The sequence below is a fragment of the Catenuloplanes niger genome (genome assembly GCF_031458255.1).
Lineage (GTDB): Bacteria > Actinomycetota > Actinomycetes > Mycobacteriales > Micromonosporaceae > Catenuloplanes > Catenuloplanes niger.
Genome location: NZ_JAVDYC010000001.1, coordinates 6942781 through 7000451, shown reverse-complemented (window position 1 = coordinate 7000451; position 57671 = coordinate 6942781). Strand labels below are relative to the sequence as shown.

Genomic DNA, 57671 nt, shown 5'->3' with positions numbered 1-57671 from the left:
AACGCCTCGGTGACCGGTGGCAGGATCCGGCCGTCGCCCAGCGGTTCCGACACCGATGCCGGGACCGGTGCGTCACGCAGCAGTTCCGTGAGCAGCTCGTTGGCCAGCTCGTACCGCTCGGTCAGGACGCCGAGCTCGACCCGGGCCGCCTCGTCGGAGAGACCGTCGAGCCTGCCGCCGAAGCCCTCCAGTGTTTCCCACAACCGATCGAGGACCGGACGGGCTGCCTCGGCCGACTGCCGCCGGGGTGGACTGCTCCGGGGGGCGTCCCGCACCGCGTCGAGGATCTCCTTCGCCCGGTCCCGCCACTGTCCCCAACGGGTCAGCGCACCGGCGATCGCCGCCGGCGCGCTGTCGGCGATCGCCGGGGGCACCGCGTCGACATCCGCGAGCGACACCGCCGGCGTGGCCGCCATGCCGACGTAGTAGTTGCCGTACCCACCGCCGGGCGGGTACGCGGACGTGGCGACCGGCGCCGGTGCCGCGGGGAATCGGTACTGGCCGGAATTCGCGTCCATCTCGACCGCGGCGGGCGCACCGCTCGCGGTGGTGAGGGCGGGGAGCCGCGACGTCGAGACCGGCATCACCAGCGTCGAGGTGATGCTGGGATCCGCCCTCAACAGGTCGTCGATCGTGGCGAAGGCGCCCTTCTGACCGTCCAGGGCGACGACGTATCCCTCGTCGTTGCGCACGTTGAACATGTGCGCGGTGGCCTCGCCCCGGGACCCGACCCTGCTCCGGTAGACGATTCCCCGGTACCCGGCTCCCTGCCGCTGGGCCTCGGCCAGGACGCCCGCCGATCCGGTGATCACCCGCTGGTCGTCGGTGGCCCGGAACGCGTACGCGGGGGTGCCGCCGAGCCGGTGCTGTGCGCTCGCCAGCATCTGCCGGTCCGTGTCCGCGGCGACCTGACCCGGCCCGGCCCGGCCACCCCACCAGCCGTCCAGTGCGATGGAGCAGTCGACGCAGTTGTCGGAGCCCCATTCGGGGTTGACCTCGAGAACCGCGGGATAGAAGCGGGAGAGCAGCAGGCTCCGGTCGTCGGCGGACCCGGTGTTGCCCTGCGCGACCACCGGCACCTGACCCCACGGCGTCGAGGTCCATACGGCGAGCCGCCGCAGGAGCTCCTGCTTGATCGCCCGGTTGCTCCGCTCGAACTCGTCCCGTAGCTGTCTCGCCGCCTCCTGGCTCTGGTACGCCGGGTGCACCCGTGCTTGTTCGTACCAGGTGTCGAGGTTCCAGGCCTTCTGCCGCATCGACTCCTGCGGCGGCGGAGGAGGCGGCATCGCCGCGTAGGCCGCCGGGTTGTAGCCCGCCCGGTCCTGCTCCGGGGGCACAGCGGTCGCCGGGTCGGTCATCGGCGGAAGCACGGCGTCCTGGTCGCTCACCTCCACCAGCGGCTCGACGCTGGCGACGCCGTCCGTGGTGGCGATGAACCGCAGCTCGGCGACCTCGGCCGGCATCTTCGGCCGGCCGTCGGGGCTCTGCCAGTCGATGAAGGCGAACCGCCGGCCGAGACTCACCACGTTGAACATGTGGGACACGGCCTCACCCGCGCCGCGCACCACGACGATGCCCCGGCGCACCTGCTGCGCCTCCGCACCGGTGGCGTCGTACGTCATGGCCCGGGCGATCTGCTCCAGGCTCTTCGCGAACTCCAGCCGCCGGCCCGGGAACCAGCTCTCCAGCCGGTCGACTCGCAGCGGGCCCGGTGTGCCGCCGACCTCGATCGGCAGCTTGCGGACGTCACCGCCGGACGCGAGCGTCTGGTCCAGCGCGATCGCGACCAGCACACAGTTCTGCTCGTACGACAGGTCGGTGCGGTGTCTGGTGTAAGTCTGCGGCAGCCACGGCAACAGCTGCCGGGTCTCGCGCGCGGAGAGGCCGAGCGAGACCTCCACCGCGAGCTTCGCCGGGTTGTCCTGGGCCTGGCCAGCCTGAGCCGGGCTGGCCGGGCGGGAGACGTCCGGCGTTGTCAGCGTGGTGTCGGTGGTGGAGATCGTGTCGGTCGAGTCGGTCGACAGGACCGAGTCGAGCGTGTCCGTGCGGCCCAGGTCACCCGGGACGGGCCCGGCCGGTGCCGGCGTGGCCCGGACCGGGCGGCCCTGCGGGTCGACCCAGAGCATGGCGGGGCTGGAGTCGGGGAGTGCGCGCAGCAGGGAGACCGCGTCCTGGGGCGGCATCAGGCGGACCGCGGCGCCGCCGTCCAGTTCCGGGTCGATCCAGGCGAGGCCCTCGGGGCGGGACACCAGCCAGCCGAGCGTGGCGCGGCCGGAGCCGGTCGCGGTGATCTTGATCAGGGCGCCGGAGCCCGGTGTGCCGAGCAGTGACTGGACCACCTGGTCCGGGTCGGTGGGGACGGCGAGGCCGCCCCAGGCCCGCAGCACGTCGTCGGCGTCGATCGGCTGCACGCTCCGGCGCAGCGTGGACGCGGTGAGCCCGTCCGGGATGCCGTAGAGCGCGATGCCGGCCGCGAGCGCGTAGGCGGCGCTGGACGGGCCGCGCTGCTCGTCGCCGCGCAGCTTCGAGGGCACCCGGAGCGCGTCCCGGATGACGGTGGCGTTCTCGGCCAGGTCCACGAGCCGGTCCCAGGACGGTGGCGTGCCGTCCAGCGCGGAGTGGAGCGTCTCCCGGGCGGCGGCCTGGGCGCGGGAGAGCACGCGTACCGCCGCCGGGTTGTCCGTGGTCTCCAGGCCCGAGGCGTCCACCGGGACGATCCGCGGCGACGGCTCCAGGCCGGGCTGGTAGCGCGCGTGCTTGCTGAACCCGAAGGCGTCCGCGAGCCCGAGCCACGTCTCCTGGTCGACGGTCTCGCCGGGCAGGGTGCCGAGCACGTACCGGTCCCGGACGGACGCGGGGATCTCGCCGAGCGCGCTGCGTACCCGCTCGATCGCACCGATCTTGAGACGGGTCCGCTCCTGGACGAAGACCATGGTCGAGCCGGGTACGCGGGCGGCCTGCAGGGCACCGGTGAGCGCCACCGGGTCGATCGGGTCGGTCATCGCCCCGTCGTGATAGAACACGCCGCCCGGTACCGCGATGAAACGGCCGTCCGCGCAGATCAGCTGGAAGTTCCCGGCGCTCGCCACGTCGCTCTCCTCACCCGGCGCCGCCACAACCCCGGAGCGCCGATGACGGATTGACGTCGCGCCCACCGCTACGGTTCACCATCAATTTACAAAAATTGTCTTTATCACTCGTTTTCTATCCTGTATGTCGGTATGACGGATAATCCGTACCCCTGCATCTCATCGACCGATTTATCGGTCCGAATCGGACGGTCCGGGCGGGCAACTCATGGCGTGCACCGCGATCGCCTCGAGATCGGTGACGCGCTCGGGCATCTCGCGTCGCAGCTGCCGGAGCCGGCGGATCCAGGCGGCGGGGCCGCCGGACCGGCGGAACGATGGATGGTGGTGGATCAACTCGGCCACCGTGCGGTCGTCGGCACGCCCCAGGTCGAGGGAGAGCACGTCGCGGATCGCGCGGTCGACGCCGGCCTCGGGGCGGCGACGCTCCTTCGGTACCGCGACAAGAAGGGTGTTCGCACAGGTCAACTCGGCGCCGGCCACGTCATCCTCCGATCCGGCACCGTCTCGTTGGCGATGCCGACCGATGGATGACGAGGCGCATTCCGGCACGGTTCACCGAGAATTAATAAAAATCGCCTTCGTCACATATCTTTGATGCTTTATGCAGACATGACGGATCTTCCGCATAACTGCATGACAAGGACGGATATGTTGCCCGAAGTGGACAGATCGCTCAGCGCGGCGACGACGTTCCGGCGGGTAGCGGCGCGACGACGACCGTGCGGCCGTCGGTCACCTGGACCGAGAAGAACGCGATCTGGTCGACCGGCACCGTGAGCCGGCCGTTCACGTCCTGGCTGCCGGCCTCGCCGGTGAAGTCGCGGATCACGACGGAGGCGTTGTCGCGGGTCACCGCGTACAGCCGGTAGCGCTCACCGGCCTGCAGACCGGTGACGGTCGCGCGCGCGGTCAGGCCCTCGACCGGCGTGTCCGTGACCGTGACCGAGAAGCTGACGCTGGCGCTGCTCGCCGCCGCGGTCGCGACCAGGTTGGCATCGCCGGCACCACCGTCGTCGCCGAGCAGCGCGAACGAGACTCCGGCGACCGCCAGGATCAGCGCGGCCGCGACGCCGAGCACCGCGAGCCGACCGCGACGGCCGGGCGCGCGCCCGGGCCGGTTGTCGGCCGGGCGGGCGGGCGCCTGCGGGCGAGCCGGCCGGGAACGCGGCACCGGCGCGGCGGCCACGGCGGGCGCGGCCGGCTCCGGCTCCGGGATGGACGTGTCGTCGTTGCCGACCGAGGTCAGGAACTCGTGGATGTCGTCGTCCGTGAACTGGCCGAGGCCGCTGGTGGACGGGCCCAGGTCGAGCGCCTCCGCGAGGCACCGGTCGCAGCCCGCCAGGTGCCGCTCGAAGTCGGCGCGCTCGTCCTCGGGCAGCGCCCCGAGCAGGTACAGCGCCAGGTTGGCCCGCTCGGCCATGGCCTCGTCGCGGTTGTCACCCATCTGCGCCAGCCCTCCCCTCAGAGCCTCCTGCCCCCGATCGGGGTGCCGGTCACCGGACCGGCCACTGAAGCGGCGCGTCATTCCGGTTCCACCGACCCCACGGCGGCCCGCATGGATCGCACTGCGTAATAAGCTCGTGACTTGACTGTACCTTCCGGGATACCCAACCTGGCCGCCGCTTCGGCGGTGGACGAGCCCCGGAAGTAGACCTCGATCAGCACCGCGCGGTGCTCCGGGCTGAGCCGGGCCAGCGCCTGCCGGACGATGTGCCCGGAGACCAGCCCGTCGACCGCGTCGCCCGGCTGCGGCAGCCGGGTGATGTCCGCCACCGCGACCTCCGGCGGGCGGGCCCGGCGGGCGCGGGCCGCGTCGATCGCGACGTTCCGCGCGACCGTGTAGAGCCAGGGCGCGACCCGCTCGATCTCCTTGGGCAGCGCGTCCAGGTTGCGCCAAGCGCGCAGCATGGTCTCCTGCAGCAGGTCCTCCGCGAGGTCCTGGTCGCCGAGCGTGAGCCGCATCAGGAAGCGGAGCACCGGCGCGGCGTGGGCCTCGTGAATCCGCCGCATGCGCTCCTCGGGCGGCCAGCCCGAGGCGTCGTCAGCGGTCGACACAGCGGCGTCGTCGCGCATCGCCGGCATCGAGGCCTCCAACGAATCTCTCACAGCGGGGCACCGGTGCACCGTCCGGCCATCATGGTCACCAGGTCGCTCCCTCCGGCTCGCGAACAAATCTACGGTAGTTTGCGCCGTTCGGTGAACCGAGCCGGGTTCGCTTTCGTCTTCACGCCGGAGTTGTGACGCTGACGAAGGGTACGGCGCCGTGCGAACCACCATGTTCCCCAATCTGAGTCGATGGCTCGGCGAGCTCGGTGACCGGATCCGGGCGAGAGGCGGGCTGCGCCGCGGCGTCGCCGGCATGATCGTGGCGGGCGTCGCGATCATCGTCGCGTCCGCGGCCACGATCGGCTTCGGCATCGCCAACGCCGCGAACGACGAGCTCACCGGCCGGAGCGTAACGGACGAGCAGTTCTCCGCGATCGCCAGCGCGGCCCGGTCCTGCCCGATGCTGACCCCGGCGCGGATGGCCGGCCAGCTGATGGCGGAGTCCGGCCTGAACGCGTCCGAGACCAACACCGCGTCCGGCGGCCGGGGCCTGGCCGGCCTGGACGACGAGGACTGGAAGAACTGGGCACCCTGGCCGGACGCGAAGCGCGACGACACGTCCGCGGCCGTGCTGGCGCTCGCCCACCAGATGTGCGACCTGTCCGGCCAGATCCGGGTCGCGGGCGTGCAGGGCGACGAGTGGCGTCTGTCACTGGCCGCGTTCCGCTCCGGGCTGCCGGAGGTGACCAAGGCCAAGGGCGTGCCCGGCGCGGCGGACGAGTACGTGGACCGGTCCACCGCCTACGCGGCCTACTACGCGACGCTGCCGCAGTTCGGTGGCACGGACGCCCGGCCCAACCCGAACGCGTCCGCGGCCGAGGTCAAGCCGCTGCCGGAGGAGTACGTCGCGCCGGTCAAGGCCGCGGGCAGCGTCTGCGGGGAGATCCCGCCGGCCACGGTCGCCGCCGTCCTGATGGCGTCCTCCGAGTTCAACTCGAACAAGCTCGGCACCACCGGTGAGCAGGGCGTCGCCCAGTTCCGCGGCGACGTGTGGGCACGCTACGGCCCGGAGGGCGCGTCCGCGTGGGACCCGGTCAAGTCGATCCCGGCCGTCGGTGCGGCGCTGTGCGGGCTGATCACCGAGCTGAACGGGCTGGAGGGTGACCCGTCCATGCTGGCGCTGGCCGCGTACCGCAACGGGCCGGAGACGGTGCGTCAGGCCGTGGGCGCGCCGGACGGCGAGACCCAGGCGTTCATCGAGACCGTGCTCGCCTACGCGGACTACTACGCGATGGACAGCCGGATCGCGGTCGCACCGAAGCCGTCGGCCACCCCGTCCGCCTCGAAGTCGCCGAAGCCCGGCACCACCGGCGGCACCTCGCCGCAACGCACCCCGGCGCCGGCCCCGTCCTCGGAGAAGCCCAAGCCGCCGGAGGGTACGCAGTTCGTGCAGGTCAAGGGCGGCCACTGCCTCGCACCCGGCGACCCGGCCACGATCCAGCCGTGCGACCCGATGGCGGCCAAGCAGCGCTGGCAGATCGGCGCCGACGGCACCATCCGGTCCAAGACCACCGGCCAGTGCCTGGACGTGGTCGACGGCAAGACCGACAACGTCACGCCGGTACGGACCTGGAAGTGCAACGGCTCGGACGCGCAGCGCTGGCGGATCGAGAACAGCACGGTCTACACCGCGCTCGCCGACAACATGTGCCTCGACGTCGACGTCGACGCCCCGGCACCCGGCGCCCGGGTGGTCATCTGGTTCTGCGTGAACCACGACAAGCAGTCCTGGACCCCGAAGAGCTGACCCACCGGTACGGCAACGGCCCCCGCCCTCTCGCGAGGACGGGGGCCGTTTCGTGCGGTCAGCGCAGGTCGTGCTCGGCCGGGTCGGCCGGGCCCTGTGCCCAGCGGCGGGCCCGCAGCAGCAGCAGACCGATCGCGGCCAGCATGATCAGCACCACGATCACGATGGCGATCACCGCGCCGACGCCGACGCCCGGCTCCGGCACCGGCGGCAGCGCGACCGTCTCGCCCTCGACCGCGGAGGTGACCGCGGCGGCCGGGTTGATCATTCCGTAGCCGTACCGGCTGCCCTCGCCCCGGTCCGTACCCACCTGGTCCGAGGTCTTCTCGATCCGGTTCTTCACCTGCGCGGCGGTCAGCTGCGGGTACGCGGCCCGGACCAGCGCGGCCTGCCCGGCCACGAACGCCACCGCGTACTGCGGCCCGCTGGCCGTGATCGGGCCGCTGCCGTTGATGCCGAGGCTGGCCACGTCCACGCCGGGTGCCACCACGTCCACGGAAGCGCCCTGCGCATCCACCGCGAACTGCCCGTTCTCGTCCACCGCACCCACCGAGAGCAGCGCGCCCCGGGCTCCGGCCGGCGCCTCCGGCGGCGTACCCGAGCCCGCGGCCACGACCACGATCACATCCTGGGTCAGCGCCTCCGTGATCGCGGCGGAGACCGCCGGGTCGGAGAGGTCCACGTGCGCGCCGACCGCGATCACCTTCGCGCCCGCGGAGAGCGCCACCTCGATCGCGGTCGCCTCGGTGGCCGGGTCGGACTGCGCCTTGTCGTCGACCACCCGGATCGGCAGGATCGTGGCGTCCGGTGCGATGCCGCTGGGCGTGTCCGCCTGCTCCGAGTTGCCGGCGATGATCGCGGCCATCGCGGTGCCGGAGCCGAGGCAGTCGGAGTCACCCTCGCCGCTGCCGGTGGCGATGTCCACGCCCGGCGCGACCCGCCCGCTGAGCTGCGGAAGGCTGGCGTCGACGCCGGAGTCGATGACGGCCACCACCACGCCGTTGCCGCGGGTCCGCTCCCAGGCCTTGTCCGGCCCCAGCGCCTGCTGCGCCCAGGTCGAGCTCGGCTCGGAGGCGGCTTCGGTGCCGCACGCGCCCGGGGCCGGTTTCGGTGCGGTCGGCGAGGGCGAGGCACTCGGCTTCGGACTGCTGGACGCGGACGGCCGGGGCGCCTGCGTCTGGGGAGCCGGCGGATTCGGCGCCGGTGCCTGCGACGGGGCCGGCGGGCGCGGGGAGGACGAGGTCCGCCGCGGCGTCGGTGTGGCCCGCTGCGGCGCGGGCGAACTGGGCGTGGCCTGCGCACGAGCCGGCGTGGGCGTGCCCTTGGACGGCAACAGCCCGTACTGCACACCGGTGCCGACCGCGTCCCACGGCAGCACCAGCGACCAGCCCTTGGTCAGCTTCGCCGGGTCGGTCAGGCCGGTGCCGTCCGGCTGCACCCGGCCCGCGTTCAGGTTGTAGATCTCGGCCGATCGCGACCCGCGGCCGAGGAACTTCACCGCGATCTCGGTCAGGTTCTCCGACGTTCCGGTCACCGTGTAGTACTTCACGTACCCTTGCGTCACCGGGGCTGCGGGCGCACCGGCCACCATGGTCAGCTGCACCACTCCACAGGCCAGAATCAGCCCGACGAGCAGCCGATACAGTCGTCGACGTGTGATCGGCACCGGCACTCTCCCTCTCTCCGCGCGGCGCGCCCGATTGAGCGCCGCCCGGATTACGGATCGCCGGTCGTCCCAGTTCAATGCGATCCGTACTTCTCATCGGCGGATGGCCGATCCGACAGCCGATCGCCCCCTCCGGTTCAGGATCCGGGCTCGCATATCATCCGCACTGGTGACATGCTGTCGTCCGAAACGGAGCGCGGACGTGACCTGCGGGCGGTGAGAGGGATGTACGCGGCGCGACCGGCGGTCGAGCGGTGCCGACAGGTCGCCGGCCTGCACGACGTACCGCTGATCAGAGCGGCCACCGGGAACGGGCTGGCCGCGCCCTTCGCGCCGGACACGCCGCTGACCGGGCGCCGCCTCGCCGACCTGGTCCGGCACGCCAGCGGGCCCACCGACGACGTACGCATGCTCACCGACGACGGCGCCGCCCACGACGCGCTGTTCCGCGAGGTCGCCGGGCTGCTCGGCCGCGATGTGCTGACCACGCCGGACGGCGCGCGGGTGGACCGGTGGCCGGGCGAGGACGAGGCGCCGGACGCGGTCGCGGTCGACCGTGCCACCGGCGAGCCGGTCGGCTGGACCGTCATCCAGCCACCGGACCTGGCGACCCCGCTGCCCGGCTGGTTCGACGTCGACGACGGCATCGTGCGGCACCGGGCCGGCGTGGTCGCGCTGGCACTGCCGGACGGTGTCGCGCTCGCCACCCGCGCCGACTTCGTGACCCGGCGGGCCGCCGCCCACCGGCTGCGCGACGGGCATCCCCGGCTGGCCACGGTCGCGGTCACCGTCCGGTCCGGCGGCTTCGTGATCGGCGACTACCGCGGCACCCAGCGGGTGCACGCCGGGCGGCGGCTCGCCTCCGTGCTCGGTGACCTGCCGCTCTACGGCTGCGACCTGCGGCTCTGGCTGACCTGGCCGGCCGAGGCCGCGGACCGCGACCATCTGCTGCGCAACGTGGCCGACCTGGCCGAGACGACCGGCGCGACCGTGTGGACGCCGCCGGCCGGTGGCGCGGTCGAGCTGTCCGGCGACCGGCACGACCTGCGGGCGATCGAGCCCACCGGCGAGCCCGGCGTCTGGCAGGCGCACCGGCCGGACCGGGCGACCGGCGAGGCCGCGTTCCGCTCCGGGCCGGACGGGCGGCTGGTGCCGGTCACCGCGCCGGTCACGGTCACGGTCCGCGCCACCCCGGCCGCTCCCGCCGTTCCGTCCGCTCCCGCGGCTCCGGCCGTTCCTGCTGTTTCTGTCGCTCCTGCTGGTCCGGCTGCTGGCGTCGGTCCGGCCACCGCGGCTGCTCCGGTCGCCGGTGCCGGTCCGGCCGCCGCCGGTGCGCGGGCCGCCGCTCCGGTCGTCGCCGGGGTCGCCGTTCCGCAGGTCGCGCCGCCGGCGATCCTCTTCGCGTCCGCGCCGCCGGAGACCCAGGAGGAGCCGGTCGGTACGCCGTCGGTGGGTGTGCCCTGGCTGCGCGGGCGGGCGCAGGTCACCACGGAGCCGTTCGAGGCGTTCGTGATCTCACCGGACGATCCGCACGACGTGGCCACGACCGGGCTGCGCACACCCGACCTGTTCGTGCTCGGCCACCTCGACCCGCACGCGATCCGCCCGGACCGGCGCGCCCGCTGGCTGCTGCGGGTGCGGGTGGACGCGGGCGGCGCGGTGCTCGCCAGCTCGATCGGCGCACCCGTGCCGAGCCGCTTCCAGCACCTGCTCGACCAGCAGGTCTACCTGCTGCCGGCCGGCCGGCTCGGCCGCGCCCGGCTGGTCACCGGATACGCGCTCACCGCCGGCGGGACCGCGGTCGGGACCGGCACACCCGGCGGTACGCCGCTGCGGATCGCCTCCGCCGGCGCGTTGCACGGCGTGCCCGGCCTGCCGGACGACGCGCCCCGCTGGCCCGGGCCACGCACCGCGTACGCGGTGGTCCCGTTGCACGCCCGCACGCTGCCAACCGGCTGGATGCGGCTGCTGCGCCGGGCGCCGGCCGTCACCGCCGGGCGGCTGCTGGTCGAGGTGCGGGTGCCGGAGGGGCGCGCGATCGACGTATCGGCCGCCGCGGAACTGCTCGGGCGGCTGCCGTCCGTCCAGTCCCGCGCGGTGCGGCTGCACCGGGCCGGGATCGACCTGGTGGTGCCGCCACGCCACTACGAGCGGATCACGGCGCTGCGCGTGTTCGAACCGGCCGGCTCACGGTGGCGACGCCGGCGCGACGCACCGCAGGGCACGCTCGCCGACGTGCTCGCCCACGCTCAGCGCAGCTGAATCGACCAGCGCCCGCCCGGCACCTCACCCATGATCACCGGTACGGCGTGCCCGTCCGTGGCAGCGGCCAGATACCGCGCCTCGGGCGGCGCGTCCGTGCTCAGCACCACGAACGTCGACTCCAGCACCCGGCCCGGCGCGGGCGGTGCCGGGAACCGGCTGAGCCTGCGGGCACCGGGCACCGGCACGCCGCCCATCGCGTCCCGGACCACGGCCACCCCCACGCCGGCCTCGTCCAGGCCGTCGATCAGCGCCGCCGCCTGGCGCCGCGCGCCGTCCACCGGGCCGACGATCGTCAGGACGTCGGGGGTACGCGCGAGATCCACGTGCAGCCGCCACGCCCCCCGGCGCCCGACCACCACCGGCACCGTGGCCGGCGGCGGCTCCTCACCGTCGGCCAGCCAGGCGTAGGCCGGCACCGCGCCGGACGCGACCCCGAACAACCGCACCACGACCGGGCCGAGCGGCGTGTCCAGCGTCTCCACCACCTCGGGGCTCTCGTCGCCGGGACCGGGCAGCACCGGCCGCGCCGCCGGGCCGGCCCACGCGGCCACGTCGCCGGAACCGGGCCGCGCCGGCGGCGCCACCGCAGCGGCAGACGCGGCCACATCACCGGGACCGGGGCCGGGCAGAACCGGCCGCGCGACCGGACCGGCCGACGAAGCGACCTCGATCGCCGGCTCCCCCGCCGGGCTCGGCACACCGGCGGCCCGTGCCGGCCCGGCCGGCACCGCCGGCACTGGTCCCGCCGGTGTTCCGACGGTCGCTGGCGCGGCCGTCGGCGTAATGCCAGTCGGGGCCGCTGCCGTCGGTGCGGTACCGGTCGGGGCCGCTGCCGTCGGCGTAGTACCAGTCGGCGCTGCTGCCGTCGACGCTGCTCCCGTCGACGCTGCTGCCGTCGACGCGCCGCCGGCAGGCGAGGCCCCGGCAGGCGCGGGGCCGGCTGCCCCTGGCGCCGCGACCTCGGCGGGCCGGGACAGCGGGCGGCTTCCCGCGCTGATCCCGATGATCAGGCCGCTGCCGCCGAGGCGAACCGGAGCGTCGCCGGGACCGGGAACGTCGACGTGCGGGACGCTCACCACCGGATGCGACAGGTCCGGCGCGCGACCGGACTCCCCCGATGGCAGCGAACCAGCCGCCGTGCGGTCGTCATGGCCGCGGTCATCCGGTCCCCGCACCGGCGTGTCCGAATCGGCCAGCACCTTGATCGGCGCCTCACGATCCGGATCGCCCAGTGACTTCACGGGCGCCTCACGATCCCGATCCGGATCACCCAACGACTTGACCGGCGCCTCACGATCCCGGCCGGAATCGGCGAGCGACCACGCGGGCACCTCACGATCCCGATCCGGATCGCCCAGCGACTTCACCGGCGCCTCAGGGCCCCGGTCCGGATCGCCCAGTGACTTCACCGGCGCCTCACGATCCCGGTCCGGGTCGTTCAACGACTTCACCGGCGCCTCACGATCCCGGTCCGGATCGCTCAGCGATTTGACCGGCGCCTCGCGATCCCGGTCGGAATCGGCGAGCGACCACACGGATGCCTCACGATCGCGGTCCGGATCACTCAGCGACCTCACCGGCGCCTCGCGATCCCGGCCGGAATCGGCGAGCGACCACACGGACGCCTCACGATCGCGGTCCGGATCGGTCAGCGACCTCACCGGCGCCTCGCGGTCCCGGGTGGGTGGCGGGACATCGGTTGCCCGGGCTGCGTGGCCGAGCGGCGACGTGTGCGCGGTGCGGTGACCGGCGGAGTCGTCCGGCCATCGGGCCGATACCGGCCGATCCGCAGCCCCGGCGGCCGACGGTGGCCGCTCACCGGCCGGAACACCGGGACGCTGGGCCGGAACCGAACCCCGGGGCGCGGCCTCGGACGCACGCCCGGGCGTTCCGAAAGCAGCATGCCCGGGCGCTCCCGGAACCGCGCGCCCGGGCGCTCCCGGGAACGGACGCTCGGGTGGCGCCGGTGCCGCCGCTGCGGGCAGGGCGCCGGAGGACCAGCTCGGTGGCTCCGTCCAGGTCTGTGGGCGGGGATCCGCGTCGGGGGGCGGCGCGTCGACCCACGTGCTGGGCTGCGCCTGCCATCGCGACCGCGGGACCGCCGGTGTACCGTCCGGCCGGCCGGACGTCGGGCCCGTGGCCGGGGGTGGGGGCGGGACGCGGTCGGCCGGGTCCGTCCAGGTCATCCGCGCCTCGGCGGGCGCGGCCGTGAACTCGGCCGGCACCGTGGGCGCGAACGTCGGCGAGGGGTCCGCGACCGGGGGCCGGACCGGCATCGACGCGGGTACGGTCGGGTCGTCGATGTCGTCGCCGGACGGAGCCGAGGCGCGGCCCCGGGAGCGCCGGGGCGTCCGGTTACGGGCGGTGGAGCCGCCGGCGCGGGACCGGGACCGGTTCCGTCCGCCACGGATGATCTCCAGCGCGAGCATGAGCAGCACCGCGGCGAGGAGCAGCGCGCTCAGTCGTACCCATGTGATGTCGCTCATTTCGCCTCCGGGCGGCACGGCCGGCTCGGGCGATCCACCGGGCCGTCGACCGGTTCGCCCTTCATGTAGTACTTTGCGATGTCGGCGCCGCGACCCCCGCCGCACGTTGCCGAGGACCGGTCGGCGTCGGCGGATTCTTCCCTCGGGGTCGCGGGCACAGTCTCCATGATGTCCGGCCCGGAACCGCGCCCGGGGCGGACGGCTCGTACCGCATGCCCAGGGTGACCTACCGTTGCCGGGAGCGCTCCCGGCGATGTGGTGCCGGGCGGACCGGGTGCGAACAGGAGGTTGTCGTGGCTCACCGCTCGGCGCACCGCTGGCCGACCGTGTTCCTGCTGTTCCTGGTGCTGTTCGCGGCCACGCCCGCGGTGGCGGCGCCGGAGTACCGGAAGTACCACGTGGTGACCATCACCGCGGACGGCGACCCGGAGACGCTCACCGAGATCGCCGCCGCGCTGCTCGGCGACCCGGCACGGACCCGGGAGCTGATCGCGCTCAACAGCGGGCGACCGCAGGCCGACGGCACCGCGATGAGCGACCCGGACCGGCTGCGCGCCGGATGGATCATCGTGCTGCCCTGGGACGCCGCCGGGACCGGTGTCGAGCGGGGTCTGCTGCCCGAGCCCGCGCCGAACCCGGGCGCGTCCGCGGAATCGTGCCCCGAGCGGGGGCCGGACCGGGCCGCGCCGGCCGGTCTGCCCTGGGCCCAGCTGCGCTTCGACCTGCCCGGCGCGTGGACGCGCGGCCGGGGCGCGGGCAGCACGGTCGCGGTCGTCGACACCGGCGTGGACGCCACCGCACCGGCCCTGGCCGGGCGCGTCCGGGCCGGCGCGAGCAGCGGGAACGGCGGCACGCCGGTCGTGGACTGCACCGGGCACGGCACCGCGATGGCCGGTGTGGTGGCCGCCCGCGCGGACCGCGCGAACGGCTTCAGCGGAATGGCGCCGGAGGCGATGATCCTGCCGGTACGTGTACCGGTCGCCGCGGACGGCCGCGCCGACCCGCGCGACGCGGCGGACGCGGTCCGGCTCGCGGCCGAGGCCGGGGCCGGCGTGATCGCACTGACCGTCCCGGTGGACACCGTCGCCGGCGACGTCGCCGCGGCCGTCGACGAGGCCGTGGCGGCCGGCGCGGCGGTGGTGGTGCCGGCCACGGACCGGCCCGGTCAGCGTTCTCGGCCGGGCCTGCTGCGCGTCGGTGGGGTGGGCGCGGACGGCACGCCGGCGGAGTCGCACCCGGCCGGTGCCGTGGACGTGGTCGCGCCCGGTGTGGGCGTGACCAGCATCGGCACGGCGGGCCGGCCCGCGTTGCAGGGTTCCGGATCGGACTACGCGGCCGCGTTCGCCGCCGGGCTGCTGGCGCTGGTCCGCGCCGCCGCGCCGGACCTGTCCGCCGCCGAGGCCGTCCAGCTCGTGCTGGACACCGCGGACGGCGCCGCCGCACCGGACCCGGTCACCGGCCGCGGCTTCGTCAACCCGGCCGCGGCCGTGCACGCCGCCGCCATCGCGCAACCGGCGCCACCGGCCGCCCCGGCGCCCCGCGGCTTTCCCGCGGTCGCCCAGGTCGCGCTGGCCGTCACCGGGCTGGCGCTCTTCGCGGTCGTCTGTCAGCTCCCCCTCCGGCTGTTCCGCCGCCGACACCGCTGAGACCGGCGGCGCACCGGACGGTCAGTGGACGCGGATCGTCCAGGCCGCGGACGCGCCCGCGCCGAGCAGGACCGGGATGATCCGGCCGGCGGTCGCGGCGGCGAGCGTGCGAACCGCGGGTGCGGTCGCGTCCGTGCCCGCGCAGAACACCACGCGCGGGGAGGGCAGCGGCGCGCCGGGGGCCGGGAGGTCCGGGACCCGGTCGAGGATCACCAGGCCGGGGACGGACTCCTCGCCCAGTGCGTCGCCGACCGCGAAGACGCCGACGCCGGTGGTCTGCAGCCGCCGGGCGAAGACCGCGGCCTGCCGCCGGACCGCGTCGGACGCGCCCGCCAGTGCCAGACAGTCCGGGGTACGGACCAGGTCCACGTGCAGCCACCAGTCGTTGCGGCGGCCGATCACCAGCGGTACGGCTCCCCGCATCGGCGTGTCGTCCTCGGCCAGCCAGCCGTAGGCTGGGTTGTCCCGGACCACGGACAGGCCGGCGAGGTGCACACCGACCGGTCCCTCGTCCGCGAGCACGGTCTCCCGCAGCACCGGGTCCGGGTCGTCCGGGTCGGGCAGCGGTGGCCGCGGGCCGGTGGGCCGGCGGCCACCGGACGCGCGCGCCGGCTTCGGCGCGGCCGCCGCCCGGGTGGAGGCCGCGGTGATCTGCTCCTCGAACGGGTCGCCGGGCAGCGGTACGTCGACCATCGTGCGCCCGCCCGGCCCGGCGGCCGGCGCGGCGGTGGAGGCGGCCGTGAGCACCGGGCTCCGCCACGGCTGGGTCGCGGGCTCCGGGACGCCGGCGGGTTCCGCCGGCACGCCCGCTGCTCCCCCGTCGCCGCGCGCGAACGGTGCGGCCGGCCGTTCGGCGACCGCCGCCGCGGGACGCGACGACGACGCCGCCCCGGCACCGGCGGACCAGGGCGGCACCGGGTCCGCGGAGCGCGGCGACGCCGGCGCGTCCGGACGGGACCCGGCGCCCCACCCGGGCGGCTGAGCCTCCGCGTCCGAACGAGAACCGGCGCCCCATGCGGGCTCCGGAGCCGGCGCGTCCGATCGGGAGCTGGCGCCCCACGCGGACGGCTGAGCCTCCGCGTCCGCCCGGGAGCTGGCGCCCCACGCGGGCGCCGGGTCCGCGGGGCGCGCCGGTGCGGCCGCGCCGGTGGCGGACCACGGTGACACCGGATCGGCCGGCCGGGACGGCGCGGCCGTGGCGGGCGTGTCCACACCGGACGCGGCCGGCCGCGCGGTGACCGGGTCGGCCGGGTCGGCCGGACGTGACGGTGCCGTGCGGCCGGTGGCGGCCGACAAGGGCGAGACCGGGTCCGCGGGACGCGACGGGGTCGCTGCACCGGAGGCGGCCGACAAGGGCGAGACCGAATCCGCGGCACGCGCCGGCGGCGTCGCACCGGAGGCGGCCGACCAGGGCGAGACCGAATCCGCGGCACGCGCCGGCGGCGTCGCACCGGAGGCGGCCGACCAGGGCGAGACCGGGTCCGCGGGACGCGACGGCGGCGTCGCGGCCGAGCCGGCCGGATCAGCGCCCGCCCGCCAGGAGGAGGCCGGCTGCGCCGCACCCGGCTGCGCCGACGCCCCCGCGCCGGAGGCGGCCGACCAGGGCGGAACCGGATCGGCGGGACGGGAAGGCGGTGCCGTGACCGAGGTGGCCGGCTCCGCCGTTCGCGACGGCGGCTGCACGGCCGGTGCGCCGGCGGCGGAGGCAGTCGGCGTGGGGACGGCGGAACCGGGCGGGGCCGGGTCCGCGGGACGCGACGGCGGCGCCGTGACCGAGGCGGCCGGAGCGGTGGCCGCCGGCCAGGACAGCGCCGGCTCCGCCGCTCGTGGCTGCCCCGGCGCCGCCGGTTCGGCGGCGGCCGGCCGGGACGAGCCCGGGTCGGCCGGGCGGGACGGCGGCGCCGCGGCGGTGGGTGACGTGCCGGCCGGGTGCGCGGAACGCGGCGGAGTGGAATCGGTGGCCGCCGCCGCTCCGGAACGGGCCGGCCCCGACGCCGCGGTGCCGGACGCGGCGGTACCGGACGCGGACCGGGCGGTGCCGGGCGACGACCGAGCGGGCGCGGACCCAGCGGTGCCGGGCGCGGGCCGGGTCGTCTCGACGGTCGGCAGTTCGTCCTCGCCGTCCGGGTCGGAGCCGTCGCGGGGCGGGAGCGGGAGGCGTACCCCCTGGTCGGGGTCGATCTGGTCGCCTGGGTCGGTGGTCCGCCTCGGGGCCGTCCGGGTGGACGTGCCCGGTGCGGGGCGGCCCGCGTCCGCGCCGGGCGGCCCCCAGACCTCGCGCTGATCCGCGGGCGGGCGGGTGTCGGCGGCGGAGGCGACCAGGCCCAGGCCGGCGTCGGACCGCTCCGCCGGTGCCTCCGGCGCGGCCGGTGCGGCCGTGGTGCCGGGCGGGCCGGGCGGCAGCGGTGGGTCGCCGGCGCCGGTGGCGGTCCGGGACCGGTTGCGGGCACCGGCCGTCGCGGCGGCCCGCGCACCGCTGTGCAGGATATTGATCATGGCAGCGACCAGCATCAGCATCAGGACGAAACCGATGAACCAGAGGATCGCGACGCTGGTGGCGGCCGTCGATTCCGGGGCGGCCCGCGGCGGCGGGCTCGCCGCCTGGGACGGGGCGGCGACCGGCGCGACGACGGGCAGTGGGCCGTCCTTGACGCCGTCACCGGCCGCGTCCTCCGGCAGCACCAGGATCCACCCGGGCTTGATCTCGCCGCCGCTGTCGAGCGCGCCGCCGTCCGGCTGGGTACGGCCGACGTTCAGCTCGACGATCTCCCGGAACCGGTTGCCGTCGCCGAGCGTCTTCAGCGCGATCGCGTACAGGTATTCGCGCTGGCCGTTCACCGGGGCGCCGACCACGTAGTACTTGCCGGTGGCCGCCGGCACGGCCTGCGCCGGGGTAGCCACCAGCGCGAACACCGCACCGATCAGCGCGGCGATCGCGAGTGCGAGCCGAGCCGTCATGTTGAACCTCCCGGGAATCCGCCACCGCCCGCCCGGGGCCCGCCCGGCCCCGTTTCGGTCCGTGACAGCCCGGCGGCGGAGCCGGTTCATGCCGGTCCCGCACGCGGGATCGGCTCCGGGGCCGTCGCACCGGGTGGTGTCACGGAACCGAGGGACGGTCCGGGCGGGGGTCTCGGGGCGGTGCCACCCGCGCCGGGTCGCCGTGGACGGCGGACGGCGCAGGCGGGTGGTCGGCCCAGTCAAGCAGGACCGTCCGGACGCCGTCACCGCCCTTGTTCGGGTGTCCCCGCGGCATCCGGTCTGAACCAGGTCCGGCACGGACTCGTAGAAGGGCCGAGCCGGTGACGAGCCGGTACCGCAACGACAGGAGTCGCAGCATGGTGTCCTTCAACCTGGAGCAGTTCGCCGCCCAGGCCCGCGCGATGCAGGATCATGTCGCGCAGATGCAGTCGCGCCTGGAGTCCGCGTCGGTGACCGAGGCCGCCGGTGACGGCCTGGTCAGCGTCTCGCTCGGCGCGCACGGCCGGGTGCTGGGCGTGTCGATCGACCCGAGCCTGCTGGACCCGTCGAAGCGGGACCTGCTGGAGAACCTGGTGGCCGAGGCGTTCACCAACGCGAGCTCGTCGATGCATCAGCTGGCCGAGGAGCACATGCGCCCGGTCTCCGACACGATCAGCCACCTGACCGGGCTGGGAAACGCGGGCCTGGACCGGCTGCGCAAGATGTGACCGGCACCGGTGTGCCCGGCCGTGGCCGGGCACACCGGTCAGTCCATACACGTCAGCACCAGCTGGGCGAACGTGGCCAGTTCGGCCGCGCGGTCCGGCTTCGCCGCGGACACCCGGCCCACCTGACGGACCCAGTTGACCCGGTCGGTCCGCTCGGCGAAGTACATCCGGTTGTTGCGGATCAGCTCCTGCGCCGCCGCCGGCACACCGGTCCCGGGCAGCGCCTCGAGCGTCAGCCGGAGCGCCTCCATCACCGCCGCGTTCGCGCCGTGCGTGACGTCGTCGTTCGCGCCGTTGGCCAGGCCGGCCAGCGTGGCGAGCGGCACCGTGCCGTCGATCACGGGTGTGATCAGCAGCTCGGACCGGCGGATCGGGTCGGTCTCCGTGAGGTAGTCGAACGCGGTGTCCGCCCGGTCCACCGCGGCCATCTCCAGGATCGCCCGGTGCGCCGAGAGCGCCTGGTCGCCGACCTGGTCGCCGCGGACGAGCGGGGCCGGCAGCTCCTTGACCGGGCCGTGGCCGGCCGCGATGTCGCGGGCCGGGCGACGGCCGAGGATCCGCTCGATCGCCTCGCGGGTCGCCGGGCCGGCCAGCGTGTCCCGGTGCGCGGTGAACAGCTCCCGCTTCAGCGCCCAGCCGCCCGCGCCGAGCCAGCGGTGCAGCTCGTCGGAGAGCACGTCGCCGTAGCCGCCGGTGACCGGCTCGTCGGCCGCGCGGGTCAGCGCGGTGCGCGCGTCGGCCGCGCTGACCGTCCGCGGCGTCTCGCCGGGCAGCTGGACGTCCCAGCTGCGGCTGAGGTTGTCCAGGCCGCCACCGGACGACGCGCTGCGCTGCATCACCGGGACCCGGAAGGTGGCGAACAGCGACCGGAACGGCGCCGGGCCGACCCGGTCGTCGAGCACCACGACCGGGCGTACGCCGAGCTCGAACCAGGCCTCGAGGACGTCGCCGAGGCGGCGCTCGACCACCGCGGGGTCGCCGGGCCCGACCACGATCAGCGGGACCTCGCGGCCCCCGGTGGTGAGTGCGCCGTGCTCGGACCGGATCCGGTGCAGGAACCGTTCGTCGACCGGGCCGCCGATGACGATGACGCCCCGGTCCGGCCGGACGCCGCGCGGCAGGCGCGGTTCCCGGCCGGCCGCGGCCGCGGGCCGCACCGGCGGCGCGGGCGTCTCCGCGGGCGCACCGGCCCGCTCGTACGGTGGCATCTCGGGCGAGTCGCCGTGGCCGGACGACCACGAGGTGTGCGACGCGGCGTCGGACCACCGGTCGGAACCGGCACCGTCCCGGCCGGGCTCGTGGCCGTAACCGTTCGCGCCGCTGCCGTCGGCGTCGTACCCGGAGCCGCTGCCGGTGTAGGTGGACCACTCCGAGCGGGTGTCCGAACCGTCGTCGGGACGGTCCGAACCGTCGGGGCGGCCGGGACCGTCCGAACGGTCGGAGCCGTCGGGGCGGTCGGAGTCGTCGGGGCGGTCGGAGTCGTCCGCCGGCGGGGTGGCCGGGGCCGCGCTCTTCAGGCGCCGGTAGCCGATCGCGCCCTCCGGCAGCCGCTCCCGGTCCAGGCTCCGCGCCATCCGCTCGAGCAGTTCCGCCACGACCGCCATCTCGGTCAGGTCCTCCGGCCCGTCCGGCAGCGTGACCAGCGGCGGCTCCGGGAGCGGCGTACCGTCGCGGCCGACGATCTCGTAGTCGGCACCGGGCAGCGGCGATCCGGCCGGGGCCGGTCCGAGGTGGACGGTCCAGCCGCTCTCCTCCGCGACCCAGCCGCCGCCGATGTCGAGCTGCCGGGTGCCGGGCCGCATCGGCAGGCCGTACGGCAGGACCGGCCGGCCGCGACCCGACGGGTTTCCGGTGGCCCGGACCTGGACGGACGAGGCGACCGCGGCGAACACCGGCACGCCGTGCAGGTCGACCGGGACGAGCGTCTCGCTCAGCGCGGGCGCCTCGCGGAACGCCCCGGCCGGCAGGCGCAGCATCGCCGCGCCGTCGATCGGCGTCGGCTTCCCGCCGGTCAGGTCCGCGACCAGCAGACGGTCAGCCTGGTTCTGCGCCTGCGCGGCCGTCCAGTTCCGGACGTTCGGCAGATCCACGACCAGGCTCTGCCGGATCGCGGGCGGCAGCTTGGTGATCAGGTTCGCGATCTCCCAGGGCCGGGTCAGCTCCGCCGTGACCACCAGCTGGTACGCGTCGCCGGTCGGCGGCCGCACGTCGTCCACCGGCACCGGCTGGCCGGCCGGGGCCAGGAACAGTTGCCGGCCCAGGCGGTGCAGGTCGTACCCCGGGGTCAGGCCCTTGGTCAGGCGCTCCAGCGTCGGTGCGGACGTCACCTCCGGCTCGGCCACCCGGCGGGCGACCTCGAACCGGGTGAAGACGGCGTCCCGGCTCGACTCGATCAGCCGGACGATCTCGCGCACGCTCTCCGGCATCTCGACCTGGTCCGGGTCCGGCACCGACACCAGCGGCCGGCGGGCGGGCGTCGTGCCGGCCGAGTCGGCCAGCGCCTGACCGGCGGCGGGCAGCGGTGACGTGCCGGCCGGGCCGAGGTGCAGGGTGCCGTCGTCCTCCTGGCCGACCCAGTCACCGAACGCGAACAGCCGGGTCCCCGGCTGCACGGGCAGCCCGTACGGCCGGACGTGGTTGGCGGTGTCGCGGGCCCAGGCGGTGCGCGGCGACCGGATCTCGAACGTGCTGGCGAAGACGCCGAACGTCGGCCGGCCCCGCTCGTCCCGGGGCACGGTGTACGGGCCGGCCGGCGGGCGCTTCGCGAGCTGCCCGGCCGAGACCACGACGACGCTCGCACCGCCGGTGTCGTCCGGGAAGAACCGGGCGGCATGCGACCGCAGCTCCTCGATCGTCCACGTCCCCTGCACGTGCACCTGGAGGCGGCCGCGGACGTCCGCGGGCAGGCCGGCGATCAGCTCGGCGACGGCGCCGGCGTCGAAGCCCTCCCGGCTCACGGTCAACCGGACCGTCCCCGCCGGCGGGGCCGGGAGCAGGTCGCCGTCCGGCACCGCGCCGGACGCCGGCCGCAGCAGGAAGTGGTCGCCGGTGCCGCGCAGCTGGAAGCCGTCGCGCAGACCCGCGGTGTACGCGGCCGGCGCACCGGTCAGGAACGCGCCGGCCGGCTCCTCGGTGAACGCGTACAGGCTGTCGTCCGCGCGGTCCGGCAGCGACGGGAAGTCGCTCACCGGCCGCCGGTACGCGACCGCACCCGCCTCGCCGCGGACCGTGTCGACCAGCGTCTGCACCTCGGCCGGCGGGGTCCGCCCGAACGGCAGCGACACCCGCACCCGCTCGCGGACCGGGTTGCCGTCCGCGTCGACCAGGACCTCCTGCTCGGGCCAGTTCGCCGCGATGCCGACGTTGACCGTGCCGTCGCGCTCCTCGACGGCCCAGCCGTCGCTCAGGGCGAACCGGCGGCCGTCCGGGAACGGCAGGCCGTGCGGGGTGACCTGGTTGGCCCGGTTCCTGCTCCAGTCCGACTTGCGCGGCCGGAACCCGACCGTGGTCGCGGTCGCACCGAACGTCACGGTCCCGTCCGCCGTCCGCGGCACCACGAACCGGCTGGCCGGCACCGTCTCGGTGAGCGCGCCCACCGGCACGCGCACCTCGGCGTCGCCCTCGATCGGCGCCCAGCTGTCCTCGCCGGACGGCTGCACCAGCACGTGGTCGGCGAGCGTGCGCACCTCGGCCGGCGTGTACCTGCGGCCCGTGGGCAGTTCCACCACCAGGCCGGTACGCACGGACGCGGGCAGGCCGGCGACCAGCTCCGCGACCGCGCCGAAGTCGGTGATCTCCGACTGCACGATCAGGTGGAACGCGGCGCCCGCCGGTGCGGCCGCGGCCGGCCGGCGCACCGCGACCCCGACCGGCGCGAGCACGAACTGGTTGCCGGCGCCGCGCAGCTGGAACGCGTCGCGCAGGCCGGTGGTGTACGCGGCCGGCGCGCCCAGCAGCAGCTCGCTGCGGGGCTGGCCGGGCCGGTCGGTGAACGCGTACACGCTGCGAGGCCGGCGGTCCGGCAGCGGCGGCAGGTCCCGCACCTGGCGGCGGTAGCCGACCGCGCCACCGCCCAGCTTGTCGATCATGGACTGCACCGCGGGCGGCGGGTTCTCCGTGCCGTGCGGCAGCGAGACCGGGACCCGGCGATCGAGCGGCGCGCCGTCCCGGCCGACCAGGATCACGTCCTGGACCACCGGGGCGGGGCCGTCCGGTGCGAAGTGGACGGTGCCGTCGTGCTCCTCGGCGACCCAGCCCTCCCCGACCGGGAACCGCCGCGACCTCGGCTGCGGCTCCAGGTCGTGCGGCGTGATCCGGTTGGCCCGGTCCCGGCTCCAGCCCGACTCGCTGGTGCGGAACTCGAACGTCACCGCGGTCGCGCCGAACGTCGGGTTGCCGTCCGCGTCCCGCGGGATCACGAACGGGCTGGCCGGCGGGCGGTCCTCCAGGTCGCCGGCCGCGACCCGGACGGTCACGTCACCCTCCAGCGGGATGGTCGCGTCCTGCACGAACCGCTGTCGCAGCACCCGGTTCGCGATCTCCTGGACGCGCGCGGCCGAGTAGGTGCCGGCCGGCAGATCCACCACGAGACCGCCGCCGGTCTGCCCGGCCAGGCCGTCGACCAGCTCGGCCACGACCGCGGGGTCGAACCCGTCCTCCGCGACCACCACGTTGCGCCGGCCGCCGGACGGCGGGGGCAGCAGCGCGTCCACGCCGGTGTTCCGCGCCGGGGTGAGGTAGAGGCGGGTGCCGGACGACCGCAGGTCCCAGCCGGACCGCAGCCCCGCGGTGAACTCGGCCGGCGCGCCGGTCAGGAACTCGCTCACCGGGGTGCCGGGGCGCTCCGTGAACGCGTACATCCGGCCGGGCCGGCGGTCCGGCAGCGACGGGAACTCACCTGCCGGGCGACGGTGGGCGACGGCACCGCCACCGGCCGTGACCCGGTCGACCAGGTCCTGGACCACGGCCGGGAGCTCCGTGTCGCGCGGCAGCGACGCCGCGACCCGCTCGTGGACCGGGACGCCCCGCGCGTCCACCAGCACCACGTCCGGCGACACCGGGGAGCCGTCGGCGGCGCGGCCGAAGTGGACCGTGCCCTCCGACTCCTCGGCCACCCAGCCGCCACCGGCGTCGAAACGCCGGCTGTGCGGCGCGACCGGCAGGCCGTACGGCGTGACCGGGTTCGCCGCGGCCCAGGTGTTGGAGCGGGCCCGGAACTCGTACAGCACGGCGGACGCGCCGAACACCGGGTTGCCGTCCGCGTCCAGCGGCGTGACGTACGGGCTCGCCGCGGGCCGCCCGGACAGCTGCCCGGCCGGCACGCGCAGCACCACGTCGCCGTGGATCGTGGCCGGCCGGCCGTCCGGGCCCGGCTGCGTCAGGCCGTTGTCGGCCAGCGTGCGGACCTCCGGCACCGAGTAGACGCGGTCGGCGGGCAGGTCCACGGTCATGCTCTGCCGGTCGTCCTCGGGCAGCTCCGCGATCCCGGCCGTGAGCACGGCGGTGGTCGCCGCGCCCGGGGCGAGCGTCAGGTGGTGCCGGCGCTGCGCGGGTGTGGGCAGGTGGCCGGCGGTCAGTTCCGGCTGCCCGGCCGGGGACAGGAACGACCGGTCCCCGACGGTACGCAGGCGGTGGACCGGCGCGACCGGGCGGCTCGGCCGGGTGCGGCCGGCCGGCCTCCCCGGGACGGCCGCCGGCGCCCCGGCCGCGGTGTTCCTCGCGGCCGGATAGGCGTCGATCTCCGGCGTGCTCTCCGACGTGGCCACCGGCGTGCCGGACGGCGTCTCCGCGGGCGGGTCCCCCGGCAGGAACGCGGGGGCCGAGCCCATGTCGGGGTCCAGGTCCGTCGTCACCCGGAAGTCCGACGCCGGGTCCGTCCCCGGAGCGGCCGTCCCCGGAGCGGCCGGCGGCGCTGCGTCCGGCGTGCGGGCGATCGGCACCACGGTGCCGTCGGCCGCCGCGGCCACCATGCGTTCCAGCACCTCGATCCGGGTGTCGAACGCCTCGTCGAAGGCCGCCCGGTCGTAGTCGCCGGTCTCGAGCCGCTTCGCCAGGTCCTCGTCCATCGCCGTGCGGAGCACGCCGGCGACCAGCAGCACCGCCTCGTTGTCCGGGTGCGCGGCCAGGATCGGGCGGGCGCTGTCGTCCCACCGCGCGCCGTACCGCGCGCGTTCCGCGGCGCGGCCGGTGTCGGCCGGCACCGGTACCGCGATGTCGTCCCGCAGCCGCAGCGTGAGCGCGCCGAGCAGGTCCGCGTCGACCGTCGCGGTCCGGTCCGGTCCGCGCATCCAAGCCCTGACCCGGCCGTCCAGGTCGACGAGCGTGGTGGTGAGCAGCGTGGCCTGTTCCTCGGCGCCGAGCGGCGCGAGCCGGCGCACCCGGCCGAGGTCCAGCAGCGGGGCCATCGCCTGGTCGAGCCGGGACCGCAGCCGGCCGGCTAGCGCGGTATCGGTGACCGTCTCGTCGATGAGCTGCGCGGCGCGGCGCCGGGTCAGTTCGACGGTGAGCCAGTTCTCGGCCGCCTGCCGCAGGTCGTACGCCCACCGGGTCCCGGCGGCCGTGGTGAACAGGCCGTCCGGGGTGTCGGCGGCGGTGCCGTGCGGCGGGAACGCGCGGGTGAACTCGTCCAGCACCATGGCGCGGAACGTGGTCCGCAGCGACTCCGCCGCCGGGGTCCCGTCCGTGCCGGCGCGGTCGGCAAGCACCGCGTCGAGGTGCTGGTCCAGCCGGTCCGGCAGGGTGGCCGCGAACCGCTCCCGGTCGGCCGCCGCCTGGTGCATCGCGGTCAGGTGGGCGTCGGCGTGGTGGACCTCGAACGTGAGCCGGTCGGTGCGGCCCGGGCGGTGGCCGACCGGATACATCCGGTCGAACTCCGCCAGCGCGGCGTCGCGGACCGCGTGCGCGGCGCCGCCGTCCCGGATCTCGGGCGGGGCCGCGTCCAGGACCCGGGTCGCGAGCGCGGCCCGTTCCTGCTCCCGGACGGTGACCTCGCGGAGCATCCGGGGCAGCGCGGCCACGTTCGCGTCGAAGATCGTGTCCCAGGCGGCGCGGTCGAACTCGCCGCCGGCCTTCAGCCGGGTGTTCAGGAACGACAGGACCGTGGCGCGGCGGGTGCCGGCGAACGTCCGCTCCGGTCCGCCCGGGGCGTAGCCGTCCAGGACCGGGCGGACCGCCTCGTTCCACGCGATGAGGTACTCGGTGCGCAGCCGCACCTGCTCGGCCGGCGACATGCCGGCCGGCGCCGGGGTAACCGATGTCGGGGTGCGCGGCGTCGTGGTGCCCGGCGCCGGGCCGGCGGGCGTCGCGTCGGTGGTGCCGGCGGTGGTCGACCCCGGCGTCCCCGCCGGCGTGCTGCCGGCCGACGCGGTGCCCGTCGGGGCGTCCGGCGTGGGATCCGCCGGGATGGTCGGCGCGGGGTTCGCGGCCGCCGCCGCCAGGCGCTCGTCCAGCGTGGCCAGCGTGCCGGCGAACATGCCCTCGAAGACGTCCCGGGACGCCGTGGACCGGCCGGTCAGCCGCTCGTCCAGGTCCGTCATGACCCGCTGCCGGAGCTCCTCCGCGGCCCGCCGGGCCGCGTCGAACTCCGGTCCGGCGTCGTACCGGTCCAGGATGGGGTTGACCGCCTCCTCCCACCGGTCGGCGTAGCCGTCGCGATCCGCGGCCCGCCCGGTGCCCGCCGGCACCGGGACCACGGCGTCGCGGCGCAGCCGCTCGGTGAGCGTCCGGACCAGGTCGGGATCGGCGATGCCACCCGGCGTGCCGTCGGCCAGCCAGCCGGTCACCCGCGCCGGCAGGCCCCCGGGGCCGCCGAGCAGCCGGATCTGCTCCGCCGCGCCGAGCGACGGCAGCTCACCGGCGCGCGTGAACACGGCCTCCGGCGACAGGTCCTCGGCCAGCCGCGTCCGCACGTGCGCGGCGAGCGTGGCGTCCGGGACGGTGTCGTCGACGATCTGCTCCGCGCGCAGCTGCGTGATGCGGATCGTGAACCAGTTGTCAGCCGTCACGCGCAGGGCGTCCGCCCACGCACGCGCGGCCGGCCGGTCGAACCGGCGGTCGAACTGCCCGCGCACGCTGCCGTCGGCCGGGAACACCCGGTCGAACTCGGTCTCCACCACCGTCCGGAACTCCGCGCGCAGTGGCTCCGCCGCCGCCCGCGTCTCGTCCGTCCAGGCACGACCGGCGAGCACCGCGTCGACGTGCCGGTCCACCCGGTCCGGCAGCGTCTCCGCGAACCGGGCCCGCTCGGTCGCCGCGGTGAAGCGCGCGCCGAGCACGTCCGCGCCGTGCAGCGCGTCGCCCAGCTCGTAGGAGATCCGCTCGGTGACGTCGAACCGGCCGCCCGGCGGGAACCGGTGGTCGAACTCGGCCAGCACGTCCTGGTGCACGGCCCGGGCGGTGTCGGTGCCCCGGAGGTCGGCCGGCGTGTGCGCGTCCAGCTTCGCCTGCAGGTCCCGCCGCGCGTTGCCGCGGGCGGCCGCGAACTCCAGCTGTTCCAGGGTACGGCTGCCGGACGGCCGGGCCGGCGGCTCGAGCGTGAGCGTGCCGACGTCGTGGTGGCCCGGCTGCGGTGCCCGGCCGTCGTCGTCCGGGGTCCGGGTGAACGGCTCGGCCCGCAGCGGTTCGAGCCTGGTGGGCGCGGGCGCCTCGACCTCGGTGGCCCGCGGCGGCGCGGTGGGCCGGGACGTCGAGGTGGTGGGCCGGGACGCCGGGTCGAGAACCGTGGTGTCCGGGCCGGCGGTGCGTGGCGCCGCCGGGGGCGTGCCGGTGCCCTGCGCCGCCCGGCTGACCGCGCCGTCGACGTTCTTCGTGAACGAGTCGACGCCGGCGCCGAACGCCGCGTCCCAGCTCGCCCGGTCGAAGTCGCCGTGGTCGCCGCGCAGCCGGGTGTCCAGGTCGACCTTGAGCCTGTTGCGCGTCGACTCGGCCAGTTCCGCCGCCGCGTTCCGGGCCGGGCCGGACGGCCCGTACCGGTCCAGGACCGGGGCCGTCGCCGCGGCCCACCGCGCGTCGAACTCGGTCAGCTCGGTCACCCGGAACATCGCGTTGCCGATGTCGTCGTAGACGGCCCGGTCGACGGCGCCGCCCACGTTGTCCTTGAAGGACCTGACGCCGCCGGCGACCGCACCGTCCCAGGCCGTCCGGTCGAATCCGGCGCCCTCGCCGCGCAGCCGCGCGTCCAGGTCGGCCTTCATCCGGGCGTGATAGGCGCCGGCCAGGTCCGCGGCCGCGTTCCGGGCCGCGCCGGACGTGCCGTACCGGTCCAGGACCGGTGCGACCTCGGCCTGCCAGCGCGCGTCGAACCGGACCAGTTCCTCGGCCCGGAACATGGCGGCGCCGACCTCACCGCTGATGACCTCGCGGTCGACGACGGTCTGCACGTCCCGGCGGAACGTCTCGGCCGCGCGGGTGAACGTCGCGTCCCAGACCTCCCGGTCGAACGTCGTGGTGTCGCGCAGCCGCGCGTCCAGGTCGGCCTTCAGGGTGCCGCGCGTGGAATCCGCGAACTTCGCCGCGGCCGTCCGCTCGGGCCCGGACGCGCCGTACCGGTCCAGGACCGGACCGGCCGTGGCGTCCCAGCGCGCGTCGAACCTGAACAGCTCCTCGACCCGGAACATCGCGTTGCCGACGTCGGTCTCGACGAGCCGCCGGCTGACGACGTCGCCGACCCGGGTGTCGAAGGACTTGATGCCGCCGGCGACCGTCCGGTCCCAGGCGCCCCGGTCGAACTCGCCCTCGTCACCGCGCAGCCGGGTGTCCAGGTCGACCTTCATCCGGCCGTGGTACGTGTCCGCGAGCTCCTGTGCGGCCGTGCGCGCGGTCCCGGTCGACCCGAAGCGGTCCAGGATCGGCGCGACCGCGACCTCCCACCGCACGTCGAACTCGACCAGTTCCTGGGCCCGGCGCATCTCCGCACCGATCCCGGTGGCGACGTCGCCGGCGTCGTCGGTGGTCCGGACCGGGACCGGTGCCTCCATCTGGCGCCGGTGCACGCCGAGGCCCGCGTTGAACGACGCCTCCCAGCCGGCCCGGTCGAAGCGCCCGCCGTCGGTCAGCCGGCCCCTCAGGTCGTCCAGCACGGCGTCGCGCACCCGGGCGGCCCGCGCCTTCAGCACCTCGGGGGCGTGCTCACCACCCGGGATCGGCGCGGCCTCGCGTTCCCAGCGCGCCTCCCAGACCGCCACCTCCGCGTCGACGCCCGGCTTGCGCGGGATCGGGACGGTCACGTCCTCGCGCAGGCTACGGGCCAGCGCGGCGGCCGCGTCCGGGCCGGCCGCGCCGCGGTTCGGCGCGCCGCGCAGCCAGCTGCCGACCGTGGTGTCGAGGTCGTCGAACAGCTCGGTCAGCACCCGGCCGTCCCGGTCCGGGCGGCCCAGCCTGGGCAATTCGCGCGCCTGGTCGAAGGTGAGCCGGGAGGACAGCGCGTCGTTCAGCCGGCTCTTGACGTGCGCGGCGACCGCGGGGTCGGGAACCGCTCCGTCGATCACCTCACCGGCCCGCCGGCCGGCCAGCTTCACCGTGTACCAGGAGTCGGCGAGATCGCGCAGCGAGGTCACCCAGCGGTCCGCGGCGTCGGCGTCGAAGCGCCCGCCGGACGTGCCGCGCGCGCCGCCGTCCGCGGGGAACTCGGCGTCGAACTCCTGACGCACCATGGCGTGGAAGTCGGACCGCCAGGACGCCGCGACGGCCTGGGTCCCGTCCGTCCAGACGCGGTCGGCCATCAGGCCGTCGAGTTGCGCGTCGACCCGGCCACGGAGCCCGGCCGAGAACGTCTCGCGGCGGGTCGCCGCGTCGAACATGCCGCGCAGTTCGGCGTCGCCGTGGGTGAGGTCCCAGACCGCGCGCTCGCCGGTACGGATGTCCGCGCCCTCCGGGAAGCGCGCGTCGAAGTCGTCCAGCACGGACCTGCGTACCGCCTGGGCCGCGGGTCCGTCGGACGGGTCCAGCCCGGTCAGCCGGGACTCCAGCGCGGCCCGCACGTCGGCGCGGGAGATCGTCTCCGGTGCGCCCCGGAACCGCATGCGCGCGTCGACCGCGCTGTCGTGCAGCCGGCCCGCGAAGTCCGCCACGGTACGGTCCGGCAGCGGCGCGCTGAGCCTCGCGTTCCGGCCGCCGTAGACCTGGTCGAAGTGGCTGAACCACTCCGCGCCGTACTCGTTCGCCAGCGTGCGGTTGGCGATCGGGCCGCCGCGGCCGAGCAGGTCGCTGAAGCGCCGGCCGGCCTGCGACAGCGAGTCGTTGAGCAGTTCCTCCATCCGTACCCGGGACGGCATCTCCCGGCGGATCGTGAGCACCTCGGCGCGCAGCCGGTCCGTCGCCGCCTCCACCGACCGCGCGGAGTAGCCGTCGCGGCTCAGGCCGGGCCGCAGGTCGTTGTGCAGCACGGAGATCCGGTCGTGGATCTCCGCGGCCATCCGGGAGATGCCCGCCGGGTCCACCCGCACGCCGGCCTGCCGGGAGGTGAGGACGAGGTCGTCGATCAGGCTCTCGACCAGGTCGTCCCGGTGCCGCTCGAGTTCGAGCTGGCGGCGCGGCGACGGGCCGGTGTACGCGTCACCGGCCACCTTGAGCCGCTCGGACACCAGCCGGCCGGCGTCGGCGCCGAGGTCGGTGCGGGCCGCGCGCAACCCGTCCGCCGTGCCGAGCCGTCCGCGGTGGTGCAGCATCGACTCGACCAGGCGGGTGTTGAGGTCGCCGGTCATCGACGACCGCAGGTTGCGGGCCATGTCCATCGCCCGGTCGCCGGGCAGCACGCTCTCGCCGGTCCGCTGGCTCCACCGGCTCGTCTCGACGTTGGTCTGCCGGCGGACCGTGAGGTTCAGGTTCTGCGACAGGTCCGGCGCGGCCTTGAGGTACTCGCTGAGGCGCTGCCGCAGCCCGGCGTCCGCGGCGTCCCACGCGGACCGGTTGGCCGGGCTGAACGCGTCGCCGCGGTGCGTGGCGACCAGGTCGTTGCCGGTGATCTGCACGTCCCGGGTGAACGCGCGCACGCCGAGCTCGATGTCGGTGTCGCTGAGGCCGCGCTGCTTGGCCAGGTGCACCTCGCGCACGACGGCGGTGCGGTGCCGGCCGATCTCGTTGCGGTGGAACGCGTCGTAGCGCAGCTCGGCGCGCAGCTCCGCCAGCGACCGGTTCCAGTTGGCCTGCGCGTTCTGCCAGGCCACCGAGTCGACCCCGGCGTCCTGCCGCAGCACCGGCCCGAACGACTCCTCGAACTTCGCGTGGTACTGCTCGGAGAACCGGTTACGCCACGCGGTCTGCTCCGCGGCCGGCAGGTCGTGCAGGAACCGGAACCGGGACTGTTCGGTGCCGAACAGCGCGTCGAGGCCGGACTGGTCCGTGCTCGTGCCGCGGGCGCCGGAGAGGTCCGCCGACCGGGGGCGGGCGTCGTTCAGCACGCTGTCGAACTCGCTGTCGGCGTCGCCCCGGTGGGCCTCGATCGCCTTCGCCGTCTCGATCCGGGACCGGAACGACACGGCCAGCGCGTCCGTACGGTCGCCGAACTCGAGGAGCCGCTCGGTCGTGTCCAGCCGCTGTCGCGGCATCGGGTAGGCGGTGCCCTTCGGCTTCCCGGGCTCGGGCGCGGTCACGGTCTCGGCCGGCGCGTCCCCGGCCGGCTTCCGCATGCCGGGGAAGTCGTCCGGGACCAGGTGCGGCGCGTCCCGGCCGAGCCGGGCCGTGCCGACCGGCACCATGTCGTCGAGCGTCTGCCGGAGGAACACCGCGTCGAGGTCGGCGGCGCGCACGCCGTCGGCGAGGCCGGTGACGGTGCGGTCCGGCAGCGGTCCGCGCAGTCCCGCGTGCTGCCCGCCGAACGCCTCGTCGAAGTGGGTGAACCAGGCCCGGCCGAACTCCTGGCTGAGCGCCCGGTTCGCGCGCGGCCCGTCCGGGCCGAGCAGGTCGCCGTACCAGTCGCCGGCCGTCCGCGTGGAGTCGGCCAGGCGCTCCTCGAACCGTACCCGCGCGGGCATCTCGTTCCTGATCGCCGCCGCCTCGGCGGTGAGCCGGTCCTTGACCGCCTGCACCGACTCCGGCGACCAGCCGTCGCGCTGCAGGCCGGGCCGGGACGCCTCGCCGAGGTCGGCCAGCCGGCCCCGGAACTCGGCGCCGAGCCGGGCGACGTCCGCCGGCCCGAGCCGCACGCCGGGCTGGCGGACCGTCGCGAGCAGGTCGTCCTGCAGCGAGCCGATCAGCGTGTCCCGGTGCTCCTCGACGTCCAGCTGGCGGCGCGGTGCCGTGCTGTTGTAGGCCTCGCCGAACTGCCGGAGCCGTTCGGTCACGATCCGGTCGACGGACACGTCGAGGTCCTGCCGGATCGCCCGGATGCCGTCGTCGGAGCCGAGCGCGTCGCGGCGCTTCAGGACCGACTCGACGATCCGGGTGTCCACCTGGTCCGCGATCGACGTCCGCATCTCGACGTGCTGCCTGGCCACCTGGGCAGGGGTCATCGCCGCGTCGCCGAGCTTGTCGTTCCAGCGGCCGAGCTGCCCGCTCATGCCGCGGTCGATCCGGCCGCGCACCTCGCCGGCCAGTTCGGGGGCCCGCTGCAGGTACTCCCGCAGCCGGCCGTGCAGGCCGGTGTCCGCGGCGTCCCACGCGCCGCGGTGCGCCGGGTCGAACGCGTCGCCACGGCCGAAGGAGTCCCGGCCGGTGAACCGGCCGGCGACCACGGAGTCGGCGGTCATCTGCACGTCGCGGGTGAACGCGCGCACGCCGAGCGCGATGTCGGCGTCACCGACGCCGTTCGCGCGGGCGTCCCGGACCGCCCGGTCGACCGCGTCCCGGTGCCGGCCGATCTCGTTGCGGTGGAACGCGTCCAGCCTGAGCTGCGTCTTCAGGTCGGCGGACACCCGGTTCCAGGTGTCCACCGCGCTCCGCCAGGTCACCGAGTCGACGGCCGCGCCGTCGCGCAGCACGGGCGCGAACGAGTCCTCGAACGCGGTGTTGTACTCCTCGGTGAACCGGCTCCGCCACGCGGACTGCTCCGACTGCGGCAGGTCGTGCAGGAACTTGAAGCGCTGCCCCTGGGCGGCCGGGGCGTCGCCCGCCGCCCGGCCCCGGGGCTCGCCGAACAGCTCCGGCGCGGTGGCCTTGAGCCGGTCGTGGACGGACGCCGGCGCGGCCGGCTCGGCCGGCGCGTCGTTCCTGCCGAAGATCGCCTCGGCCTGGGTACGGCCGGTGCCCAGCACCTCGTCGAAGACCTCGCCCGGCTTCGCCCGCAGCGCCTCGATGTTCTTCGCGGTGCCGATCCGCCCCTGGAACGCCTCGCTGAGCTGGACGACCTTGGTCTGGAACTCCGCGATCCGCTCCGCGGACGGCGCGGAGGCGTCCCGGTGCGGCAGTGGCTGGGCCTTGCCGGTGCCGGGAACCGTCAGGTCCGGCTCGGGGTGCGCCAGGCCGGGGAAGTCCTCCGGTGTCAGGTGCGCGGCGTCCCGGCCGAGCGGCGACGTGCCGACCGGCACCAGGTCGCCGGCCGACTCCTGGAGGAACCGCGGGTCGGTGCGGTCCGGCGCGCGGACCGTGTCGGCGAGGTCGGCGATGGTGCGTTCGGGCAGCGGCGCGCGCAGGCCGGCGGCCTGCATGCCGAGGACGTCGTCCGCGGCGGTGAAGAACTCCCGGCCGTACTCCTGGGACAGCGCGCGGTTCGCCCGCGGGCCGTCCGCGCCGAGCAGCTCGCCGTACCCGAAGTCGGCGGTCCGCTGCAGGTCCGTCAGCCGTTCCTCGAACCGGATCCGGGACGGCATCTCGTCCAGGATGGCCTGCGCCTCGGCGTCGACCCGCTCGGTGGCCGACCGGACCGCGTCGGGCGAGTACCGGCTCTGCTCCAGGCCGGGCCGCAGCGCCTGGTCGACGTCGGCCATCCGGCCGCGGATCTCGGCCGACAGCCGGGTGACGCCCGCGGTGTCGAGGCGGACGCCGGGCTGCCGCACCGTCTCGGCCAGGTCGTCCAGCAGCGAACCGACGCGCGCGTCCCGGTACTCCATGAAGTCCAGCTGGCGGCGGGCCGCCGGGCCGTTGTAGGCGTCGGCGTACGGCCGCATCCGCTCGGTCACGACCTGGCCGACCACGGAGTCCATGTCGTCGCCGACGGACCGCGTCCCGTTGGCCGAGCCGAACCCCTCGCGCTGCCGCAGCATCGACTCGACGACCCGCGTGCGCACGTCGTCGGCGATCGAGGCGCGCACGTCGCCGGCCTGCTTGGCCACCTGGCCGGCCGGCAGCGCGTCCGCGCCGAGCTTGGCGTTCCACGCGCCGAGCTGCCCGTCGACCCGCGTGTCGAGCAGGCTCCGCATGCGGCCGGCGACCTCGGGTGCCCGCTGCAGGTAGTCGCGCAGCCGGCTGCCGAGGGCCGCGTCCATGTCGTCCCAGGCGCCCCGGTTCCCGGGGGCGAACGCGCGGTCGCCGGAGTGCTGCCCGATCAGCGTGTCCGTGGACATCTGCACGTCGTGGGTGAACGCGCGCACGCCGAGCGCGATGTCGGCGTCGGTGACACCGTTCGCCCGGGCCTCGTCCACCGCCCGCTGCACCATCGGCCGGTGCCGGGCGATCTCCAGGTGCTGGAACACGTCCAGCTTCAGCTTCGCCTGCAGGTCCGCGGACCGCTGCTGCCAGGTCTCGACGGCCCGGTTCCAGGCCGGCGTGTCCACCGTCGCGCCGTCGCGCACCAGCGGCCCGAACGTGTCCTCGAACGCCTGGTTGTGCTCCTGCTCGTACCGGCCGCGCCAGGCCGGGCGCTCGGACTCCGGCAGGTCGTGCACGAACCTGAACCGCGAGTCGCCCTGCGCGTCCGCGGCCCGGGCCGTGGTGCGGCTGGACTCGAGCACGTTCTCGAAGTTCCGGCCCGGATCGCCGCGGAGTCCCTCGGCGTTGCGGGCGGTCGCGAGCTGCGGCTGGAGCTTCTGGCCGAGCGCCTGCACCTTGGCGTCGAACGCGGCCGCCTCCGCCGGCGTCATCGTCCTCGGGTCCGGCAGCGGGCGGGCCGTGCCGGTGCTCTGGCCGGGCAGCGCGCCCGGTTCGGCGTGCGCCAGCCCGGGGAAGTCCTGCGGGGCCACGTCCGGGCGCCCGGTCGGCGTCGGGTCACCCGGCACGAGGTGGCCGGCCGTGCCCGGCTTGACGGCGGTGCCCGGCGGGACGGTCACGGCGGCCTGCTCGCCCAGCGCGTCGAGGCGGGTGCCGAAGCCGTCGCCCTGCGCGCGCTCCTGCGCGAGCCACGCCTGGTTCTCGAAGTCGCGGCTGCCGATCGTCTCCCGGTGGGCGCTGACCCACTCGCTGCGGAACCGGTCGGCGAGCCCGTCGTAGGCGCCGGGCGAGAGCGACGGGTGGACCGGGTCGGTCCGGGTGCCCATGATCTTGACGAACTCGTCGGCCGCGGCCGCGGGCAGCGTGCTGAAGCGCGGCTCCGCCTTGATCCGGAGGCGCAGGTCACCGGCGAGCGCGTCGAGCTGCTTGCTCCAGGTCCGTCCCTGCGGCTGCGGGTCGATGTGCCGCCGGGCGAACGTCCCGGCGCCGGCCGAGTCCCACAGCTCGGCCCGCACCTGCCGCAGCGAGCCGTGCCACGCCTTCTCCACGCGGGCGAGCTGGGCCGGGTCGAGCTTCGGCATCTCGGCCTCGTGCGCCAGCGAGCGCTTGACCAGCTTGCTCTGCTGCGGGGACATCGCCGCGTCGAACGCCCGGTGGAACGAGTGGTCGGCGACCTGGGAGAGCGACAGGTCGTCGTGCAGCCGCCCGTGCGCCTCGACCAGCAGTTCCTTGACCGTCTTCGGCTTGCCGGCGTCGGCGCCCTTGCCGCTGCCCTTGCCGCTGCCCTTGCCGGCCGTGGCCGTCTCCGGGGTGGCCGCCGGCGGCGTCTCGTTGACCGTCCGGACGGTACGGAAGAACTCCACGCCGGCCTGGTCGAAGTACTCCCGGCCGAGCACCCGCTTGTCCGGGCCGCGCTCGCCGGCGTACTGCGCCGAGGTCTCCCGGAAGACCTTCGCGGCCGCGTCGCGGGCCGTCGGGTCGGGGATCCGCTGGAGTGCGCGCCAGGACGCCTCGTCGCCGGGCCAGTCCCGCGGCATCGGGGTGTCCGGCTCGGCCGGCCGCGGGTTCGCGGCGGCCTGGGTGAACCGCGACTTGAACTCGCCGGCGGCCTTGTTGAACACCGTGCCGGCCTCGGCCGGGCTCATCACGCCCTCGCCGCGACGGCCCCACACGTCCGCGCGGAGCGTCTGGACGTGCGCGTCCCAGTCGGAGCGGATCGACGCCATGTCCTCCGGCCGCAGCCGCGCGGCCAGCTCCGGGTTCGCGTCCGCCCACTCCCGGTACCCGCGCCCGAACGCGGTGTCCGCGTCGTTGCCGCGCAGCCGCAGTTCCTGCTCGAAGCGGGCACGGTTGCGCGCGTCGGCCCGGATGTCGTTCTTCGCGGCCTCCAGCCGGGCGGCGACCTCCTGCGCGTTGCGCGGCGCCTTCTGCGGCTTGGGCGCGTCCGCGCCGGGCGCGCGCAGCTTGAGGTCGCCGAAGTCGCCACCGAGCCGGTCGTGCCGGGCGAGGTACGCGCGCTCCGCGAACGCGGCCTCGGCGGCGTCCAGCCGCTGCTGCCACTGGTGGTGCCGGCCCTCGGTCGTCTCCGCCGGCCGGTTGATCCGCCTGGGGTCCCCACCCCAGATCTCGGCGAAGTCCTTGTCGAGCCGGGCCGTCGTCTCGGTGCGGATGGCGGTCGTCTCGGCGTTCGTGAGCTTCAGCTCGGCCGCGCTCGCGGCGAAGTGGTGCTGGTCCGCGGCCTGTGCCCGGCGGGCGACGCCGTTGATGGCGCCGGCCTTCTCCAGCGCGGCCGCGGCCCGGCCACCGTCCGCGGCGGACAGCTTCTGGGTGGTGGTCGCGTGCACGTCGGCGGAGCGCGCGTACGGCCCGGTCTCCAGCCACGTCCCCTCGTGCAGCCGGGCCGCGGTGTCGCGCAGCTTGCCGTGCTCGGCCCCGCGGACCGAGTCGGGCACGTCCGCGCCGCTGCGGACCCGGCCGTCGACGTCGGTCCGGAGGTAGCTGTCCAGCTGCCGGCCGTAGCTGCCGGTCCCCTCGCCGCGGTCGGCCCGGCTCGCCGGCGGAACGGCCTGCGGGCCGTCGTCGCCGGCCCGGCCGGACGCGGCGCGGAACGCGTTGAACTCCTCGCCGTGGATCCGCGCGACCCGGCCCGGCGACGCGCCGCCGGCGGCCAGTGCGTCCAGTTCCGTCCGGAGCTGCGGCTCGACCTGCTGCCGGAACTGGGACTCGACGGCGTGCTCGTGCCGGACGCGGGCTTCGAAGCCGTCGCGCAGCTCGTTCACCCTGGTGCGGAACGAGCCCTCGTCACCGCGGGCGGACGCGTGGGCGATCCGGACGTCGTCGGCGTGGTCGCCCACGGCACGCGACATCGCGGACGGCGAGATCGGCTCGTCGTCGGGACCGGTGACCTGCCGCCCGCGGGCCCAGGCGGTCTCCTGCGCGACGGCCCGGTCGGTGGCGGCGGCGCTGCGCAGGTCGTTCTCCGCGCTGGCACCGCGCGCGTCGAGGCGCTGGGACAGCTCGCCGCGGCTCATCGGCGACTCGCCGCCGGCCGACCTGCGCCAGTCGGCCAGGTCCGCGCGCACACCGTCCTCGTAGGAGCTGCGGACGATCTCGCTGTTGCTCGGCGGCCCGTCCCCGCCCGCGCGGGCCACGATGGAGTCGAACGTGCCGCTGCTCTTGGCGAGGTTGCCGATCTCGCTGATCCTGGTCGGCAGCGAGCTCTCCCACTGCCGGCGGATCGTCTCCAGGTGCTTCGAGCTCGCGTCCGGCCCGGCGTTCTTGACGGAGACGCGCAGCTCCTCGGCGACGGTCGCCCGGATCGCCGTCCTGGAGTGCTCCAGCCCGGGGTTGCGCTGGAGGTAGGCGTCGACGGCCCGGTCCGCGGTCCGGCCGGTCAGGAAGTGGGTCCGCTCGAAGTTCGCCTCGGTGCGGAGCTGGCGGCCGACGTTCGCCTCGACGGTGCGCATCGGGTCGACGAGGCCGTCCGCGGGGCGGCCGGAGGCCAGCTGGGCATCGCGGGTCACGTCGGCCTCGACGCGGCGGAGGCCCGCCTCGCTCAGCCGCCACGAGCCCTTCTCCGCGCCGTTCTGCTGCGCCTTGACGGTGGTGGCGTGCTCGTCGCGGACGAAGCTGCGGGCGCTCTGCGCGATCTCCTCGGGCGTGTTGCCGGCGATGCCCCGGGCGGGCTTCGGCCCCGGGATCGGCTCACCGTTGGCGATGGCGCGGGCGCTCGCCGCGATCTCCTCCACCGTGCTGCCGAGGACGGACCTCCTCGTGGTGGGCGTGTCGCCGTCCGGCGTCCCGGGCCGCGAGGTGGCCGGGGTTTCCGGCGTCCCGGGCCGGGAGCTGACCGGGGTGTCCGGCCGGGACGGCGGGAACGCATCCGAGCCGCGGCCGCCGACGGACGAGTCCAGGCTGGACGCCTCCAGCCGACGGTCGATCGACGGGTCGACGGTGTCGCGCCCGCTCCGGGCCGACCGGGAGATCGACGGGGTCTCCGAGAGATCCGAGGTGCGTCCGCCGACCGAGCTCGCGCCGTCGGACTCACCGGCCCGGCTGCCGGGCGGGCTCACGTCGCGGACGGACAGGGTCTCCGCGCCCGGCAGCGTGCGCTGCGGCTCGGGCGCGGACGAGGACGCCGCCGGGCGGGTGGGCGGTGCGGGCGTCCGCTGGACCGGTGCGCCGTCGCCACCGGCACCCGCCGACGCGGGGAGCCGCTCGACCGGCTGCATCGGCGGGCTCGACAGGGCGGACTGGTCCGTGACCGGCCGGCTCGACTCGATCGACTCCGCGGGCGGCCGGCGCTGCAGCGCACCGGCGTCGGCCAGGCTCGGGTCCGCGCCGGCCGGCGCCTTGCGGCCCGGCGGCAGCGAGCTCAACGACGAGTCGCCGCCGATGGAACCGGGACGCGACGACTCCCCCGGCGGGTTGCGGAACGCGTCCGGCTGCCGGAGGGACTCGCCGCCCACGGGCGTTCCCGGACGCGACGACTCCACCGGCGGATTCCGGAGGGCGTCCAGGCGCTGGACCGGCTCGCCACCCCCGACCGCACCCGGACGCGACTCCGGCGGCGGGTTCCGGATCGCGTCCAGCCGCTGGAAGGACTCGCCACCCACGGCCGATCCCGGACGCGACGACTCCACCGGCGGATTCCGGAGGGCATCCGGACGCTGGACCGGCTCGCCGCCCGGGACCGAACCCGGACGTGACGACTCCACCGGCGGGTTGCGGACCACGTCCGGACGCTGGACCGGCTCGCCGCCCACGGCGCCCTGGCGCGGCGGCTCCGGGAGGGACCGGAACGACTCCGGCGAGCGGACGGCGTCCGGCGACGAGGACCGCGACGAGGACGGGGTGTCCGGCACACCCGTCGGGCGGCCGCGGGACGCGTCGAGCGCGGGCGACGTCCCGTTGATCACGTCGGCCGGGTTGTTGACCGGGTTGCCCGGACCCGCGATCTGCTGGCCCGGCGGCAGGGCGGAGGAATCCGGCAGGTTGCCGGACGCCGGCACCCTGGTGGTGTTGCCCGGCGAGTTCGCGTTCGGGTGCAGGCCGGGCGTGTCGACCGGGCTGCTCGCGCTGCTCGGCGGGCGGGAGACCACGTCGCCGGGCGTCTCGACCGGTGCCCGTCCCTGCAGCGGCCCGGGCGCCTGGACGCCGCCGGGGATCTGGTCGCCGCCCGCCTGCGGCGCGCGCGGCGGGGGGACCTGGCCGTTGCCGCCCACGGCGAGCTCGCCGAGCTGCGGCTGGCGCTGCGCGATGTCGCCGGTCTCGATGCGGGACGGCGGGCCGCCGGTGGAGCCGATGTTGTTCGGGACGGTGAGGTTGTTGGTGTTGGCCGAGTTCGAGGCCTCGATCGTCGGCGGCCGGGACGTGGGCGTGGCGTCGAAGCTCTGCCCGCCGATCCTCGGCGGTGCCGTCTGGTCCGGCCCGTTCGTGGTGATCCTGGGCTGCGGCTCCAGGTTCGTACCGGAGATGTTGGTGTTGCCGAGCTCCACCCGCGACGGCGAGGTCGGCGGCCGGGAGGTCAGCGAGGTGTCGCTGAAGGACGAGTTGCCGGTGCGGACCGTGTCCACCGACGGCCGCCGGGTGGACGGCGGCGGGGTGTTCACCCCGACCGGTGCGATCGCACCGTCCGTCGACGAGGCGCTGATCTCGCCGGTGAACTTGGGCGGCGGCGCGGTGATGTCGACGCCCGGCCGGGTGTTGATGCCGTTCAGGTCGACCCTGCTGACACCGGCGATCGGATTGCCGTTGTTCGGCACGGCGGTCGGCGCGCTGCTGCCGGTGGGCGGCGCCTCGAAGGTGCCGGCCTTGTTGAGCGTGCCGGCGCCGGGGAGGTTCCCGGCGTTGTAGATCATGTTGTTGATGTCGGTGGTGTTGTTCGCGATCTTGTCCGGGCCGAGCACGCCGCTGTCGAAGCTGGATCCGATCTTGCCGCCGCCGAGGCCGCCCACCGGCTTGAAGATCTTGAAGAACGCCAGCTCCAGCGCGCCACCGAGCAGGATGTTGAAGGTCGTGCCGACCGGGTCCGGCTGGAACGGCATGCCGTGCGTCTGGGTGACCGCGGCCTGGATACCGAGATCGACGGCGGCGGCCCAGAACGCGCCGTTGACGAACACGCCGATGTACTGCGCCACGTTCTGCGAGATGAACGGGATCTTGCTGAGGATGTTGGCGACCAGCTCGCCGACCACGCTGAGCACGCGGCCGAGACCGGCGAAGAGCATGGCGAGCCGGGCCGGCAGCGTGATCGCCATCAGCGGCAGCATCAGCAGCATCAGGGCCATGCCGACGCCGGTCAGGATGGTCATGATCAGGTCGAGGAGCTCCTGACCTTCCTTCTTCTTCAGCGCGGCGCGGAGCTCCGCGGCGACCTCGTCGAGCGAGGTGGCCATCTCGTAGCACGCCTGCCGAATCCGCATGATCCGCACGATGATGATCTCACCGGTGCGGTTGACCTGCTTGAACGTGTCACCGGTCCAGGTCACACCGACGTGCGGGAAGACCGGGATCTCGTTCTGGGACACGTAGTTGTACTTGTCCTCGCCGACCGGGGTGTGCTCGTTGAACTCGTCGTACGAGGGGAAGTCCGCACCGATGATGCGGTTGACGGTGTCCGTGAGCGCACCGATCTGGTCACCGAAGAGGCGCCACTGCTTGGCCAGCGCCTCGATGTTCGCCGGATCCGGATGAATCGCGCCCTCGTCTGCCACGTGCCTACCTCCCGGGCCTTCCGCGCGGGCGGACCGGGCCGCGCGGCGTCGACCCCCACGGCGGCGGACCGAGCACCGCAACGATAGAGGGCGCACGCCGGCCCGGGACAGGCCCACGTTTACCCGCGGCCGGGTACCCGGAAAAGGGACGTTGCCGGGGCGGACAGTCAGCTCCACAGTGATCCTGCGGACGACTGTCGTGATGCGGGCCGGACGCCCGCGTCGACGTTCACGGACCCCGAGGAGCACCGTCATGGCCGATGACAAGATCGTAATTCCCGGACCGTACTCCCAGCCGCCGATCGACACCAGCGACGACGAGGACGAGGAGGAGCCGCCACCGCCACAGCTCCCCGAGGTCGGCAACCTGGACGCACCGGCGGCGAACGTCGACCCACCCTCCCTCACCGTCAGCGAGACCTGGACCGACGACCCCGACGGACGCTGGCAGTCCGGCCCCACGATCGACGTCGACGCGCCGAAAACCGGCGACAGCGACCAGGAACCGCTCCCGGACACCATCCCCTACGTCCAGCCGTTCACCATCAACACCGGCAACGTCGTGGACACGGTCAAGCTCGCCATCACCGACCTGAAAACCGCGGTCACCGCGTACGACGAGCACAAGAAGTACGTGAAGGAGCACCTCTGGGTCTTCTCGGTGCAGAGCGCGGACGACGTCGGCCCGGACGGTGACCAGTTCACCTACATGGAGGAGAACGAGTCCTTCGACTTCAGCACGGGCATGTACTGGAATTCGGGCACCGAGAGCAACAGCTACGCCGGGCCGAGCCGGGAGATGGTCGAGCAGCTGGAAACGTTCCAGAACCGGCTGATCGCGTCCTGCGCCGACGTCATCACGCTGGTCAGCCAGTTCACACTGGCCGTGGACGGCGCCGCCCTGGCGTACGCCCAGATCGACTTCGCCAGCCAGTTCCCGGACCCACCGGTCATCACCGAGGTCACCATGGACAACAACACCGGCAACCTCTCGAACTCCTGAACACGCCGGGGCGGGAGGCCAGCGCCTCCCGCCCCGCCGTACCGCCGCCGGGTCAGTTGATGATGCCGGCTCCGATGTCCGCCAGTTCTCCGTAGACGCCGTAGACGCCCATCGCCAGCGGCGCGACCGCCAGGTTGCAGAGCATGCCGACCACCTCGGCCACCGAACGGCGACCGGCCGCGGCCGCGCCGGCCAGTGACACGTCCGTGGTCGACTCCGTGATCGGCAGCTCGACCAGGGTGATCAGCACGCCGATGCCGAGCACCACGAACCCGCCGATCACCAGCGCCACGGCGGTCCCGCCGGTGCCGAAGAACCGCTCCGCGATCGCACCGATCGCGGAGAACACGCCGGTCAGGCCCGCGACGCCGAACGCGACCGCCTCGCTGCGGAAGCCGGCCTGCTTGGTCCGGACCAGCAGCGCGGCGCCGGCGACCGCGGAGAGCGCGATCGCCCACCAGTTGCCGGAGAGCGCAAGCACCGGCTGCGCGATGGTCAGCGCCAGCACCGGACCGGCGATCACGAACGTCAGCACGCCGCGCGCCCGGACCAGCATCACGGTGACCGCCTGCGCCATCGGCGCGCTCGCCTTCGGCGGCTTGGAGGCCCACGCGGTGATGCTCGCCGAGATCCATTTCGAGCCGCCGAGCAGCGCGACGGCCGCGACCACCACGGCCGCGGACGCCTCCGCCGCGTTCACCCGCAGCGGCAGGAACAGCGGGACCAGCAGGCCCGCGACCAGCATCTGCAGCTCGACCGCGAACAGGATGATCTCGGGGGTGGTGGCCAACGACATGATCATGCCGAGGTTGGCGCCGGCGATCACGCCGACCCACCAGAGGTCCGCGCTGAGCTCCGCGAAGAGCAGCCCGCCAGCCGTGGCCATGCACGCGGCCGAGGCCAGGGACATGGCGAGCGTCAACGCCGGGGGTACGGCCGAGCGCCGCTGCTGCAGGCCCCACGAGGTGCCGAGCAGCACCAGGGCCGCGAGCGTCATGCCGATCGCGGCCGCCAGCCCGCCGTGCAGCCACAGCAGCACGACGCCGGCCGCGGCGAGCCAGGCCAGCGACAGCCCGATCACCACGAGGCCGCGCGGGCTCTCCTTGGAGCGGTAGTCCTCGGTCTGGTCCGCGACCAGTTCCTCGATGTCCTCGATCGCGGGCTCGCCGCCGGGATCACCGGCGACGTCGATCAGGTAGAGCACCGCGCCGTCGGCGATCCCCGCGTCCGCGAGGGTCTCCTCCAGCGCCAGCGGTGCCCCGCCGGCCGGGGTCAGTGACCAGGCCGGCGGGAACACGTCGTGACTGTCCTGGCCGCACAGATCGGCGAGCCGGCCCGCGTACTCGCCCACCGGCGCGGCCGCGGGCAGCGCCACGTCGACCCGCTTGCGCGTGCCGACGACGGTCACGAGGCTGCGCTGATCGGCCATTTAGTGCTTCCAGGTGGCCGTGTTGGTCAGCTCGGCCTCGGTGTAGTTGTTGTAGTTGACGTTCAGCGCGTGGGCGATCATGCCCATGATGCCCTCGGGGCCGAACAGGCCGTCCGCGGCGACGTTCCACGCCTTGCGCTGGTCCTCGAAGTAGATGTACGTGTCACCGGTCCAGGTCTCGGCCAGCGGCAGCAGCTTGCTCTCCAGCATCATCAGGTTGTCGACGATCTCGCGGGAGATGCCGTTGATGAACGGACCGGCGTCCCCGAGGCTGTCCGGGACCTTGAGGTGGGTGCCGTAAACGTCGGCCATGGGTGGCTCCTTCGTGGCGTGCTGACGGGGAACGAGGGCTAGAAGTAGACGCCGGGGATCTCGCCGTTGACCTCGACCAGGTTCGTGGTCGCGAACTCCTCGACGGTGGTGTAGTTGTTGAAGTTGCCGCGCAGGCCGTCACCGATGTTGATCAGTGCGTTGTGCAGCATCACGCCGAACGCGTCGAAGTCGGCCATCAGCGCGTCGAAGTTCAGCGCCGCGACACCCTCGTACTCGTCCCGAAGGCTGATCACGTAGTTGCGGGTGACCTGCAGCTGCGCCTCGATCTCGGTCGCGCTGGTGGTGCAGTTCGCGGCCGCGTCGGCCACGTATTCCGGGGTTACCTCAAACGCCACGATGTCCTCCTCGGTGCGATGCCGGGAGTTGGCGATCCCGGCGGGAAACCTGTGGACGAGAGCCGGACGGCGCTCGGGTCGTACCGGTGGGGGCAGCATGTCAGGCCGGTCCAGGACGCCGACAGTGACCGATTCGGGTGTCCCCGGCCGTCCCTCATCGGGTGGACGCCGCGAACGGGGAACCGGCCGCGGCGTCCGGCTCGTCGTCCGCCGGCGCCTCGTCCATCGCGATCTGGATCAGGCGGGTCGGCTTGCCACGGGAGAGCAGCGCGCCCCGGCCGGCGGGCCGCACCGCGGCCTTCTCGGTGCCGAGCAGCTGGCCCTCGCGCGGGTCGCCGGACAGGATCAGGCCACCACCGCCCAGCTCGCGCACGCGGGAGAAGAACGCGTCACCGACCGCGCCCCGGCCGGCACCGGCGACCCGGCGGGTCAGGATGACGTGGAAGCCGATGTCGCGGGCGTGCGGGATGAACTCCATCAGCGGCGCGAGCGGCGACTGCATGCTGCCGCCGACCAGGTCGTAGTCGTCGATGACCACGTAGATCTCCGGCCCCTCCCACCAGGTGCGCGCCTTGAGCTCCTCGGGCGTGATGGTGGGCGGGGGCATGCGCTCCCGCAGCTTGCCGGCGATCTGCTGCGCGTACGTCTTCGTGGTCTGCGAGTCCGCGGCGTAGGCGCCGAGGTGCCCCTCCGGGACGATGCCGAGCAGCGAGCGCCGGTAGTCGATCAGGACCACCCGCGCCTCCCAGCCGGTCTGCCGGTCGATCAGGTTGCGCAGCCAGGTGCGCAGGAACATGCTCTTGCCGGACGCGGTGTCGCCGAACACGATGAAGTGCGGGTCGCCGGTGACCAGGTCGAGGCTGATCGTGGAGATGTCCGGCTCGCCGATGCCGATCGGGACCGCGGTCGGGGTGGCGTCCGCGGACACCAGCTCGTCGCGGACCACCCGGCGCGGCAGCATCCGGACGCCGGGCGCGGGCTTGCCGTACCAGGACGGGCCGACCTTCGCCAGGATGTCCTGCTGGGCGTCGCGCAGCCCCTCGTCGGTGTCCCGTCCGTCGACGCGCGGCAGCACCACCTGGCTGTAGACGCCGGGCGGGCAGAGTGCCCGGCCGGGCACGCTGGTCGGCATCGCCTGCGCCATCCGGCGGTTGATGTCCGACTCGTTGTAGTCGTTGAGCCGCAGCTCGACGCGGGTGCCGATGCTCTCCCGCAGCGCCGGCCGGATCTCCATCCACCGGTTGGTGGTGAGGATCAGGTGGACGCCCACACCGAGGCCGCGCGAGGCGATCTCCACCATGACCGGTTCCAGGTGGTCCATGTCGGTGCGCAGCGCACCCCAGTTGTCCACGATCAGGAAGATGTCCGCCGCGCGCAGGCCCTCCGGCAGCCGGCCGGAGTCGCGCCGGGACCGGAACTCGGCCACCGAGTCGATGCCCAGCTCGCGGAAGACCTTCTCCCGGCCGGTGATCAGCGCGCGGGTGTCGGCCAGCATGCGGCCGACCATCTCCTTGTCCATCCGGCCCGCCACGTCGCCGACGTGCGGCGCGGTCGCGAACGGGTGCAGCGTCTCACCGCCGTAGTCGATGCAGTAGAACTGCGCCTCGGCCGGCGTGTGCGTGAGGATCGTGGCCAGCATCAGGGTCCGCAGCATGGTGCTGCGCCCGGACCGGGGCGCGCCGACGATCGCGAGGTTGCCGTGCGGGCCGCCGAAGTCCAGCAGCAGCGGCTCCTGGGCCTGCTGGCCGGGCAGGTCGACGACGCCGAGCGGGATGCGCAGCTGACCGGAGATCGGCCACATGGTGGCGGACAGGCCACGGCCGGACTGCACCGCGACCGGGCCGAGCAGCGTGTCCAGCGGGATCGCGCGCGGCAGCGGCGGCAGCCACACCTGGCGGACCGGCGTGCCGCGGCTGGACAGCCGGTCGACGATGACGCTCAGCTCGGTCGGGCCGTCGCCGGTCAGCACCGGCGCCGAGTCCTCCTCTTCCTCCTCGTAGAGGTCGGCGGCGGTGAGCGCGCGCATCTCGTACGGCAGGATCGAGGTCGAGATCGACTCGGCCTCGCGCTCCTCCGGCGAGATCCACGGCGCGGAGACGTGCGCGACCCGGAACCGCCGGTAGATGGTCTCGTCGACCTTCAGGTAGGCGGAACCGGGGATCGGCGGCAGCCGGTACGCGTCGGTCGTGCCGATCACGGTGCGGCTCTCCTGCGCGCTGAACGTGCGCAGGCAGATCCGGTACGACAGGTGCGAGTCCAGACCGCGCAGCCGGCCCTCCTCCAGCCGCTGGGTGGAGAAGAGCAGGTGCATGCCGAGGCTTCGGCCGACGCGTCCGATCTGGACGAACAGCTCGGTGAACTCCGGGTGCGCGGACAGCAGCTCGGCGAACTCGTCGATGATCACCAGCAGGTACGGCATCGGCTCCAGCGGTGCACCGTCGAGCCCGGTCTCGCCGGCCTGCCGCTTGCGCTGGTACTCCTTGATCGAGTCGACGTTGCCGGCCGCGCGCAGCAGTTGCTGGCGCCGCTGCTGCTCACCGGCGAGCGCGACCCGGACCCGCTCGACCAGCGCCGCGTCGTCCGCCAGGTTGGTGATCATGCCGGCCACGTGCGGCATGCCGGCCACCGGCGCGAACGTCGCACCACCCTTGAAGTCGACCACCACCATGCTCAGCAGATCCGGCGAGTGGGTGACCAGCAGACCGGCGACCAGGGTACGCAGCAGCTCACTCTTGCCGGAACCGGTCGCGCCGACGATCAGGCCGTGCGGCCCGGAACCGCCCTGCGCGGACTCCTTGATGTCCAGCACCACGCTCTGGCCGTCACCGTCCGTGCCGATCGGCACCTTGAGCAGCCGCTCCGGTCCCATGTTCGGGTCCCACAGGCCGCTCAGCGCCGCGTCCAGGCTGCGGCCGGCCACCAGGGCCTCGATCAGCGACACGGTACGCGCGAGCACCTGCTCGTGCTCGTCGGTGAGCGTCAGCGGCGTCAGTTTCCGGGCGATCAGCTCCGCCATCGGCAGGCTGACCTGGTCGGCCTGGGACAGTTCGGAGGTGGCCGCGCCGGTGCCGGTGCGGCCGGTCAGCGACAGTCCGCCGGACGGCGAGACGGTGACCCGCAGGTCCACCCGGCCCGGCTCGTCCGTCTCCCGCCGGCCCAGGAAGATCAGCGTGATGCCCATGGCCGGCCCGGCCGCCTCGAGCAGCGCGCGCAGCAGCGCCGAGCGTCCCCACTCGGACACCGGGTCGAAGCCGGTGAACACCACCACCAGCCGCTGCTGGTGCGGTGCCGCGCCACGGTCGAACTGGGCCTGCAGCCGCCGGGCGCTGGCCGATTCGCTGCGCCGCCGCAGTTCCCGCTCCAGGAAGTCGCCGAGACCGCCGCTCTCACCGGTGATCAGCGGCACCGCGCGCGGCCGCCGCCGGGATCCGGGCTCGAACGTGTGCGGCAGCCACTTCGCCCACTCCCACTCGTCGATGTCCGGTGCCTCGACCGCGACCAGCACGTCGTCCGGCGCGTGCATCACGGCGAGCTGGGCGAGCATGGAACGGGTCATCGCGGCCGTGGCGTCCGGCGCGCCGAGGATGCTGACCACGCCGGCGGCGCCGAGATCGATCGCGATCGGCTGCGCCGCCACCTTGCTCATCGAGTCGACCAGGCGGCGGGCCGCGCGCATCGACTCCCAGTCGTAGTCGGCGAGCGGGTCCAGCCGGGTGCCGATCTGGATCGGCGTGGACAGCTCCGCGTCACCGATGCCGATCCGGACCCGCAGGAAGTCCGGGTCGCCCTGCCGGCGCTCCCAGACCCGGCGGCCGCTGTGCGCGATGGCCAGCAGCCGGTCCGGCTCCGGGTGCGCCCAGGCACCCAGCATCCGCTGGGTCGAGGCGACCTGGCGGGCGTTGGTGCGCACGTCCATCAGCAGCGCGCGGTACCGCGCCCGCTGCCGCATCACGGTCCGCCGCTCCAGGTGCTTGTTCTGCACCCGGAACGCGATGGTGGCGCTGAACGACACGACCGCGAAGATGATCGCCAGGGCGATCAGCATCGGCCGGCCGTACGACACCATGTACGCCGCGATACCGAGGCTGGACAGCAGTGGCAGCAGCAGGCTGATGAAGCCCGCGTTGCTCTGCTTCTGCTCCGGCGGCGACGGCAGGACCACCTTGTCCTGGGGGATCGGCGGTGGCAGGAACCGCGCCGGGCGGTGGAACGAGATGCGGGACACGCGCGTCTCCTAGTGCTGTTCGGGCACGTCGGGCAGGTCTTCCGGGCCGAGCTCGGTCAGCTGCTCGGTGGTGGGCGAGTCGAGCTCCGCGATGCGCGCGGCGTGCTGCTCCGTCATGTGCTGGAACACGCCGCGGGCGAACCGGCCGTTGCCGAAGCCCTCGCCCCGGTCGACCGAGTCGAAGTAGCGGCGCAGCTTCTCGATCGTCGGCGGCCCGAGGTGGTACTCGTGGTCGGCGGCCTGGTACTGGACGATGCTGACCAGCTCGTCCGTGGAGTAGTCGTCGAACGTGAGCGTGCGGGAGAAGCGGGACTGCAGGCCGGGGTTGGTGTTGATGAACCGGACCATCTCGTACGGGTAGCCGGCCACGATGACCACCACCTCCTCGCGGTGGTCCTCCATCAGCTTGACCAGCGTGGAGATCGCCTCCTGGCCGAAGTCCGCGCCGTGCCCGTCCGGGGTCAGCGCGTACGCCTCGTCGATGAAGAGCACGCCGTGCAGCGCCCGCCGGAACGCGGCCTGCGTCTTCGGCGCGGTGTGCCCGACGTACTCACCGACCAGCGCGGACCGGTCCACCTCGACCAGGTGGCCGCTGCCGAGCATGCCCAGCGCGCGCAGGATCCGGCCGTACAGCCGGGCGACCGTGGTCTTGCCGGTGCCGGGGTTGCCGGCGAAGACCAGGTGGCGGGACATCGGCGGCGGGCTGAGCCCGGCCTCGCGGCGCTTCTGCACCATCTGCACCAGTTTGACCAGCGAGCCGACGTCGTGCTTGACCCGGTCCAGGCCGACCAGGCGGTCGAGCTGCGCGAGCAGGTCCGGCAGCGTCTCGGCCGCCTCCGGGTCGGCCTTGCCGGCCGCGGTGTTGGTGCGGGCCGACGTCGCGGACGTGGCCACCACCGCACCGGCGCGCCGGACCAGCGGGTTCGCGCCCTCGACCGGCATGGTGGAGGTGCCGACCGCGTCCGCCGTGCACTGCTCGAACGTCGCGTTAGCGCCGTCCACCAGCGTCAGGTCCTCGTCGACGTCGTGCACGTGCACGCGGCGCAGCACCGGGTCCGCCTGCGCGCCGATGTAGAGCGCCGGGTAGCCGGTGCCGGTGACGTCCAGGTCCTCGATCGTGCCGTGCGCCTCCGCGCCCAGGTAGAGGCCGTTCTTCTTGCAGTTCGCGATGGTCGAGGAGCGGATCACCGGGTCGGCGCCGCCCCAGACGACCACGCCGGTGCCGCCGATCCGGTCGATGGTCAGGCCGTCCGCGACCGGGGTGGCGTCCGCGTCCACGAACACGCCGGCGCCGCCGCAGCCTTCGATGGTGGTGTTGCGCAGGATCGGGCCGGAGCCCTTGGCGGCCTCGAAGCCGGTCTGCGCGATCTCGGAGATCGTGCAGTTCTCCACCAGCGCGCGGTGCGGCGAGTCGACGCGCACGCCGACCTCGCCCTCGGTGACGGTCACGCCGCGCAGGTGCGCGTCGCCGGTCTCCTCCACCGCCACGCCGGACTGCCGGGCGCGTTCCACCCGGCCGCCGTCGATGCGGGCCATGGCGCGCCCGGTGACCCGCACGCCGCACTCCGGGGTGTCGCTGATCTCGGAGTCGACGAGCGTGACGATCGCGGTGCCACCCAGGTGCACGGCCGTGTAGCGGGTCTGCCGGACGCCGAGGCGGCGCAGCAGCACCCGTGAGTCGCCCGCGAGGAACAGGCCGTTCGCGCCGGAGTCGGCGACCGAGCAGCCCTCGATCCGGGCGTGCGCCTGGCCGAGCAGCGCCACGCCGGTGCTGCGCGGCCGGACGATGTGGCTGTCCGTCATCACCAGCCGCGCGTCGCCGGTGGCCACCACGCCGGCCGCGGTCACCGTGTCGATCCGGGTGTCCGCCACGCCCACGTGCGCGGCGCCGGAGAGGTGGATCGCGGTGCCGCCGGTGCGGTCCACGGTGCAGCGTTCCATCCGGACGCCGCCGGGCTCGCCGGGGCCGAACGCCGGCGGGTCGAGCAGCGGGCGGTCCGGCAGCGCGCCCGGCCAGCCGTCGGTGGTGAACGGCGCGCTGCCGGTGGCGCGCAGCACGTCACCGTCGTTGTCGAAGAACTGGCTGTCCCGCACGGTGGCGCCGGCCTCGTCCTCGACGAGCACCGCGGCGACCGCGGCGTGCGAGATCTCGGCGCGCTCGACCTCCGCGACGGCCGCGTCGCGCAGGTGCAGCCCGGCCGCGGTGACGTGCCGTACCGCGGTGCCGGAAAGGGTCAGCCGGGCGCCGCCGCGGACCATCAGCCCGGTGCCGTCCACCTGCTGCACCGCGCCGCCGTGCAGGCGCACCCGCGCGGAGTCGGCGACGTCCAGGCCGGCGCCGGCGGCACCGGTGAGCGTGCACTCGTCCAGCGTGACCGAGGCCTGACCGGCGATCTCGGCCCGGCCGCCGCGCACCTCGCAGCCGTCCAGCGTGACCGTCCCACCGGCGACGACGACCGCGGCCCGCTGCGGCTGCGCGGAGACGAACGTCACACCCTGCACCACGGCGGTGCCGGCCCGCACCTCGAGCGCGGCGCCGTCGGCCGGCGCGATCTCCACGCCACCGGACTCCGCGACGATCCGCACCGTCCGGTCCACGACGACGCACTCGCCGTACCGGCCGGCGGCGACGGAGACGATCCCGCCCTCCTGCGCGGCGCGGATCGCTTCGCCGATCGTCCGGTGCCGGCCCCATCCCTTGGTGCCGACCCGCTCGATGCGGGCCGATGACGAGGCATCAGCTATCCCGGTACGCATTCGCGCGCCCTTCCGTCCTGGTTGTCCTCGACCGGGGCGTCACCTGTCGGCCTTTCCGCACGTGACACGCAGCTGAGCGACGAGCAGCCGATCGCCGCCGCCGTCCTCCAACTTTCCCCGGTTCCCCAGGCGGATCGTAAACTTGCCGTTCGCCACCGGGAACGACCCGGCCTCCAGCCACTCGCCCGGCTTGGCACCCTGATTCAGGTCAAATGTACCCAGATCATCGCCATCCCGGCCGGCCGTGATGTAGTACCGGGCCCGTGGCGCGAGCTTCACCGCGTTCCTGTCCACGGTGGGCGTGTAGACCGCCACGTCGCACTTGTCCACGCCGGCGCCCGGCGTGAAAGCCCAGACCAGGACCTGGGACGGGTCGTCGTACCCCTGGTCGCCGCTGATCGGGATGGTGGCGTAGTTGCCGCGGCAGCCGTCCTTCGACCAGGCGCCACCGGCGAGGATCTGCCACTGCGGCGTACGGCCGCGTGCCTCGAAGACGTGTTCCGGCTCACCCCGGCAGTCCCACCCGGTCACGGCCGTGAACGTGGACGGCCCGGTCGGGCTCGGCGTCGCGCTGGCCGTGGTCGAGTCCCGGCCGCCGCGCCCGTCCGTGAACAGGCTGTAGATCAGACCGAACAGGAGCGCGAAGATGGCGCAGCCGGACGCGACGAACATGGCGGTGTGCGGCCGGGCGTAGAGCCGGTCCGGACTGGGCTGGGCGCGCGCGTGGTCGATGAACGCGCGCACGAACTCGAGCCGTTCCGCGTGCGGCGACGGTGGCTTCGCGGGCCGCCCGCCGGCGGACGTGGCCAGCGTGGTGGTCTGCACCGGCTCGGGCGACTTCTGCTGCTCCATGGTGACGGGCCGGACCCTACGCGGCCGGGAAGCGGCGGGTGTCGGTCATGTGGCCGAGCTCGATCGCCATCCGGGTCAGCTCCGCCTTGTTGCCGGCGTTCAGCTTCGCGCGGATCCGCTTCGCGTACGTGTTCACGGTCGCCTCGGTCAGGCCCATCCGGCCGGCGATCTGCGAGTGGGTGAGCCCGCGCGCGATCCAGCGCAGCGTCTCCACCTCGCGCGGCGCCAGTCCGGCCGGGTCCTCGTTGACGTTGCGGACCAGCTCGGACTGGAACCGGTCGGCCAGCCGCGGGCAGACGTAGAAGCCGCCCTCCCCCACCGTGAACAGCGCGGACACGATGATCCGGCCGTCCGCCCGGCTGTCGGTGAACCCGCGCACCCCGGTCCGCAGCACGGCGCCGAAGGTCAGCGGCCGCTCCCAGGTGGAGCTGACCACCACGGGCGCGCGCCCGACCAGGGTCTCGATCTCGGACAGCGCCGGGCCACCCGGCCGCAGCGGCACGTCCAGGATCGCGACGTCGAACGCCACGTCGTCCGCGAGCTCCTCCACCGCGCGCACGGACGTGGCGACCTCGAGGCCGGACGTCTCGGCGACGAACTTCTCCAGACCGGCCCGTTTCACCGGGTGGTCGTCGACGATCGCGATCGTGAGCATCTGTTCCTCCTGGTCAGTCCCCGCACACCGGCGGCCGGTGCCGGGCGTGCGCCCGGGTGCGGGGACCCGGGCGCCCTGATTACGGAGCCGCCCGGCGTCCGGTTCAAGACGAAGGAGGAATTTGCCGAACGGTCAGCGGTCCGGCCGGAAGTTCTCCGCGTTCTGCTTCTCCGCGTCGACGTAGTTCTGGTGGGTCAGGTTGAGCTTCTTGATCGATGCGTCCAGGACGGTGAGCAGGTTCTTCGAGGCGAGCTCGATGGCCTTGCGGTACGTGGCGTAGGTGGTGCCGGCCGGGCTGACCCAGTACGTCTCCCCCTCACTGAGCGACTTCTTCATCTCGTCCAGCAGGTCCGAGATCTTGTCGCGCTCGGTCTGGGTCAGCTCCGCGGTGGTCTTCAGCAGGGGGATCTGCACCGTGTAGTCGATGTGCACCACGTTGCCGTCGTCGTCGTGGGTGACCTGGTAGAGGGGGTTGCCCTGCTCGTCGAACCGGATGTACTCGTCCTTGCCGTACGTCCAGGTGACCTCGCCGCCCGGGCCGTAGGTGATGTCGAAGAACTGCTTCTTGTCCGGGTCCCAGCCGCGGGTGAACTTGTCCAGCTCCGGGTCGTACGCGGAGAAGATCCAGCCGTCGTCGGTGGTCATCGACAGCGGCTTGTTGTCCTTGTCGTAGACGATCGTCTGCTCGCCGTCGTTGATGATCGCGGTCGTCTCGTGACGCGTGTCGTCGTACGTGAAGACGATCTTGTCGCCCTCCGGCGTGGTCCCGGACTTCGGCCGACCGTCGTCGTAGAACTGGTCGAACTTGTAACCGTCACCGGTCTGCATGTACGTCGGCTTGTCGTGCTCGTTCAGCAGGACGTACGTGCCACCCTGGTAGTCGATCCGGGACGTCTTCGCCACGTCGTCATAGGTGATCGTGAACGGGACACCGTCCGCGACGCCGGCCTTCGGGCGCTTGTCCGGGTAGAACTCCGAGAAGATGGTGCCGTCCGCGGCCGTGAACTTGATCGGGTTCCCGTTCAGGTCCGAGATCAGCTCGCCGCCGTTACCGAACGTGGTCGTCGACGTCTTGGCCTCGTCGTCGTACGTGATCTTGACGGTCTCGCTGGTCTCCTGGTTGATGCCCGACACCGGGCGGCGCTTGCCGTCGAACTGGTCGTACAGGATCCCGTCCGAGAGCAGGCTGACCGGGGTGCCGTCGAACTGGGCGACGTACCGGGTGCCGTCACCGTACGTCGTCGTCGAGATCTTGGCACCGTCGTCGTACACGATCGAGATGGTGTCGTGGTCCTCGGTGGTGTGGCCGCCGGTCGGCCGGTTCTGGCCGTCGAACTTCGTGTAGATCGCGTCCGGCGTGCGCATCTCCAGGACGACGTCGCCCTTGGACAGCACCTCGGTGTGGTTGCCGTACTTCGTGGTCGCGGTGCCGGCCGCGTCGTCGTACGTGACGAGGATGCTCTCGTTGTCCTTCCGCGTCGTGCCGGCCTTGACCCGCCCGTCCGGGTAGAACTCGGTGTAGATCGCGTCCGGCGTGCGCATCTCCAGCGTCACGTCACCCTTGGAGATCACCTCGGTGTCGCCGTTGTACGTGGCCGTCGTGGTCCCGGCCACGTCGTCGTACGTGATGGCGATGCTGTCGCCGTCCTTGGTGACGCCGCCGCGCGGCCGGCCGTCCTCGTAGAAGTCGTTGTACGTGGCGTCCGGCGTGCGCATCTCGAGCGGTTTGCCGTCCGCGTCCGACACGACCTCGACGTCGTTGCCGTAGACCGCGGTCGAGGTGTGCGCCACGTCGTCGTAGGTGATCGAGACGGACTCGCCCTGCTTCGTCATGCCCGCGATCGGCCGGCCCTGCGCGTCGAACCCGGTGAACGTCGCGTCCGGCGTCCGCATCTCGATCGGGTCGCCGTCCGCGTTCGACACCACCTCGACGTCGTTGCCGTAGACCGCGGTCGAGGTGTGCGCCACGTCGTCGTAGGTGATCGAGACGGACTCGCCCTGCTTCGTCATGCCCGCGATCGGCCGGCCCTGCGCGTCGAACCCGGTGAACGTCGCGTCCGGCGTCCGCATCTCGATCGGGTCGCCGTCCGCGTTCGACACCACCTCGACGTCGTTGCCGTACACCGCGGTCGACGTGTGCGCCACGTCGTCGTACGAGATCGAGACCGACTCGCCCTGCTTCGTCATACCCGCGACCGGCCGGCCCTGCGCGTCGAACGCGTCGAACGTCGCGTCCGGCGTGCGCATCTGGATCGGGTCGCCGTCCGCGTTCGAGTCGACCTCGGTGCCGTTCGCGTAGTGCGCGGTGCTGGTCTTCGCGGCGTCGTCGTACGTGATGGTGATCGGCTCGTTGTCCGCGGTCGTGCCCGCGGTCGGCCGGCCCTGCCCGTCGAACTGCGTGAACGTGGTGCCGTCGCCGGTGGTCATCCTGATCGGGTCACCGTCGGCGTTGGAGACGACCGTGGTGTCGCTGGCCGGGTAGTGCGCGGTGCTGTTGCCGGCACCGTCGTAGCTGAGGTTGACCTCCTCGTCGTCCTTGGTCGTGCCGTGGATCGGCCGGCCCTCGCCGTCGAACCGGTCGAAGGTCGTGCCGTCCGCCGTGACCATGCTGATCGGGTCGCCGTCCGCGTTCGACGTGACGATCGTCTGGCCGTCCGGGCCGCTGTACCGGGCGATCGAGTTGCCGCCCTCGTACGCGATGTCGATCGGCTGGCCGTCCGCGGTCGTGCCGTGGATCGGCCGGCCCTCGCCGTCGAACCGGTCGTACGTCGCGTCCGGCGTCTCCATCCGGATCGGGTCGCCGTCCGCGTTCGACGTGACCGTGGTCGTCCCGTCCGGACCGGCGTAACTCGCGATCGAGGTGTCGCCCTGGTACGCGATGTCGACCGACTGGCCGTCCTTGGTCGTACCGTGGATCGGCCGGCCCTCGCCGTCGAACCGGTCATAGGTCGCGTCCGGCGTCTCCATCCGGATCGGGTCGCCGTCCGCGTTCGACGTGACCGTGGTCGTCCCGTCCGGACCGGCGTAACTCGCGATCGACGTGTCGCCCTGGTACGAGATGTCGACCGACTGACCGTCCTCGGTCACGCCGTGCGTCGGCCGGCCCTCACCGTCGAACCGGTCGTACGTCGCGTCCGGCGTCTCCATCCGGATCGGGTCGCCGTCACCGTTCGACGTGACCGTCACGGTGCCGTCCGGACTCGCGTACCGCGCGATCGAATTGTCGCCCTGGTACTCGATGGTGACCTGGTCGCCGTCCTTGGTCACGCCGTGGATCGGCCGGCCCTCGCCGTCGAACCGGTCGTAGGTGGCGTCCGCCGTCTCCATCCGCACGGGGTCGCCGTCGCCGTTCGACGTGACCGTCACGCCGCCGTCCGGGCCGGCGTAATGGGCGGTGGAGCCCTCGCCCTGGTACGAGATGTCGACGGACTGGCCGTCCTTGGTCGTGCCGTGGATCGGCCGGCCCTCACCGTCGAACCGGTCGTAGCTGGCGTCCTCCGTGTCCATCCGGATCGGGTCGCCGTTACCGTTCGACGTGACCGTGGTCGTGCCGTCCGGACCGGTGTACCGGGCAACCGAATTGTCACCCTGATACGAGATGTCGACCGACTGACCGTCCTTGGTCGTGCCGTGCAGCGGCCGGCCCTCACCGTCGAACCGGTCGTAACTCGCGTCCTCCGTATCCATCCGGATCGGATCGCCGTTACCGTTCGACGTGACCGTCGTCGTACCGTCCGCGCCGGTGTACCGGGCAACCGAATTGTCACCCTGATACGAGATGTCGACCGACTGACCGTCCTTGGTCGTGCCGTGCAGCGGCCGGCCCTCACCGTCGAACCGGTCGTAACTCGCGTCCTCCGTATCCATCCGGATCGGATCGCCGTTACCGTTCGACGTGACCGTCGTCGTACCGTCCGCGCCGGTGTACCGGGCAACCGAATTGTCACCCTGATACGAGATGTCGACCGACTGACCGTCCTTCATGCTGCCGTGGATCGGCCTGCCCTCGGCGTCGAACCGGTCGTAGGTCGCGTCGCCGGTGACCATCCGGATCGGGTCGCCGTCGGCGTTCGACGTGATCGTCACGTCCCCGTCGGGGTCCGTGTAGTGCGCGACCGAATTCTCGCCCTGGTACGAGATGTCGACCGGCTGACCCTCCTTGGTCATGCCGTGCGTCGGGCGGCCCTCGCCGTCGAACCGGTCATAGGTCGCGTCCGGCGTCTCCATCCGGATCGGATCACCGTTGCCGTTCGACGTGACCGTGATGCCACCGTCGGGACCCGCGTAATGCGCGACGGAATTGTCACCCTGATAGCTGATGTCGACGGACTGGCCGTCCCCGGTCGTGCCGTGCGTCGGCCGGCCCTCACCGTCGAACCGGTCGTACGTCGCGTCCGGTGTCTGCATCCGGATCGGGTCGCCGTCCGCGTTCGACGTGACCGTGATGCCGCCGTCCGGGCCCGCGTAATGCGCGACCGAATTGTCACCCTGGTACGAGATGTCGACGGACTCGTTGTCCTTGGTCGTGCCGTGCGTCGGACGGCCCTCACCGTCGAAACGGTCATAGGTCGCGTCCGGCGTCTGCATCCGGATCGGATCACCGTTGCCGTTCGACGTGACCGTGATGCCACCGTCGGGACCCGCGTAATGCGCGACGGAATTGTCACCCTGATAGCTGATGTCGACGGACTGGCCGTCCCCGGTCGTGCCGTGCGTCGGGCGACCCTCACCGTCGAACCGGTCGTACGTGGCGTCCGGCGTCTCCATCCGGACCGGGTCGCCGTTGCCGTTCGACGTGACCGTGGTGGTGCCGTCCGCGCCGCTGTACCGGGCGACGGAGTTCTCACCCTGGTACGAGATGTCGACGGTCTGGTTGTCCTTGGTCGTGCCGTGCGTCGGCCGGCCCTCACCGTCGAACCGGTCGTACGTGGCGTCCGGCGTCTCCATCCGGATCGGTTGGCCGTCCGGATTTGACGTGACCGTGGTGCCGTCCGCACCGCCGTACCGGGAAACGGAATTGCCGTTGCCCTCGTAGCCGATGTCGATCGACTGGCCGTCCTTGGTCGTGCCGTGCGTGGGGCGGCCCTCACCGTCGAACCGGTCGTAGGTGGCGTCCGCGGTCTGCATCCGGATCGGGTCGCCGTCGGCGTTCGACG

The 57671-nt window shown here is 74.0% G+C and carries 21 protein-coding genes (2 of these 21 only partly in view); 5 read left to right on the top strand and 16 right to left on the bottom strand.

Going from position 1 to position 57671, the window contains the following annotated elements; all coding sequences use genetic code 11:
• The 4 genes from J2S44_RS30735 to J2S44_RS30720 form a co-directional block, all read right to left on the bottom strand.
• Positions 1 to 3089 carry the 5' end (the start) of a toxin glutamine deamidase domain-containing protein gene (locus J2S44_RS30735; RefSeq protein ID WP_310420991.1) on the bottom strand. Its footprint begins 21007 nt before the window's first position, so the window shows 3089 of its 24096 coding nt (coding positions 1-3089); the start codon lies at positions 3087 to 3089; the stop codon falls past the left edge of the window.
• 171 nt (positions 3090 to 3260) lie between these two features.
• Positions 3261 to 3572 (bottom strand): hypothetical protein, encoded by a 312-nt coding sequence (locus tag J2S44_RS30730; RefSeq protein WP_310420989.1) that lies wholly within the window; start codon positions 3570 to 3572, stop codon positions 3261 to 3263.
• Between the two features lie 193 nt (positions 3573 to 3765).
• Positions 3766 to 4536: a zf-HC2 domain-containing protein gene (locus tag J2S44_RS30725; protein ID WP_310420987.1), complete on the bottom strand. Its 771-nt coding sequence runs from the start codon at positions 4534 to 4536 to the stop codon at positions 3766 to 3768.
• Positions 4537 to 4613: 77 nt separating this feature from the next.
• The gene (locus tag J2S44_RS30720; RefSeq protein ID WP_310420985.1) at positions 4614 to 5198 is read right to left on the bottom strand and encodes a sigma-70 family RNA polymerase sigma factor; all 585 of its coding nucleotides are present in this window, start codon (positions 5196 to 5198) and stop codon (positions 4614 to 4616) included.
• A gap of 157 nt (positions 5199 to 5355) precedes the next feature.
• On the opposite strand from J2S44_RS30720, the gene J2S44_RS30715 reads away from it, so the two are divergent.
• On the top strand, positions 5356 to 6945 hold the full coding sequence (locus J2S44_RS30715; RefSeq protein ID WP_310420983.1) for a ricin-type beta-trefoil lectin domain protein: 1590 nt from the start codon (positions 5356 to 5358) through the stop codon (positions 6943 to 6945).
• Positions 6946 to 7003: 58 nt separating this feature from the next.
• Here the strand turns inward: J2S44_RS30715 and J2S44_RS30710 are convergent, their stop codons facing one another.
• Entirely contained in the window at positions 7004 to 8611 is a 1608-nt protein-coding gene (locus J2S44_RS30710) for a S8 family serine peptidase (protein ID WP_310420981.1), read from the bottom strand.
• A 225-nt stretch (positions 8612 to 8836) separates the two neighbouring features.
• Between J2S44_RS30710 and J2S44_RS30705 the strand changes: the two genes are divergently transcribed.
• Complete coding sequence (locus tag J2S44_RS30705; protein WP_310420979.1) at positions 8837 to 10873, top strand: hypothetical protein; 2037 nt, start codon at positions 8837 to 8839, stop codon at positions 10871 to 10873.
• On the opposite strand, the gene J2S44_RS30700 is transcribed toward J2S44_RS30705, so the two are convergent.
• Complete coding sequence (locus J2S44_RS30700) at positions 10861 to 12537, bottom strand: hypothetical protein (protein WP_310420977.1); 1677 nt, start codon at positions 12535 to 12537, stop codon at positions 10861 to 10863. The two genes, J2S44_RS30705 and J2S44_RS30700, sit on opposite strands and share 13 nt — an antisense overlap.
• 1118 nt (positions 12538 to 13655) lie before the next feature.
• On the opposite strand from J2S44_RS30700, the gene J2S44_RS30695 reads away from it, so the two are divergent.
• Positions 13656 to 15008, top strand: a complete 1353-nt coding sequence (locus J2S44_RS30695) for a S8 family serine peptidase (RefSeq protein WP_310420975.1) — start codon at positions 13656 to 13658, stop codon at positions 15006 to 15008.
• A 21-nt stretch (positions 15009 to 15029) separates the two neighbouring features.
• Here J2S44_RS30695 and J2S44_RS30690 read toward each other — a convergent pair whose 3' ends face one another.
• Complete coding sequence (locus J2S44_RS30690; RefSeq protein WP_310420973.1) at positions 15030 to 17966, bottom strand: hypothetical protein; 2937 nt, start codon at positions 17964 to 17966, stop codon at positions 15030 to 15032.
• A gap of 377 nt (positions 17967 to 18343) precedes the next feature.
• Here J2S44_RS30690 and J2S44_RS30685 point away from each other — a divergent pair, with 377 nt between their 5' ends.
• The gene (locus tag J2S44_RS30685; RefSeq protein WP_310420971.1) at positions 18344 to 18694 is read left to right on the top strand and encodes a YbaB/EbfC family nucleoid-associated protein; all 351 of its coding nucleotides are present in this window, start codon (positions 18344 to 18346) and stop codon (positions 18692 to 18694) included.
• 38 nt (positions 18695 to 18732) lie between these two features.
• Here the strand turns inward: J2S44_RS30685 and J2S44_RS30680 are convergent, their stop codons facing one another.
• A complete protein-coding gene (locus J2S44_RS30680) occupies positions 18733 to 40926 on the bottom strand; it encodes a hypothetical protein (RefSeq protein ID WP_310420969.1) in 22194 nt (7397 codons plus the stop codon).
• 253 nt (positions 40927 to 41179) lie between these two features.
• Here J2S44_RS30680 and J2S44_RS30675 point away from each other — a divergent pair, with 253 nt between their 5' ends.
• Positions 41180 to 41929: a hypothetical protein gene (locus J2S44_RS30675; protein WP_310420967.1), complete on the top strand. Its 750-nt coding sequence runs from the start codon at positions 41180 to 41182 to the stop codon at positions 41927 to 41929.
• A 52-nt stretch (positions 41930 to 41981) separates the two neighbouring features.
• On the opposite strand, the gene J2S44_RS30670 is transcribed toward J2S44_RS30675, so the two are convergent.
• The 8 genes from J2S44_RS30670 to J2S44_RS30635 form a co-directional block, all read right to left on the bottom strand.
• Entirely contained in the window at positions 41982 to 43358 is a 1377-nt protein-coding gene (locus J2S44_RS30670) for an EsaB/YukD family protein (protein WP_310420965.1), read from the bottom strand.
• Positions 43359 to 43670, bottom strand: coding sequence for a WXG100 family type VII secretion target (locus tag J2S44_RS30665; protein ID WP_310420963.1), 312 nt, complete (start codon positions 43668 to 43670; stop codon positions 43359 to 43361).
• A gap of 38 nt (positions 43671 to 43708) precedes the next feature.
• A complete protein-coding gene (locus tag J2S44_RS30660) occupies positions 43709 to 44026 on the bottom strand; it encodes a WXG100 family type VII secretion target (RefSeq protein ID WP_310420961.1) in 318 nt (105 codons plus the stop codon).
• Positions 44027 to 44180: 154 nt separating this feature from the next.
• Positions 44181 to 48251 carry a type VII secretion protein EccCb gene (gene eccCb / locus J2S44_RS30655; protein WP_310420959.1) on the bottom strand — a complete coding sequence of 1357 codons (4071 nt, stop codon included), beginning with the start codon at positions 48249 to 48251 and terminating at the stop codon, positions 44181 to 44183.
• Between the two features lie 9 nt (positions 48252 to 48260).
• Positions 48261 to 51008 (bottom strand): right-handed parallel beta-helix repeat-containing protein, encoded by a 2748-nt coding sequence (locus J2S44_RS30650; RefSeq protein ID WP_310420957.1) that lies wholly within the window; start codon positions 51006 to 51008, stop codon positions 48261 to 48263.
• A 39-nt stretch (positions 51009 to 51047) separates the two neighbouring features.
• Positions 51048 to 51860, bottom strand: a complete 813-nt coding sequence (locus J2S44_RS30645; RefSeq protein ID WP_310420955.1) for a hypothetical protein — start codon at positions 51858 to 51860, stop codon at positions 51048 to 51050.
• A 16-nt stretch (positions 51861 to 51876) separates the two neighbouring features.
• The gene (locus J2S44_RS30640; RefSeq protein WP_310420953.1) at positions 51877 to 52515 is read right to left on the bottom strand and encodes a response regulator transcription factor; all 639 of its coding nucleotides are present in this window, start codon (positions 52513 to 52515) and stop codon (positions 51877 to 51879) included.
• A gap of 132 nt (positions 52516 to 52647) precedes the next feature.
• Positions 52648 to 57671, bottom strand: the end of a protein-coding gene (locus J2S44_RS30635; protein WP_310420951.1) for a hypothetical protein. It continues 5167 nt past the right edge of the window; the window shows 5024 of its 10191 coding nt (coding positions 5168-10191); its start codon lies beyond the right edge, outside the window — the gene reads right to left on this strand; its stop codon occupies positions 52648 to 52650.

Coding starts and splice junctions, on each gene's coding strand:
- J2S44_RS30650 (WP_310420957.1), bottom strand. CDS start 51,008: ATGCGTACCGGGATAGCTGATGCCTCGTCATCGGCCCGCATCGAGCGG.
- J2S44_RS30665 (WP_310420963.1), bottom strand. CDS start 43,670: ATGGCCGACGTTTACGGCACCCACCTCAAGGTCCCGGACAGCCTCGGG.
- J2S44_RS30675 (WP_310420967.1), top strand. CDS start 41,180: ATGGCCGATGACAAGATCGTAATTCCCGGACCGTACTCCCAGCCGCCG.
- J2S44_RS30640 (WP_310420953.1), bottom strand. CDS start 52,515: ATGCTCACGATCGCGATCGTCGACGACCACCCGGTGAAACGGGCCGGT.
- J2S44_RS30645 (WP_310420955.1), bottom strand. CDS start 51,860: ATGGAGCAGCAGAAGTCGCCCGAGCCGGTGCAGACCACCACGCTGGCC.
- J2S44_RS30670 (WP_310420965.1), bottom strand. CDS start 43,358: ATGGCCGATCAGCGCAGCCTCGTGACCGTCGTCGGCACGCGCAAGCGG.
- J2S44_RS30685 (WP_310420971.1), top strand. CDS start 18,344: ATGGTGTCCTTCAACCTGGAGCAGTTCGCCGCCCAGGCCCGCGCGATG.
- J2S44_RS30705 (WP_310420979.1), top strand. CDS start 8,837: ATGTACGCGGCGCGACCGGCGGTCGAGCGGTGCCGACAGGTCGCCGGC.
- J2S44_RS30690 (WP_310420973.1), bottom strand. CDS start 17,966: ATGACGGCTCGGCTCGCACTCGCGATCGCCGCGCTGATCGGTGCGGTG.
- J2S44_RS30725 (WP_310420987.1), bottom strand. CDS start 4,536: ATGGGTGACAACCGCGACGAGGCCATGGCCGAGCGGGCCAACCTGGCG.